The sequence below is a fragment of the Bacillus marinisedimentorum genome (assembly GCF_001644195.2).
GTDB lineage: Bacteria > Bacillota > Bacilli > Bacillales > Bacillaceae_O > Bacillus_BL > Bacillus_BL marinisedimentorum.
Genome location: NZ_LWBL02000017.1, coordinates 1 through 54,656, shown reverse-complemented (window position 1 = coordinate 54,656; position 54,656 = coordinate 1). Strand labels below are relative to the sequence as shown.

The window sequence follows — 54,656 nt, the reverse complement described above, 5'->3', positions numbered from 1 at the left end:
ATCGGTGCACGCCGCTAAGCAGGCGTACATACCAAATCATATGCGATGCGGTCTCCTGATTAGTATGCTATTTCGTAAGTTTTTTCACCGAAACGGATCTAATTACCTTTTATATAAGTTTCTAATCTCAAGGGATCATGCCCTGTTTGACAATTGCACCCCTATAATGTAGTCAGGGAATCATATCTATCCAAAACTGTGTCATTAAATGGAAATTCTTTTTCTTTAACCTTTCTTTTTAACACTTTTAACCATTGAGTTGCATCTTCCTTTAATTCAGGAGGGTAATTATACTTGCTGCTATTTGTTATTAATTCCTCTTCATCAATAACTTTCCAATCCTCACCTTGCCGTTTTACGAAGTCTAAGTCCAAATCAACAAAAGATATCTCTTTTCCTCTCAAAACCGATGGCAGAGTAACATTGCAATAATAGGAGACGATGCTGCCACTTTCAATTTCCATTGCCACCGTAAAGCCTTCTTTGAGGGAAAAGTATTCTAATGATCGATTATGTATTGTAAACGTACTATTTTTGGAGTGGTGTTTTAGCTTTCTACCAGGTTTACAAAGCACCATCACATATTCTGAAGTCTTGATAATCAATTCTCCTTCCCATTCATAATGTAAAAAATCAGGATATTTCAACGCTTTGATATTTATAATTTCTCTCATAATAGCACCCCTTAAGTCCCTTGAATTCTTCAACACCCGTTAGCGAGCATTCGTGAGAAAAGCGCATTAAACTGGGGAGTTGAATAACGGCCTTTCATAAATTCAACATGCATTACAGAAAACCTTCTCAAAAAGTTTGAACATTAACATTGCGACCAACACTGTTTTAATATTAATAAAAGGATGACAATAAGTTATGTCATCTTGCACTAGAAATTATTAAATCGAATGAAGAACTGCTTAATCAGTAAAAAGAAAAGGACGAAATCATAAATGATTTCGTCCGCGAAATTGATTGTTTTTCTATTTTTCCGCCATAACCGGGGTTTTTTCATGTTCAGTCCATTTACCCCTCATATTTTGAAATTCATTTTGATGATTCCGGCTTCTCTTGCTGAATTGAAGGCGATTACGAGCAATGGGCCGATAATGAATCCTAAAATGCCGAGCAATTGAAGGCCGATGTACATGGAAATCAACGTGGACAGAGGCGACAATCCGATATGCTGCCCCATCACTTTCGGTTCGACAGTCCGCCTGATGACAAGAAGAATGACAGCGAGTATCGCAAGTTTTGTTCCAAGTGCAATATTCCCGCTCAATAAATAGAAGATGGCCCACGGACCTAGAATGACGATGGACCCGATGATCGGTATGAAATCAATAATCCAGATGATCAAGGCCATAACAAGTGCAACATCAGGTTTAATCAATAACAGGCCGATCAGGGTGGTGATGAAGATGATGATGCTCACCAAAAATTGTGCTTTGAAGAATCCGAAGACGACATACGAAAGCCTCGTATTCATGAATGATACTTTATCAGCCGTTTTTGGGGTAAGGTGGGCATACATTCTCGTTTTTATTCGCGGCAGCTCCAGCAGGAACAGGAACAGGGCGATTAAATAGACAAGAAAACTGACCAGATAATCGGGAATTCCGGTAATGGCATTTGTTGCAAATACTTTTAGTGATTCAATATTGAAAAGGCTGGTTAAATCATCTTTCATATTGAAAAGAAGCTGTTCAATCTGATCACTGACTTCCCTCACAAATTCTTCAGGTAAATCCTGTGAAGCTGCAACCAGTTCAGTTTCCATCTCATACCAAATCTTATTGATTTCCGCGATATATTCGGGCAGGTTTTCACCAAGATTGATGATTTCAGCTATGACCTTTGTGAGGGTGAAATAGCTTCCCGCACCAATCAGCATGATGAACAGCATAAATACTATGAGGACAGAAAAGTTTCTTGATATTTTAAACCTGCGGGTCATCCACTTGACAGCCGGCTCTAAAAACAGAGCTGTAACCAGCGCGAAGATTAATGGAACTGATACGGGAAGAATAAAATATGCAGCGATACCGATTAAAATGACAACTGCAAGAATGATCAACGTTTTCCTGGTAAAAAGACTGGACAATTTCGAACTCCTTCCTGAATGCATCTATTTACTATTATAATGTCTTACAGCTGCAGTGAATAGAGGAAATGGACAGCATGTATGCTCCTTTTTCATCTTTCTGAAACGGAACAAGCCCATGAATAAAACTGCTGCCTGTTACGGATAAAGGAAAAACACATGCATGGCATGTGCTTTCATTGATGTCGGATGTAATGTTTTTACAGCGCATTTTCAATGGCATCATCCATTGCCGCTTTTACTTTCTCCAGCTGATTGGCGGAAGCCTGAACAATGTTTTTTGGAAATTGTTCTCCTTCATATTCGACTCCGTGCGGATAATAATGCCTTCCAAGCAGGGGCACCATCGTTTCGATGACAGCGTGGGAGGTATCAATTGCGCCTTCAACGGCATAACCCTGGATACGCAGATAATAAACGGCGCCATCAGCCATGCTTTCGAACTTATAATCATAGGTCACCCGTTCATAATCCCACTGTCCTGCCCTTACAAATCCGTTCTCTTTCATTAAATGATCCAATATATTGAGCGGAAGCTCTCTGTTTTCAATGCCCATATTTTCAAATCTCATTATGTATCCCTCCTAAAAATTCTCTACATATGCCTAGCATTATCATATTAGAAATAAGGAAAAAGTGCAATTATCATTCCTCTCCGCAGGTTTTGCAGATGAGGAAAAATAAGCGAAAATCGGCGGGATATTTTTCAGATTTTGGTCAAACTATTACAAGAAAGGAGGTCAGGTAATGAAAAAACAGATGACCATTATTTTATCAGCCTTACTTGCACTTGGTGTATGGGCTTCAGCGGGAGTCCAGGAGGTCAGTGCGCAAAACACCACCACTTATACCGTCAAACGGGGTGATACCCTCTGGAAAATCTCTGTCCGTTATAAGCGGGGGTTAACTGAAATCATTGAAGCAAATCCGCAATTTGAAAACCCTGACTTGATCTACCCGGGGCAAAAGGTGAATATTCCTCGTATTGAAGAAATTAAAAGGATTGAACATCAGGTGATTCAGCTGACCAATCAGGAACGCGCCAAATATGGCCTGGGACCGCTTAAGCCCGACTGGCAACTTTCAAGGGTCGCCAGGTATAAATCAGCGGATATGAGGGATTCAGGGTACTTTTCCCATACTTCTCCAACGTATGGATCACCTTTTACCATGATGCGGAATTTCAATATTTCGTACCGGGCCGCTGCAGAAAACATCGCAATGGGTCAGCGGTCGCCTGAAGAGGTCGTCAAAGCCTGGATGAACAGCTCAGGGCACCGGAAAAACATTCTAAACGGGAACTATACTCATATCGGTGTCGGGTATGCAGCCGGCGGTTCCGGCGGAAAGTATTGGACACAGATGTTTATCAAAAAATAAGGAAGGTGACCATGATGCAATCTGTCCGTGAGGTCATGACGACAAATGTTGAGTATTGCACTCCGCTGGATAATGTGTATGAAGTTGCCCTGAAAATGAAAGAACTGAACGTCGGGGCAGTTCCGATTTGCGAGAATGATGAGCTGATAGGTATGATTACCGACAGAGATCTTGTCGTAAGAGGGTATGCGGAGAAAAAGTCAGGTTCTGCACAGGTGACTGAAGTAATGAGCGAAGCACTCCATACGATTACTCAGGATACTTCTGTGGAAGAGGCTGCAAATCTGATGGCAGAATATCAGATCAGGAGGCTCCCGGTTGTAGATAAAGGCCGGTTGATTGGCATCGTTTCACTTGGGGACATCTCTCTAAATGATCAGACAGCCGATGAAGCGGAAACCGCCCTTCATGAAATATCTGAGCCGCCTGAAATGCACCAGTAAATGTATTGCTCCAGAATGGAGCAGAGGAAGAGCATGTAAAGGCTTTTCCTCTTTTTTTTTTTTTTGCCATGTTAGAAATTTCAATTACCGCATATTGACATCTTATCAGTTAAAGTTATTGATAAAACAACCAAATTAGCGGATAGGAGTCGGTAATGGTAAAAGGTAAAAAAATTCAGCCGTATAGTCTGTCTCCTGTTGAATAATTTGGTATTAGGGATATCATTAATGGTGTGGAAAATCTAATAGAGAAGGAATTGGGGGGATAAACCTGAAAATACTGGGATGGGTCCTGGCTGCGGCCATCTTCATTTCATTAATTGATGTTGAGGCATTAACAGGACGTTTGAATCAAGATGACTCAAGGCAAATCGATTTTCAGATAGAAAGCGGTGAAGCTGTTCTTGACCATAAGGAAGACAAGGACCCTGGAAAAATAGCCAATCTCGGTCTTTTGATCGGAAAGACGGAGCAGGAGGTCAAACATATAATGGGTGAGCATGTCCGCACTGAGCCTTCAGCCTACGGCTATGAATGGCGGATATTTGACAGGCCTGGCCAATATGTGATGGTTGGCATTGAGAATGGCAAGGCCGTCACAGCCTTCGCAACTGGAAACGATGCTCCGGTAAAACCTTTTAAAATTGGACAGTCCGCTGTCGAAATCAGAGAAACGGCGGCCCGCCAGACAGAAAATTCTTTTTCGGTGAATGGAACGGAATATCAATTTCATTTGACAGAAAATGATTTAAAAGCAAAGCCTCTTTTGCAGATCGCGCCGGACGTCTGGGTTCAGTTATATATCGATATCTTCACAGGCAGTCTTTCAAGTGTCCGGTACCTCAATGACGGAACGCTTGTGAAGCACAGGCCGTATGAAATGGCATACCGCGGAAAATTGGCGGAGAACCCCCAGCTAGATTTCGGCACGTGGGCTGAGGTGGAAAAAGGGGAAGCAAAGCAGATCTTTGATTTGACAAATGTGATAAGGAAACGGCATGGTCTTGGCGAAGTCAAATGGAGTCCTGAAACTGCCAGAGTGGCCTACTTGCACAGTAAGGACATGCATGTCAACGAATATTTTTCCCACCAATCACTTGACGATAAAGACCTGGGTGACCGGTTGACGGCAGGCGGCGTTGCTTTCCAGCTGGCCGGGGAAAACATCGCAGCCCAATATACCGATGCAATTGATGCGGTCGAGGGATGGCTTAACAGCGAAGGTCACCGCAAAACATTATTGAATGGCGATTTCACCCATCTTGGCACAGGTGTATATCAATTGTATTATACGCAGAATTTCATACAGGACTGGCAGTAAAAAACGCAGACCGGATTGATTGCCGTTCTGCGTTTTTTAGATTTAAGCAATTATGGAAATGGTAAGCGGGCGCCTTCCGCATTTCGAGTTGTCCAGCTGCAGGCGCCAGCGGCTATCGTCATAAGCGGTGACCTCCTCCGGAAGGGAAGACCGCCTTCCTGCGGACGCCCCCGCTTATGCGTACGCCGCTAAGCGGGCGCCTTCCGCATTTCGGATTACCCAATTATAAAAAAGCTTCCTGTTCCGTATGCTGCGAGTTTGCCGTCTTCGCGGAAAACTTGTCCGTCACAAAATGCAATTTTAGAACCGATTTGAACGATGTTTGCTTTTGTTCTTAAATATTTTCCTTTTCCGGGGGCAAGGTAGTTGACTTTTATTTCGGTAGTGACCGCTTTTTTTCCTTCAGGAAGCACCTTGTTAACAAGAGTGCCCATTGCTGTATCAAGCAAGGTTGCCGTAACGCCGCCGTGCGTCATATCAAGCGAGTTCATGACAATCTGTTCGTTCGGCATGATGATTTCGAGGCTTTGTTTCCCTTCTTCATAATGTGTTTCAAAATGGAATAACGCGTTGATATAGGTAGCGATATTCTTTTCTTTTTTGTTTGAGACTCCGGTAAGCACGCTGTTCATGACTTCAAGTTCAGCTTGGTCTGCTGCATCAATGAATTCACTTAGACTCTCTTTTAACTGTTTTTTGGAAATGTTGTTCATACTTTACCACCTATGCATAAGTTGTCCTGTATATTTTAACACGTTAAAGCCGCTGCTCCTATCCAAAGCGTCTGCAGAAGGCGGATTAAAATTAGGCGCACTTTTCTTTATATTCGGCTGTAATATGTAATAGGCACCTTGCATTAATGGAAGGAAGGTGACAGTATGTCTGGAACCGTAAAAAACGGAAAGGAATCAATCGAACGGTTCAAAGCGTTTGTCAAAAGGCATCCAGGCCTGGCTAAAGAAGTCAGGGAGGACCGGAAAACATGGAAAGAGATTTATGAAGAATGGTATTTATTCGGCGAAGAGGATGACATGTGGCAGGAGTTTATAAACAGGAAATCATCAATTGGAGGATCTCAAAAGAAAAAAGATGAAAAAGGAAGCAATGATTTTATTAATGGGATGCTTTCATCCCTCAAAAAGATGGATATGAACCAAATGGAGAAACATCTATCCAGCATGAGCGGTGCGATCGGAAATGTACAGCAGATCCTCGAGCAATTCCAGTCCTTCAAAGGTAAAAGTAATGACGACCATATCCGGCAACGGCCGCCGTTCCGCAACTTCAGAGATTGACCGGTGCCTGAAAGGATGAAATAACGTGCGCAAGGAAGTACAGCAGTTTGTGAATGCCAATTCGGAAATGAAGCGTTTTTTGCGGGAACAGCCGCAGTGGTACCGAAAGCTGGGCAGAAATCCTTTTTTGATATCATCGATTGAAAGAGAGATGCAGGTGTATTATGGAAAAACCTTCGCCCATAAAATCGACCGGGCCCAGGAAGGCATCCAATCGGCTGCGATGATGCTGGAACTGCTGAAAATAATGGGGTCAAACGATGGAAATATGCAAGAATAAGTAAGTTGTTCCGATAACGTAGAGAAACAATTGAATTAACATTAGAAATCGAGTATGAAATCGCAGGGGTTTTATACTCGTTTCTTTTATTTTGTAAAGGCTCATCTTCCGCATGAAGAAAATTGGTTTTTATTTTCGAAGAGTCGAACCCCTTCTGCTCCAATCAACTGGTGCGTAAAAATTATACCGCTTTTATTCTGTTTAACAAGCCCGTTTGGAGAAAGAATAAAAACCCCTGTGCAGTTATTATTTTTATGAAGAGAGGATAAGATCCGACTTTTTGAATATCGAACGATAATCGATCAATCCATGTTCTTCTGGCTTAAATCAATATTGTTTAGGGTCCTTATCGTTATCCGAAATGTAATTAAATTTTATGGGAAATCAGCTTATGGCGAGTGTCAAGATCAGAAGCGCCATGCCATGTTGAGGCTTCCCGGACACCCCGCGAAAGCGAATGCCTGCAGCGGATAGAAACGGGCAAGTTCCAGAATAGGCTACTGTCATTTGCACTGCAAAAGAAAAGATAGAGCAATCATAAACTCTGAACTTTTTTGCGTAATTACCGAATGATTTAATTTGTGAATCCTAATTCATTTAGCTTGTTATATTATATTTTCTCCACAATAACTGAACGAATTAAGGAATAAGGCAGGTTTCTTTTTTGGGGGAGATGATTCATTTCAGCCTGTAAGCACAAAGCGTATGATCAAATGTATTGCTTATTGAACATAAAAATCTCCGCAGGTGTGAACACTAACAGGTAACGAGCCTGAAAAGGAGGTTAAAGCATGTACATGGTCAAAGTGTCCGTCCTGCTGGCTGTATTGATCGCGTCAGGATTCATGCCGGCTGATCAGGGCGTCGAAGTGATGGCGAAACAAAAGAAAGACAGAGAATTTACGGTGAAGTATCATGTTCAGAATGGTAATCTTTATATCGAAACATATACTCCTTCAATCCACTTTTCCGAGAATGAGTCCGTACACCAACAGGGGGAAGGGCATCTTCATGTCGTCATTGACGGCAGACACCCTGTCGATGTATACAAAGCGGCATTTATCATCAAAAATTTGCCTGAAGGAAAGCATACAGTCCGTATTCAGCTCGCAAAGAATGACCACGATTTATATGGTGAGGAAGAAGTGGTCGAAGTTGAGATTCGATCATAAGGGGACGGGCATTTTTCCATGTTTCATGTTATGATTGGATAACGGAGGTGTGAATTCATGCTTGCCACGTTAGAAAGCATTCAAATCATCGACCAGGCTGAAGAGCTTTCAGCCATGATGTTCGATTCAGATATGATGGAAAATTACCGCCGCTCCAAAGAAAAGATGGAAAGCGATCCTGAAGCGCTGGAATTGATCGCAGCTTTTTCTAAACTGAAGGAACAATATGAGGAAGTTCAGCGGTTTGGGAAGTACCATCCGGATTTCAAGAAAGTGACAACAGAAGTGATGGAGCTTAAACGAAAGCTGGACCTGCATGATACGATTGCCGAATTCAAAAAGGCTGAAGAAGAACTGCAGGAAGTCCTAGACGAAATAAGCCAGCTGCTCGGAAAAGCGGTTTCAGACCAGATCAAGGTCCCAAGCGGCAATCCATTCTTCGATTCACTTTCAGGCTGCGGCGGAGGCTGTGGAAGCGGCGGGTCCTGCGGATGCAGCGCTTAATAGATGCAAGGGAGCGGACGGCCAAATAGCCGTCCGCTTTTTTTGTTGTTAAGGAAATCATAAAATTTAAGCGTTATCGATAAAAAGCCAGAAGAGAACCGTTCAGCTCCAGGCGCCAGGGGCTATCGTCATAAGCGGGTGCCTTGCGCATTTGTTCCAATTCAAGTTAGGAAGTGTTTCGACGGAGCGTCCTGTTTTTAAGAATATGGAAGGGCAACTGTGCCTCTGTCTTTGCCTGAAAGTTCGCCAATCGGCGAGTTTGTTCAAAGGTAAGAAAGTATAAGTTATTCAAGTTAGATTAGTGTCCAGCTGCGAGCCCTGCTTATGTGTACACCGCTGAGAAAGGGCTCTCCGCATTTTTTGTTTATGCAAATTATAGAAGATAAACAAGCAGCCGAAGGAAGTTCAGCCGCACAGCCGGAATTGGCATAAGCAGTCTTTTAAATGCTTTTAAAACGGATGCAGTCCGTACATCCGTTTCCGCAGCAAAACATTTTTCGCTGCGGTACGAGGAATCGGAACCGGTACACATAATAACCGGATGGTGTCATCCTTACAAAGTGTGACTCGGCATTCAGCTGTTTGCCTTTCATCGATCTGGCTGCAGCAGCTGTCATCACGTTTTCAAGCACTCCGCGTGCTCCGGCCTGACTGGCAGGGCGGACAAACAGAAAAGGAATGCCTGCGACTTTTTTCACTTCACAATCCGAAACAGCCTGGCTGTGTGCGAGTGCATCCATGAATGTTTCCCAAATGCCTTCAAGCATGATTTTCATTCCCTTTCTGCCGTTTTATTTCATAATAGGGCAGTTTCCGGCCTCTTTCAACAGTGCAGACAGCGGCATTGCAGAAGGAAATGCTTTCATGCTAAACTATGGAAAAGGAAATCAAAAGGGGACAGAAACGATGATTGGTAATCGGCAGGGCTTGATTGTATGGCTCCATTCGACCAAACCAGTAAAACAGCTGCGCCGATATGGGAATGTCCATTACATTTCCCGGCGTATGAAATATGCTGTTCTGTACAACGATATGGAAAAGGCGGAAGATTTGATCGAAAAGCTGAAATCCCTCCACTTTGTAAAAAAAGTGGAGCCATCTTATAAGCCTTTCATCAAGTCTGAATACGAAAACTCGAAGCCCGATAAGGCAAAAGAGTACGATTATAAAATGGGATTATAAAAACAGAAGCTGCATGCAAGTAACCGCTTCTGTTTAGGAGCAATATTTTCAAGAGTGCTGGAAAAGGGATATCAAATCGCAAAGGTTTGATATCCCTTTTTTTATGGTATAACAGGCTTTTGTGAAAAAAAAGCATCTTCACTCCCATACCGAACCTCTAATTTCACTCCGGAAGTTACGGTGCAAAAATTTTCTGTAAGACGAAAAATTGCTTCCTTTGGTCGCTGTTTGCAGCGTTTTCACCCAAAGACTTCCTTTCGCAGTTGGAACTTTTATGCTGATTTCCAATGAAAGCTTCTTCCAGCTGGCTAAATAAATAAAAGCGCGATATCTGTTGGTGCACCAGTAGATGGGATCGTAACAGGTGAGAGCCCGTGAGAGCTGCAGCGATGAGGAGGATCACCGCCCGCCCTGCGTAAAACGAACCCCTTCAGCAAAATGCAATTCCCATTTAAATGAACAGATCTATTGATCAAATTTATTCAATTAAAGACGCTCCAGTTTTAAAAAAACGATATAAAATCTGACCGTTTTTGTATGCTGTTTGAACTGTTATTTGCGGTGCTGAACATACTGTGTTTTAGTATGTTACTTCACATGCTATTTAACACTTTCTCCAAGGTATCTGAACCACTCAGGTATAGGGGCATCCCCTTTTCTTATGCTTATTGCAGTGGAGGTATGATGTGATGGAGACGCAAGATACCGATTACATACTGGTAAAACAGCTCTTTTTCATTAAACTCACTGGAAGGTTTGATTTCCATTTCAACAAGTCGGGCTCCGAGTTCGCTTGCAGCCTCCTCAACCATCTGCTGTCTTTCGCTTTTATTCTCTTTTAACGGAATTCCTTCCCTGCAAATGTAAAGCGGCTGGAAATCACCGGGTTTGACAGGCTTTAGCACGACTGCAGCTGAGACAGCCGCGCGATTATCCGACCTGGATTTTAAAATCAAGAAATGAGTTACCTTGTCCGGCCTGCTGCGGGCGATTTCGAGTAACTCATAAAGGTCGGAATAGCCTTCCCCAAGTTCGATAAAACGCTGGATCATAACGGTTCCTCCAATCTTTTCTTAATTTGAAAGCCGATCATATAGAACAATGGCATTATATCATTTTCCGGCAGCTGTGAATTTCTTTTGTAAAAAAATTAACGGGTTAGGTCAGTATTCTTGAATATGGAAGTCCGATAGTATCAAACCGAAGTTTTGTCCGTTTCTTTCCGCTGCAGGTATAAAGTGGCACAAGTGCGACACCCGTACCTGCTTCTCTCCGGCCGCAATTTGCAATCACTGTGTCTTCTTTGCCGGAGGACGTTCGGGAGCCTCATCATGGCCCTGGCGCTCCTGCGGGGTCTCCCACGGAAAGCGAACCCCTGCAGTGCAAATCAACTGCCCGTCTAAAATTCAATATTTTAAACGGATTTATTTCATTAAATAGCCCTTTGATCGAATAACACAATAGAAAGATTTGAACTCAGAGCATTTTACTACACTAATTAGAATGTGTTTACCTTGCCAATTTGGCTGGTTAAACGAATGTAATTTTATGTTGTATTTGTAATTTTGTATTTCAAAACAGAACGAAAATATGCGTTGGTTTTTTTTGAAGGTATTTTGTAATAGCAAAAAAAATCCCTGCAGCCAAAGATCTGCAGGGGCCCTCTTGCTTCCAAGAAGGCAAAGGGAGAGGAGAAACCGGAGGAAGAACTTATGGGGAATAGTTAAGTCTTCTCCACGGTTGGCAACAACATCTGCGCAAAGAGATGTTGTCATTTCCTAGTATGAACATGGTTGGGTGGGATTATACATTGGTATGCTTGAATTTTATCCAGCACAAACAGGTTGTCTGGAATGATGTTATTTGAACAGTGTAGAGAATGTGGTAGGATTAAATATGTGATTTAGACAATAATAAGGCGGGCAAGGCAGGGATTAGATGAGGGTAATATCAGGTGAATGCAAAGGGAGGCCGCTTAAAGCCGTTCCCGGTAAAAATACACGGCCTACCACTGACAAGGTAAAAGAATCGATATTTAATCTGATCGGCCCTTATTTTAAAGGGGGAACCGGACTGGATTTATTCGCAGGAAGCGGCGGTCTTGCGATAGAGGCACTGAGCCGGGGCATCGACCGCATGATTTTGGTTGACCGGGATCCAAAAGCGGTAGAAACGATCAGGGAGAACCTTACGAAGTGCGATTTTCAGAATCGGGCCGAAGTGTACCGCAATGATGCATCGCGGGCATTGAAGGCGGTTGCAAAACGCCAATTATCCCTTAACCTCGTTTTGCTGGATCCGCCCTATAAAAAACAGAAACTGGTTGATACAATTAAGTACTTATCTGATCAGTCACTCTTACATGATGGATGCATTATCGTTGCCGAACACAGCAATGATGTCTCGCTTCCTGAAGCGATCGGACTATGCCGCCTGGTGCGCCGGGAAACATACGGAATGATCGGAGTGACGATCTATACAGTGCCGCCAAACGGCACAAACAGACCAGGCGAATAAAGGAGGAAATGGTTTTGAGCACTATAGCTGTTTGTCCGGGAAGTTTCGACCCGGTCACACTCGGGCATATCGATATCATTCAACGGGGAGCGAACGTGTTTGATAAGGTAATTGTGGCAGTGTTGAACAATGAATCCAAAAGACCGCTTTTCACTGTCCAGGAACGTGTTGAATTATTGAAAGAGGCCACAAAGGATATTCCAAACGTGGAAGTCGACTCTTTTGACGGATTGTTGATTGATTACGTACATAGAACGCAAGCAACGACAATCTTGCGGGGTTTGCGGGCGGTATCTGACTTTGAATATGAAATGCAGGCTGCATCCATTAACCGCAAACTTGATGAAGATATTGAAACGCTGTTCATGATGACGAACAATCAATATTCTTTTTTAAGTTCAAGCATAGTAAAAGAAGTGGCTAAGTACAGCGCGGATGTCTCCGACCTCGTTCCAGAAGGTGTCGAACAAGCATTGAAATTGAAGTTTGAAAACCTTCGCTGACTCAGCGAAGGTTTTATTTATGAAATTTTGCAGGCCGCCAAAATTGCAGAATACAATAAATAATTAAGGCAATCAGAGTGAAAAGGGCCCCGTTGTTCCCAAGCCATGTCCAGTAATCACTGAAGGCGGCATGGCTCCTGGACCAGACAGGGACTGCTCCGTTTCGATTCATGGCAGTTCCTTCATATAGTGGTTCCCAGAGGACGAATGCAAATGCTGCAGCGAATATGCCGTGTAAGAAACGGGCAATAAAAAAGGGAGCAAACCGTATATCTGTTTCAGCGAGAATGCTTGCAACCTGTGCCTGTACAGAAAATCCGTTAAAGGCAAGGATGAAGCTTGCGATTATCACCTGCTGATGCAGTGACGTCCCGCCTGCCTGGCTGGTCAATCTTGTGCCGAGAGTGATTTCAAACAATCCCGAAATGAGGGGGCCGCTTAACTCAGTCGAAACATGAAGGAAACCAAGGATTCCAGCTGCTATCCAGGCAAAAATCCCAATAATGTTCAGCAGTTCAAGCAGTTTATTCAATACCGAAAACAAGATGATAAAACCGCCGATGAGCAGAAGCGTCTGAATGGAGGAGGTCACGGCATCGCCCAGAACAGAGCCGAAAGGCCGTTTTTCTTCCAACCTGGATAAATGGAGGGCTTCGAACGCCTCCTTAAACTTTAATGAAGATCGGCTGTCATTCTTTTTTTTGCTGCGTTCTTCTTTTCTGCCGTAAAACCGCATGACAAGGCCGACACACACATTTCCGAGATAATGTGAAACTGCGAGGATCATACCGAGCTCGGGATTATGAAAAAAACCGACAGCTACGACTCCGAAAATGAATAGAGGGTTTGAGGAATTGGTGAAAGATACAAGCCGTTCCGCTTCAATCGCAGTCAGCTGTTTTTCTTGCCGCAGGCGGGCGGTAAGCTTGGCGCCGGCCGGAAACCCGCTCGCTATTCCCATTGCCCATACAAAACCGCCGGCACCCGGTACTCGGAAAAGAGGCCGCATGAGTGGTTCTAGCAGAACACCCAAAAAGTTTACAACACCGAAACTTATCAGGATTTCTGATACAATAAAGAAAGGCAACAGGGAAGGAAAGACGACTTCCCACCACATATCCAGCCCCCGAATGGAGGCTTCCAGGGACGCCTTCGGGAATGAAATGAGCGCTCCTGCCATAAGGGTGCCGAAGGCTGCCATCAAAATTGTTTTCATTTTGGATCGGTTCACCAGCGTACCTCCCTGATAACTGCCAGATGTACATGAGAATCAGCTGCCTTCGTTTGGACAGGTAGAAGCCTGTCTTTCTAATATACGTGTATAGGACTGTTGAATAGACCATAAGAATGGAAAAGAAACAGGCCGGTCAGGAGGAATCTCAGGTGGAAATGCCAAAAATAGGGCTTGCACTCGGTTCAGGCGGGGCAAGGGGCTTCGCCCATCTCGGAGTATTAAAAGTATTGAAAGACCATAATATTCCTGTCCATTCAATTGCGGGAAGCAGCATGGGGGCCCTTGTCGGGGCCCTTTATGGAGCTGGTCAGAGCATCGAAGACCTGTATAAGATTGCAAGGGCATTCCAGCGGAAATATTATCTTGATTTTACAGTTCCGCGTATGGGTTTCATCGCAGGCAATAAAGTGAAGGATTTAATTAGAATATTCACGTATAATAAAATGATTGAAAATTTAACACCGGGTCTTGCAGTCGTTGCAACGGATCTTCATACAGGTGAACGGGTCGTATTCAAATCGGGTAACGCTGCAGATGCAGTACGCGCCAGCATTTCCATCCCGGGTATATTTGTGCCTGAGAACATCGGCGGCAGGCTGCTGATTGACGGCGGAGTGGTTGACAGGGTGCCTGTATCGGTTGCGATGGAAATGGATATGGATATGGTCATTGCTGTCGATGTCGCTCACTTCGGTGGAAATGAGGAAGTCCGTTCAATTTTTGATGTCATTTTGCAAAGCATTGACATTATGCAAGGTGAATTGGTCAGGTACCAGGAGATCAATGCGGATATCATGATCAGGCCCCGGGTTGATAAATTCAGCTCAAGAGCTTTTACCGATTTAGAGGAGATCATTTCAATTGGAGAAAAGGAAACAGTTAAGATGATTCCTGCTATCACTGCAGCAATCGAGGCATGGAAGGAGAAACGCAATGGCTAAATGGAATTTTTCGAGAAAAGGCTGGGTCCTCGCCCTTATAATTGTGGCAGCTGTCGCCTTCATAAGGCTGCCGTATTACGTATCATATCCGGGAATGGCTAAGGAACTGGATCCGATCATCGAAGTGACAGACGGTTATGAGGAAGAAGGAGCCTTCATGCTGACTACCGTCCGGATGGGCCAGGCAAACATTCTTCAATATGTATGGGCGAAATTCAATAAATATCAGCATCTTTATCCCGAAGAAGTCATCAGGCCGGAAGGCGAAACGGATGACGAGTATATGAACAGGCAGCTTCACATGATGGATTCTTCAAAAGAAGCTGCAATGGTTGTGGCCTATAATCAGGCGGGAAAAGAAGTCAATATAGAATATAATGGTGTGTATGTCATGGGGACCATCGAAGGGATGCCGGCAGAGGAGATATTACAGGCTGGTGACCGAATCCATATGCTTGATGGAAAACAGTTTGATTCAAGTGAACAAATGATTGAACAGGTATCCGGAATGGAGCCTGGCGAAGAGGTTGCCATAACGATTGAGCGGAAAGGAAAAGAAATGACAGTCGATGTTCCGCTTGCAAAATTTCCGGACAATCCAGAAAAAACCGGCATGGGAATATCGCTCGTAACTGACAGAGCGGTGACGGTCGACCCTGAAGTGACAATCAAAACAGATGAAATCGGCGGACCTTCTGCAGGGCTCATGTTCTCACTCGAAATCTACAACCAGCTGACGGATACGGATTATACGAAAGGGTATGAAATCGCCGGTACCGGTTCGATTGATTATGACGGGAATGTCGGGCCGATCGGAGGCATTCAGCAAAAAATAGTTGCTGCAGACAAAGCTGGAGCGGATGTGTTTTTTGCTCCTAACGAAAATGGGGAAAAAGATTCGAATTATGAACTGGCAGTTAAAGCAGCAGAAGATATTGATACAGAAATGAGGATCGTACCGGTCGATACGTTCAGCGATGCTCTCGATTTCTTGAAAACACTCGAACAGAAAAAGGCGTAACAAGATCCCCGGCATGAAACCGGGGATTTGTTGTTTTTCGTATAGAACATTGTCAGCGAGGAAGTATTTCAACACAGCGGCTGATGCTAAGAATACAGATAAGTGCATCTGTGACTCTGTCTTTCCCTGAAGAATCGCCTTCGGCGAAAGACGTTGCACAGCCGGCGGTTTATATCAATCAGTCTATTTGCAGCGGAGGGGTGCTGAATTCTTCTTTTAAAAACCTGGTCCTGAACGGCTCGTCAAGAACGGCTGCATAAGCATATGCCGCACGCACATCCATGTCGATAAGAGGGTGATTGAAACGGGAAACTGTGGATACAAGCGGCACGGAAAACTCTTGTTTCTTCTTTCTCAAGTAAGCCTGGCCTTTTTCGGTCATACCGAGCAGCCTTAAATAAGGGACGGTCCCGCTGTCTTTCGCTTCCTTCATTTCCTGTTTGCCCGTGTTGGTAAGGATGTGAGTGCATAGGCGCTGCAGGCGGGTCCATGTATAGCGCTTGGTTTTGATCTTTTCCATAAATTCGTGAAATGAACCAGATTCCGTGATAAATCCCTTAAGACGGTTTTCAATGCCTTCTTCAGCTTCATAAACACCTGCGGCTTCTCGGGGGCTCATTGTCAGCAGCCGGTATTTCAATAGAGGGAAGTAATGCTCCCAGTTATGGAGCAGTCCGTAGTTTTGTTGATAAGCTTCAATGGTATCGGCGGTGCTTTTCGGCATGAAATTCACGGCTTCTTCCATGCCGCCAACCTGGAATATGTTGTTTCGGATGCTTGTTGCACTTGCAATGTTACCCGGCGCAAGATCCGGATCGTGATAGGCGGCTCCTGTACGTTTGACTGTGTAAGGCTTTATGGCGCTTTTATGTTCTAAAATTGATTTGACATACTGAAAACCCAGTATATTATTCGGCTTTGTCAGGTCGATCAGCATGTCCTTATCTGCTCCTGCAACCGACTCGAAGGCATCGGAAGCTGCACGGGGATAGCTGCTGCCTTCTTTTACGCTCTCCTTAAGCGATCGGTTGAATTCATCTTCCTTTACCGACAACATTTCATATGTATGGAGAAAGCGGTCAATTTTGCCGTCCTCACTGCCGAAACACAGGGCGTCGACCTTCATGCTGTCCAATATGGATACGGAGCCGCTTGCAAACGTGTCGGCATTCTGAGTCGCGAATGCGTAAGGAAGTTCAATGACAATATCCGCTCCGCCCTTCAAGGCAGCATCTGCACGTGCCCACTTTGAAACGATGGCAGGTTCACCGCGCTGCAGGAAGTTTCCGCTCATCGCCGCAACAATGATATCTGCACCAGTTGCAGCTTTCGTTTGCTGGAGATGGTAGTAATGCCCATTGTGGAAAGGGTTATACTCTACAACAACACCTGCGGCTTTCATCGATCATCCTCCTCTCATAGTTGATTCCATAATGCCTTTATTATATGCTTTAAGGAAAACAGCGGCAAATCCGGCAATTACCGGATTTTAATTGCAGCTGTATGTGTAAAGAAAAAATATTGACAAATACTTAAAGCAATACTATAATTACTTTTGTTGCCTTGAGGTGATAACAATGAAATGGCCAGTCCAGCAATTAATGAAATACCGCCACAAAGACTTGACGTTTGATGAGACGGTCGAGCTGAGCGAGCTGGAAAACGAGAAAAATGATATTCGAAGCCTTTCGCCTGTCCGTGTAACGGGAGAGGGTCGTTTCAGCGGGAATACGCTGACTTTTGATTTGAGAATCAAAGGCAAGATGATCCTGCCGGATAGCCGGACACTGGCAGATGTCGATTATCCGTTCGACATGAAAACAGAAGAAATGTTCAATTTAAATCCCTCTCCATATGAAACGGAGGAAGAGGAAGCGGAAATCCATCCTGTTACGGGGGATGTTCTTGACTTGACTCCATATATCCGGGAAAATATACTCCTGGAGATTCCGATGCAAGTCTTCAGCGATGAGCCTGACAAAGGGCCTGCGCCACAGTCGGGAAAGGATTGGGAAGTTGTTACCGAAAAAGAGAACAGCGGGAAGATTGACCCCAGACTTGCCGAACTTGGTAAATTTTTTGACAAAGAAAATGAATGAACGCCTTAGCGGCTTCATCTCCATTTAAATACATTGTAAGGAGGTGGGAATCATGGCTGTACCTTTCAGAAGAACTTCAAAAAAGGTTAAGAGACAACGTCGTACACACTTCAAACTAGGAGTACCAGGTATGGTAGAATGCCCGAACTGCGGAGAGCTTAAACTAGCTCACCGTGTATGTAAAGAGTGTGGTACGTATAAAGGAAAAGAAGTGGTTGAAAAATAATTTCAACATCGGGAGCGCAAGGAAATCCATCCTTGCGTTTTTTCGTACATACATAGTTCGTTGGGAGTGAAACTGCGTTGAAAACGATCATCGAAAAAGATGGCCGCGGAGTGCTTAAAATCGTGCTGAACCGGCCGGATAAACGGAACGCCGTTGATTTTGATGTAATGGAAGCGATTTCCGAGGCTCTCGACAGGGCGGAAACGGACCCGGATGTTAAAATGGTCACTTTGACAGGGACCGGGAAAGCATTTTGTTCAGGCGGCGATTTATCCGTTTTTCACGAATTATATACGAAAGAAGAAGCCTACGGAATGCTGTCTAAAATGGGCAGCATATTATACCGCCTTCTTACACTCGAAAAACCGACCGCTGCGGTCATACAGGGAACAGCCGTTGGCGGGGGATGCGAACTTGCTGCAGCTTGTGACTTCCGGATTGCAGCCTCTCATGTAAAGTTGGGGTTTGTGCAAGGCAGACTTGGCATTACGACCGGCTGGGGCGGATCGACCATGTTGTTTGAAAAGCTTCCGCATGCCCAGGCTCTTGAAATGCTCAGCGGAGCCAGGCTGTATACAGCTGAAGAAGCGCATGCTCTCGGTTTCCTTCAGAAAGTTTCGCCGGCTGACGGCCTCGAAAAAGATTTTATAGAATGGAGCGAGCCTATTCTGAAGCAATCTTCCCACGTCCTTGCGAGCTACAAAAGGTACGCCTCTTCAAAATGGAAGTCACCTTCGTTTTACGAACGGTTCATGAATGAAATTGAGAGATGCGCTGAACTATGGGAAAGCGAAGAACATCATGAAGCTGTAGCCCGTTTTATGAATAAATGATCGGCTTTCAATCATCCCGCAGAAAAGGTAGTCTATCTTTTCTAGCAATCGCATAACGTATAGTAAAAACGAAAGGGATGAGATGATGGCGGCTTCAAGGCAGGATGCATGGAGTGAAGACGAAGATTTGCTTCTCGCAGAAATTGTGCTCAGACATATCAGGGAGGGCAGCACGCAGCTTGCTGCATTCCAAGAAGTGGGGGGAAAGCTTTCAAGAACAGCTGCCGCATGTGGATTCCGCTGGAATTCTGCTATCCGTAAAACGCATCAGCAGGCAATCGAACTGGCAAAAAAACAGCGCAAAAGCCACGCTTCAGCAGAAAACCATTCTGAGAAACAGGATGTAAATGAAGTCGAAGAACCTGTAGGCGCACAAAGGAATGACCAGCCTGTATGGGAAGAGGCCATTGAAAGGATCCGGCACGAGCTTGATGTTCTTTCTCAGAAGTTGGCAGTGAATGAGAGCGGTCGCAGCGAGAAAGGGATTACTGAGGAACACGAACGTGAAACAGCGAGATTGAAAACGGTGAATCAGGAGCTTGAAGGAGAGCTGAAAAAACTGATAGCTGATTATCGGTTAATGGAGGAAGACTATAAGGCGCTGATCAAAATTATGGAAAGGGCCCGCAAGATGGTATTTTTACAGAATGATGAAAATACCAGTTTTAAAATGGACATGAATGGGAATTTGCAGCAAGTAAAAAAATAGACAGAAAAAGCGCAGCATCTGGATTCCAGAGGATGCGCTTTTTAGATGATGAATTTCATTCCTTGCAAGGCGTTCAGGACGCCTGATGTGTATTTTTTTCGTCATTTCGGTTTGTTACGCCGTCAGGATACCACGCATAGCAGCTTTCTTCTTCGCACTGGGCGGGATCAAGCGGCTTGAAGCCCATTTTTTCCCAAAATTCATCCGAACTTACCCGCGGATTTGTAATAATTGGCATGCCTGATTTCTTGGCAAAATCCACTAAGATTTTTCCATAACCTTTCTTTTGGAAGCCAGGAAGCACCTCGAGTTTGTGGAGTTCCAGATAATCCTGCGGCGGATTGAACGTGCGGTCGAATTTGCTTTCCACTTTATAGAGACTCATTCTGGCAACCAGCTTATCGCCGTAACGGATACCGTAGAAAGGCGACTCGCTGTTATTTTCGATAATGTTTTCCTGCAGATCTTCCAGCATGGAAAGTTCTTGTATGCCGTATTGCTTGAAGTGTTTAAATTCTTCCAGGGTCTTATAATTTGTTAACAGACGTTCTACAGTGACATTCATCATGTCAACCCTCCAATAGAAATCAATAATATAATATTTTCATTATATAATAAAAATACAGAAAATTCACTGCAAAGAACAAATAATCAAATATTCCCTGCCAGGATTTCAAGTCTATTATACTACGGAAGTTCAATTGTTACAAATTTTCGAATATTGGAAGCGTCTCTGTTATTCGGGCGTCTTTTTTTACTTTTCATTTTATAATATGTTGAAAAACATCAAAGAAGTGCGGAAAAAAACAGAAAAAAATTACCCGGAAGCCTTTTCCTGTCTGGTAAAATAAATGGCATAGAGGAAACGGTTTCTTTTTTTTGCCGGAAATTTTGTGATGGCCGGGGTGGACATATGGAAAAACCAGATATAGGCGTAATCGGTGGAGGTGCTGTCGGCCTTTTGACAGCTTATCATTTGAGCAAAGCAGGGTATCGGACAACGGTTTATGTGCGGCGCATTGAACAGGCGGAACTCATCAACAGGGACGGAATCATCTATGAAAACGGCGATGGGGTATTCTCGGCACGAGCAGCAGGCAAAATTCTTCATCAGGAAGAGCTGTCTGAACAAGTCGTTTTTTTGGCTGTTAAACAATATGATTTGCCAGACGTCATGGGCCAAGTGACCTGCGGTAACCAGGAGTCGGTCGTCTTCCTTCAAAATGGAATGAGTCATATCAGCTGGGCAAAAAAACTCCGCGGCAGTGTCTTTGTAGGTGTTGTGGAGCACGGTGTATATAAAAAGGCGGACAACCATGTATTTCATGCCGGGAGAGGCAGAATGAAAATCAGCGCATTTTCCGCCGAAAACAGAAAGCCGCTGCAATTATGGGGAAAGCTCACCGAAACGGGCTATCCGGTAGCGGTGGAAGAAGACTGGTATGTGATGCTTGCTGAAAAACTGATGATCAACGCTGTCATTAATCCGCTGACCGCGTTATACCGTGTGAGAAACGGCGCTTTGCTCAAAAACAGCCATTTCCGAACCACCATGGATGCGCTGTTTGAGGAAGCGTTTCAGGTGGCAGACCTTCCTGATAAAGAACGTATTCGGGAAAAGGTCATCGCTGTCTGCAGCCAGACGGCATCAAACACTTCATCGATGTTTAATGATATTTTACATCACAGGAAAACTGAGATTGATGCAATAAGCGGTTACGTTCTTGAGAGAGCCCGCGAAAAGGGGATGGAACTTCCTGTGACTTCGTTTGTTTTTGAAAGTATAAAAGGGCTGGAAAAAATGGGGGGATCGCATGATTGATGTTCTGGCCGGTGTTGCTGCAACACTGGTAACCATTCCATTACTCGGGTTTGCGGCAGCATTTCTTCTTTTCAGCAAAATGACTGGAAATCGACGCAAATCGTTTTTGCTGGCAAGTGATATTTCCACATTCTTTTTGATATGGGCTGTTTATGCGATGGTGCTGGTTATCTGGGAAGTAGATGTTGCCGGGTACCTTCCTTTATTGTTTATTATGACAATCATATTCTTTTTATTCATGCAGTGGAGGTTCGCTGAAGAGATTCATATAAAAAAAGTATTGAAAGGGTTCTGGCGGTTCAACTTTCTTTTATTTGGCTTCGGGTATGTTGGACTGGTCTTATACGGACTGGTCATGCGCTTATTGGTGCTCTAACAGAGCCTGATAAGCGCTTTTTACCCGTTTTTGGGGGAATCCGCTCCGTCTGCGGGCTGAAAAGGGCTAATTTGTTGGTGGTGCTTCCCATTTTTGCTATACTGATTGAGAATGATTGTTAACGGCATCTGCAAAAAAAAAGAACCGGCTGCATTGGCCGGGCTTTTTGCTATATGACCAACGCAGTGTTCGCGGAGTGAAAGGGTGTTTAGATTGAGAGTGGAAGAATTGGATATCCCATTATTAAATGCAGCAGCAAGTGACTATGTCCGCAATGATGAAAAAATCAGCGGTTTTTTTGATTATTCACTTGATGATTCCCGCCTGTTTGCGAAGAGAATAGATGAACTTGGAAAGCGTGAATTTCAGCGAGAGCAGCTGGCAGACCATTTGCTCGATTTCAACCGTTCGCTGTCATGCGGCCCCCAGACCATTGCCAATATTGAGAAACTGCAGAAACCCGACGCTGTCGCTGTTGTGGCAGGTCAGCAGGCGGGTTTGTTAACAGGCCCCCTTTTTACAATACATAAGACGATTTCGATTATTCAGCTGGCCCGTCAAATTGAAAAAGAACACGGTGTTCCAGCTGTGCCTGTTTTTTGGGTGGCAGGGGAAGACCACGATCTTGAAGAAGTGAATCATGTATATGTGATGGAGCACACTGGAAATACTGCAGAGGCTAAAAAGCGTACGTACCCTTATGATAAACAGCAAAATGCGAAAATACCGGTATCGGACAGGACCCTTGATAAAGGGAATTTGAAGAAATGGGTGGACAGTATCGTAAGCAGTTATGGTGAAACCGTCCATACGCGGGAACTTTTAGCGCGGCTGGAGCAAGCTTATGAATACAGCGGGTCATATGTAACGTTTTTCTCGAAGTTGATGCTGGAACTGTTTTCCGAAGACGGGCTTGTCCTGCTTGATTCGAATCATCCGGAGTTGCGCCAAATTGAAAAGCCGTTTTTTAAAATGCTGATTGAAAAGAATGCTGATTTGCGTAAAGCCGTGAAAGAGCGGTCTGAAATGCTTACTGACAGGGGCTATTCTGATCTGCTTGGTACAGCCGTCAACAGCAGCCATCTTTTTTATCATCTCGAAGGGGAACGGATCCTCCTCGAACCGAAAGGAAAAACATTTTTTTGCGGCAAGCAGAATGAATGCCTCTATGATATGGATGAACTTGTGCGTGAAGCCGACCGGCACCCCGAAAAACTGAGCAATAATGTTGTAAGCAGGCCGCTAATGCAGGAGTTTTTGCTTCCGGTGGCGGCTTTTGTCGGTGGTCCAGGTGAAATTGCTTACTGGGCCGGCTTGAAGGATGCGTTCCATCTGTTCGGCTATAACATGCCGCCTGTAATCCCAAGGCTATCTCTAACGATCATCGACCGGAACATTGAGCGGCATCTCGATGAGCTGGACCTTCCAGTTGCCGAAGTTGTCCGGGCGGGGACAGGCAAATTCAAGGATGAGTGGCTTGAACACCAGCGCCAGCTGCATCTAGAAGATGACATCACACATATTAAGGATGAAATGGACGCTGTCCACAACAGGCTTCGAACACTTGCCGAAAAAGTTGATCCGACCTTAAAGGATGCGGCTTTGAAAAACGGTAAATTTGTCCAGGGGCTTCTTGGCGAGCTTGAAAAGAAAATGGAGCGGGCCATCGAAAGGAAATATGCAATAAGGCTGCTTAAATATGAACATTCCGGCCTTGCGCTCTACCCTAATGGAGCACCGCAGGAAAGAATCTGGACTGTTTTGTACTATTTGAACAGGTACGGCTTTGATTTGCCGGGCCGGCTCGCCGACCGGGATTATGAGTGGAACGGCCGCCATAAACTTCTGTTTATTTAACCATTCACCGCCATCCTTTTTCCCGGATAATAGAGCAATTGGTAAGGACAAAGAAGCCTTGCTGAACCAATAAAAGGTAAAAAAGAAGGAAAAAATCCTGCTGCCAAAGCAGGATTTTTTTTGTTGTGAACAGAATACCTAAAATTAGTGTGGTGAAAAGTGGGGGATTGTGGTAAGTTAATGTTAGAAAGTGGGGCGGCCGGACATGTTCATGGGTGAATTCCATCATAATGTTGATACGAAAGGCAGAATGATTATCCCGGCGAAGTTCAGGGAAGACCTCGGGGAGACATTTGTTCTCACAAGGGGACTGGATCAATGTATATTTGGATATCCCATGGAAGAATGGAAGGCTCTTGAAGAAAAAATGAAAGCCCTGCCCCTCACCAAAAAAGATGCCCGCGCATTCACACGTTTTTTCTTTTCCGGAGCTACTGAATGTGAGATTGACAAACAGGGAAGAGTAAATATCGCAGCTCCGTTAAGGGATTATGCAAAGCTAGATAAGGAATGCGTTGTAATCGGCGTATCAAACCGTCTCGAAATTTGGAGCAAGGAAAAATGGGAAGATTACTTTGCGGATTCTGAAGAGTCTTTTTCCGAAATAGCAGAAAACATGATTGATTTTGATATTTAAACAATGTACAAGAAGGTGCAGCAATGTTTGGACATGAAACGGTATTAAGAGAAGAAGCGGTGGAAGGGCTCGGTATTAAGCCGGATGGGATCTATGTGGACTGTACACTCGGCGGAGCCGGTCACAGTGAACTGATTCTGTCCAGGCTGTCTGAAGAAGGCAAGCTGTATGCGTTCGATCAGGATATAACGGCGATCGAACATGCGAAAGAAAAGCTTGCTCAATACGAAGGTAAATTTGAACTGATCAGAAGCAATTTTCGTCATTTAAAAGAGAAACTGCAGGAGTCAGGCGTTGATCAAGTAGACGGTGTCTTGTTTGATTTAGGTGTTTCGTCACCGCAATTGGATACACCTGAACGGGGGTTCAGCTATCAGCACGATGCTCCTCTTGATATGAGGATGGACCAGGATTCACCCCTTACTGCCCACAATGTAGTAAATGAATGGGAGTTCAACGCGCTGGTGAAAATTTTCTTCCGTTACGGTGAAGAAAAATTTTCAAAACAGATTGCGAGGAAAATTGAGGAGCACCGGGAAAAAAAACCCATCGAAACAACTCATGAATTGGTCGATATTATTAAAGAGGCGATTCCTGCTCCTGCAAGAAGAAAAGGCGGCCATCCGGCAAAAAGGGTGTTCCAGGCGATCAGGATTGCTGTCAATGACGAGCTTCAGTCTTTTGAAGACACCTTGGAGCAGGCGATCGATGTAATAGCCCCTGGCGGCCGCATCAGCGTCATCACGTTCCATTCACTCGAAGATCGAATTTGCAAAACGGTGTTCAGGAGAGAAAGCAAGGGACCAGATCTTCCTCCGGGATTGCCGGTTGTCCCTGAAGAGCATAAGCCAAAACTGAAATTGATAACACGGAAGCCCATCCTCCCGTCAGAACAAGAAATGGAGAGGAACAAACGGGCAAGATCGGCAAAGTTGCGCATAGCCGAGAAAAATAAATAAATAAGCAACATGCTGGGGAGGTAAAACAGTGAGCAATTTGGCATATGAGATTCAACAAAAGCAACAGCAGCAACAAAGAGAACGTCATCAGCAAAAACAGCAGAGAGTTACACAGCCAGTCCCGCAACGGAAAAAGGGGATCACGCTTGGGGAAAAGCTTCTGGCGCTCGGATTCGCTGTGATTCTTGCATTTTCCTGTTTCATCATTGTCTCGAATTATGCTACACTTTACTCTGTCAACAAAGACATCCAGCAATATGAAGCGGCAATTGACAAACAGCAGAAAGTGAACAATGAACTTGAGTTGTCAGTAGCAGAATTAAACAATCCGGAACGCATTTGGGAAATCGCCAAGAAAAACGGTTTGACCCTTAACGGCGATAACGTGAAAGTCGTTCAGGATTAAGTCATCGGAGACGTGATTGGCATGAATAAAAAGAATGTGAATATCAACAGGGGAGCAGCAGTCCTTACTATCGTTTTTTTGCTGCTCTTTTTTGTTTTACTCGCCCGTTTTGTCCAGATTCAGGTGACAGGTAAAGTTGAAGGCCAGGTTCTTGCCGAACTGGCAGAGGAAAAGTGGTCGAAAGAGCGCACGCTCCAGGCAAACAGAGGCAGCATATATGACCAGAACGGCATTGCGATTGCTGAAGATGTTACATCTTATACGGTATACGCCATTCTGGACAAAGATTATCCTGTGCACATCAAAGACCCCGGTGAAGCTGCTGAAAAATTGGCTCCTCATCTTGATATTCCAGCAGACAAACTGGAAAAAACGATGTCACAGGACAGGTTCCAGGTGGAATTCGGATCTTCCGGCAAAAATATCAGTCATAGTTTAAAAGAAAAAATAGATGCCCTTGATATTTCCGGCATCGGTTTTATGAGGGATACGAGAAGGTTTTATCCGAATGGAACATTCGCCTCCCACATTATCGGTTATGCGGCCAAAGGGGAAAGCGGCAGCTACTCTGGTGCGATGGGTATCGAAAAGACGATGGATGACCACCTGAAGGGTAAAAACGGCAAAATCCAATATTTGAGCGACAGATCGGGATTTAAGTTGCCAGACCCTGATGAAATGATGAATAAACCGGAAAACGGCAATGACGTTTATTTGACAATTGACCAAAAAATCCAGACGTTTCTAGAAGATGCTATGTCACAGGCATACGAGAAATATGAACCGGAGAAGCTGATGGCCGTTGTTGCTGATCCGAAAACGGGTAAAATCCTGGCGATGAGCAGCAGGCCGAGTTTTGACCCGAATTTGCGCAATATCAACAATTTCGGCAATGACATCATCTCGTACCGATTTGAGCCGGGTTCGACGATGAAAGTGTTCTCGCTGGCAGCGGCAATCGAAGAAGGAGTATTCAATCCGGATGAAATGTATAAATCCGGTTCCTACAAGATTTCCGAGCGTGACTGGCCGATTAGGGACCATCATAGGGGGGGGTGGGGCACAATCACTTTCCGTGAGGGCGTCCAGCGCTCATCCAATGTGGCATTTGCAATCCTTGCCAATGAGAAACTCGGAACCGACCGCCTGCGTCAATATATTACGAAATTCGGACTTGATGAAAAAACGGGAATAGACCTCCCGGGGGAAGCCAAAAGCAAGATAATGTGGAATTATCCATCAGAACGGATTTCCACCGCATTCGGCCAGGGCAGCACGATAACCCCAATACAGCAAATTCAGGCTGCGACCGCTATTGCGAATGATGGCAAAATGATGAAACCGTATGTACTTGAAAGTGTCCATAATCCGAATACCGGTAAAACAATTGCCGAAAAAAAGCCGGAAACCGCAGGCAAGCCCATCAGTGCAAAGACGGCAAAAGAAGTCCGCGATTTGCTTGAAACGGTCGTCACCGCTCCTGAAGGGACAGGGAAGCCTTATGCGATTGAGGGATATGATATCGCCGGTAAAACCGGCACCGCCCAGATTGTAGGTGACAATGGGCGATACATGTCGGGAAATGGCAACTATATCTATTCATTCCTGGGCATGGCACCCACTGATGACCCGGAACTTGTCATGTATGTCGCTGTAAAGCAGCCGGATCTTGAGCCCCATGAACTCGGTTCAGATCCAACATCATTCGTTTTCAAAACTGTGATGAAAAACAGCCTGCAGTACTTGAACATCAAACCTGAGGAAAAGAAGGAGCCTGAAAAAAAACCGGATCGATATGGAGGAAAGCTCGCTGAATTTGCAGGCATGGACGCTCCTGCAGTCATGAGCAGCCTTAAAGAAAAGGGCATTGAGACTGTTATCCTTGGTGACGGCAGCAAGATTGAAAAACAGCTCCCCCACGCGGGCAGCCAGGTGTTACCGGGAGAAAAAGTCTTCTTGCGCACTTCAGGAAAGGCAAAGATGCCGGACATGACTGGATGGTCCCTGCGTGATGCGATGAAGCTGGCGGATTTGATGGAATCCCGCCCAAACATTATGGGTTCGGGATTTGTTACCGAACAAAACATCAAGCCAGGCAGTGAAATCAGAGAAGGAGACTACCTTGTTGCCCAGCTGCAGCGGCCTGATGACGGTAACAGTGCCAGCGATCAGGAAAGTGCCGATGTGGAAGACTCTGAGGGCGAAGAGGAAACGCAAGACACGGAAACAGATTAATATGCCCACTGGATAGCTTGTTCTACCTTAAAAGACACGCGCATACGTATAAACCAGGCCCGTCTGAGATGAATGGGGAGGTTAACGTATGCGCGTTTCAAATGTAACGGTGAGAAAAAGGCTAATGACTGTTTTCATTATATGCCTTTCTGTTTTTTTGATTATTGATGTAAGACTCGGATATGTTCAATTCTATCTCGGAAACTGGCTGTCATCGAAAGCTGCCGATTCATGGAGCCGCAACATTCCGTTTGAGCCCATGCGCGGGGATATCTTGGACCGGAACGGGGAAGTTCTTGCAACAAATGTCAGCTCGCCTTCTGTCCTGGTGGTGCCGAGGCAGATAAAGAATCCTGAAAGTGCTGCCCAAAAACTGGCTGCGGTGCTTAACATGCCTGTTGAAAAAGCGTACAAGCATGTTACTAAGGGTATTTCCATAGAGCGAATCCATCCGGAAGGCCGTAAAATCAGCTATGAAAAGGCCAGGGAAGTGAGGGAGCTTGGGATTGAGGGCGTCTACATTGCCGAAGATTTCCGGCGCCATTACCCATATGGGAACTATTTGTCCCATGTGCTCGGCTTTGCCGGGATTGACAACCAGGGGTTGACCGGCCTGGAGCTGTATTATGATAAGTATCTAAAAGGAAAACAGGGCCATGTATCGTTTTTTTCAGATGCAAAAGGAAAGCGGATGCCTGATCTGGCCGATAATTATGAACCTCCGGAAGATGGACTTGATATGAAACTGACAATCAATACGAAAGTCCAGACTATCATGGAACGGGAACTCGATATTGCTGAAGCGAAATATCACCCTGACGGCGCCATCGCTATTGCTATGAATCCCAATACCGGCGAGATTCTCGGAATGTCGAGCAGGCCTGGCTTCAATCCGGAAGATTATCAAAAAGCCGATCCGAAAATTTATAATCGCAACCTGCCGGTATGGAGTACGTATGAACCAGGGTCCACATTCAAAATCATTACATTGGCCGCATCGCTTGAAGAAAGTGCGGTCGACCTTGAAAATGACCATTTTCATGATCCAGGAAGCATTGAAGTTGCTGGCGCAAAGCTCCGCTGCTGGAAAAAAGGAGGCCATGGATCGCAAACTTTTCTTGAAGTCGTGGAAAATTCCTGCAACCCGGGTTTTGTTACATTGGGTGAAAGGCTTGGCAAGGAAAAGCTGTTTTCTTATATTAAAAACTTCGGTTTCGGCGAGAAAACAGGTATTGATCTCCAGGGCGAAGGAACAGGTATTTTATTTTCACCCGATCGTGTCGGTCCTGTTGAGCTGGCGACTACCGCTTTCGGACAGGGGGTATCCGTGACACCGATCCAACAGGTGACCGCAGTATCGGCTGCCGTCAACGGCGGGTATCTTTATCAGCCGTTCATTGCAAAAGAATGGATCGATCCTGTAACTGGTGAAGTCGTCAATAAAAATAATCCCGTAATGAAGCGGAAAGTCATTTCAGAAAAGACATCCGAAGAAGTGAGGCACGCCCTTGAAAGTGTCGTCGCCAAGGGAACAGGCAAGGGGGCATTTGTGGAAGGATACCGTGTCGGCGGAAAGACGGGGACCGCACAGAAGGTCAAGGACGGCCGGTATATGACAAACAATCACATCGTATCCTTCATCGGATTCGCACCTGCAGACGACCCGCAAATTGTTGTATATGTTGCGATAGATAACCCGAAAAATACCGTTCAGTTCGGCGGCGTCGTCGCTGCACCGATCGTAGGAAACATTATGGAGGACAGTCTCCGGGCGCTCGGTGTCCAAAAAAGAAAAGACCAGATCGAAAAGGAAACCACCTGGCTGGATGAACCTCTGGTTGAGGTGCCGGATTTGATCGGCGTCACTAAGAAAGAGCTTCAAAAATATTTGCTGAATTTAAAACTGGATAAAAGCGGTGAAGGAGATACTGTAATCAGGCAGGCTCCGGAAGCAGGTGTCAAAGTGAAGTCTGGTGCAACCATCCGCATATTTCTCGGGGATGAAGATTCATCCACCGGAGAGAAAGAAAAAGACAGGGAGTGAAGCCATGTGCATTTCATGGCTTCTTTTTCTGTGAAGAAAGGACCTTGCCAATTCATGATCGCATCTCTATTTCGATCGGTGTGACTCTACGAGACTCATCTAAAACGCTCTGCGTTTTCTTCATGCGATGTGAAATTCGATGAGTTTATTCAATGTTCTGCGGGAGCAACGGGACAAATGAGCCCCCGTTTGAACCCTTGCGCAATGATAGAGTCTCATCTCCCGCTCCGCTGCCAAGAAGGCACCGTGGATGCAACCGAAGGCAAGAAAGAGCAAGTGCCGCTTTTGCGCCCCTGGTGAAAGCGAGTGCTTCCAGCGGATATCCAACAGCAGTGTTTAACAAAGCCTTTTAAAAAAATATCTGAAAGACGGTATATTTGGCAGAAAGTAGGGTAATGGAACAAATGGGATATCCTCCTGTGCCAAATCCACATCATTTAACTGCAGGATTTTTGATATAATGGGATAGGATTGAATTTAAACGACGGAGAGGAACGATTGATTTATGGAGTTGAAAGAACTGCTGGGACATCTTGTCCTTTACAAATATGACGGGGAAGCCGATCCGGTAATCAAGTCGCTGGAGATGGACTCGCGGGAAGTTAAGCCCGGCAGCCTGTTTTTCTGCATTAAAGGTTTCACAGTGGACGGTCATAATTATGTGGGGCAGGCGGAAAAGAACGGGGCGAGTGCGATTATCGCCGAAAGACAGGTGGAAGCCGGGATACCGGTCATTTTGGTGCGCGATTCCAGGCGTGCGATGGCAGTGCTTGCCAATGTCTTTTATGGGTATCCGACTGCAGGTATGAATGTGATCGGAGTGACTGGAACAAACGGAAAAACCACAGTCACCCATCTCCTGGAAAATATTTTCCGGGACGCCGGAGAAAAAACCGGTCTGATCGGTACGATTCACAATAAAATCGGCGATAAGATGTACGACGTAACGAACACGACACCTGAGTCGCTGCCGCTGCAAAAGCTGTTCAAGGACATGAGAGATGAGAAAGTGGATACAGCAATTATGGAAGTGTCATCCCACGCACTTGACCTTGGCAGGGTAAGAGGAATTGATTTCAGTATCGCCATTTTCACGAATCTGACACAGGACCACCTCGATTATCACCACACTATGGAAGAATACCGGCGTTCTAAGGGCCTCTTATTCACACTGCTGGGAAATGCATACAAGCCTGATGAGCGGAAAATTGCGGTTTTGAATGCCGATGACACTGCTTCCGAGGAGTTTATGAGAGGCACAGCGGCACAGGTGATTACATACGGAATTGACAAACCGGCGGACGTGGCTGCGAAAAATATAAAGCTAAAAGCAGGCGGGACAACATTCCTGCTGGAAACGCCGAATGAATCTCTTGAAATCAGCATGGACCTGATCGGAAAGTTCAGTGTTTATAACGTACTGGCAGCAGTAGCGGCAGCTTTTGGTGCCGGAGTTCCGCTTGCTGAAGCTGCGGGCAGCATCTCTTCTGTCAGAGGTGTTGCAGGCCGGTTCGAGCCTGTTGATGCCGGGCAGGAATTTGCTGTGATCGTAGATTATGCCCATACGCCGGACAGCCTTGAAAATGTACTGGTGACCGTCAACCAGTTTGCTGAAGGTGATGTACATGTCATTGTCGGGTGCGGAGGAGACCGGGATCGGGCGAAGCGCCCGCTAATGGCACAAATTGCGGTCAAGTATGCCGATAAGCCGGTATTCACATCCGATAATCCCCGCTCGGAAGATCCAGAAGCCATAATCCGCGATATGGAAGAAGGGGTTAAAGGATACGAGTATGTAAAAATAACCGACCGCAGCGAAGCGATAAAGCATGCGGTTAAAAATGCAAAAAAAGGCGATGTCGTGCTGATTGCCGGTAAAGGGCATGAAACATACCAGATCATTGGTGACAGGGTGCTGGACTTTGATGACAGGTTAGTTGCATATGATGCGATAAAGGAGCTGGGAGGAAAATGAAATTATCAGTAGCGGAGCTGACTTCGGCATTTTCTGATTTCCGCGGAGCTGCGGAAGACAGCAGCATAATGATTTCCGGCGTTTTTACCGACAGCCGCCAAGAAGTGAAAAAGGGACTTTTCATCCCGATTGAAGGGGAGCGCTTCGACGGTCATGACTTTCTGAAAGAAGCCATCGAAAATGGGGCTGTGGCTTCTTTATGGAAAAAGGGGCGGGAAGTGCCAAAGTTTGTGCCGACCGACTTTCCTCTTTTTTATGTGGAGGACACACTTTCCGGATTACAGAAACTGGCCGCCTTTTATTTGGAAAAGGTAAACCCTTATGTAGTGGCAGTGACAGGCAGCAACGGCAAAACGACAACGAAAGACATGCTCGAGGCCGTCCTTTCCCGCAAGTATGCCACCCATAAAACAGGGGGGAATTTCAATAACCATATCGGGATGCCGCTCACCATCCTTGCAATGGAAGAAGGTACCGAGCTTCTTATTCTTGAAATGGGAATGAGCAGTTTCGGGGAAATTTCTTTTCTAAGTAAATTGGCACGCCCGGATATCGCAATCATAACAAATATCGGTGAGTCACATATGGAGCAGCTCGGTTCGCGCGCAGGGATCGCAAAGGCAAAGATGGAGATTGTTGACGGCCTTAAGGATGAGGGCAAACTTATCATCGATGGAGATGAACCGCTCTTGAACTCCCGGGAACTTGGAATCAAGACCGAGACGTGCGGCTTTGGAGCTGAAAATGATTATATCATCCGTGATGTCAGTTTCAGCGGAGAAGGCCAGGCATTCAAGCTGAATAACGAACAAAAAGAGTATTTTATCCCTCTCCCGGGCGCATACAATGTTAAAAATGCTGTTTTTGCAATTGCAGCGGGACTGGCACTTGGCCTCGATGACGGTCAAATCACTTCGGGTCTGCGCAATATCCGTCTGACTGGCATGCGCCTGGAGCGAGTGAAAGGCAAAAACGGTTCACTTTTCATTAATGATGCCTACAACGCCAGCCCGACCTCAATGAAGGCCGCTGTCGAAACGCTCAAAGAACTTCCGGGATATACCCGGAAAATTCTTGTTCTCGGCGACATGTATGAACTGGGCGGGAATGAGCAGGAGCTGCATAGAAGTGTTGCGGATGTGATAGGAGAACCGATCACAAAGCTAATCGCAGTCGGGGAAAAAGGAAAATGGATTGGTGAAGCGGTCAGTGATAGTCAAAAAGACATCCCTGTCCACCTCGTCCGGTCAAAAGAAGAAGCTGGTGCCATTCTTGAGGATGAGCTTACAAACGAGACCGTGGTATTGTTCAAAGCTTCTCGCGGAATGAAACTGGAAACGCTGGTGGAATCGCTGGCGGAATGAGATGCAGCAACTGAATTGATTTGTTGAGGAAGGAGTCCATGAAATGCTTGAGCGTGTCATATTATACACGATTCTTGCGGCTTTTTTGATAGCCGTGTTATTATCACCGATTTTCATCCCGTTTTTAAGGCGGCTGAAGTTCGGGCAGAGTATCCGGGAAGAGGGACCACAGTCCCACCAGAAAAAATCAGGCACACCGACTATGGGAGGCCTGATGATCATCTTTGCGACAGTGGCAGCTACGCTGGTTATGACGGCCAAATTTTCCGAAATTTCTACGGAAACGTATATGCTGCTGTTTGTCTTGCTCGGTTACGGAATTATTGGATTCATAGATGATTTCATCAAAGTGGTGATGAAGCGGAACCTTGGCTTGACATCAAAGCAGAAACTTGCGGGCCAGCTCATCATTGCTGTTGTTTTTTATTATTTATTAATGCAGTCTGGATTTGAAACGACTCTTTCCATCCCCGGGACAGGAATCGGGTTTGACCTTGGCTGGTTCTATTTTATTTTGCTCGTAGTCATGCTCGTGGGCGGATCGAATGCAGTCAATTTGACCGATGGCCTTGATGGGCTGCTGGCAGGGACAGCAGCGGTAGCGTTTGGCGCGTATGCGATCCTTGCCTGGAACATCGCTGAATTCCAGACTGCAGTATTTTCTGTCGCGGTGGTGGGGGCAGTCCTTGGCTTTCTCGTATTCAATGCCCATCCCGCTAAAGTTTTTATGGGGGATACAGGCTCGCTGGCACTCGGCGGCGCAATCGCCGCCATTGCGGTATTGACGAAACTGGAAATCCTATTAGTCATTGTCGGCGGTGTATTCGTCATTGAGACATTATCCGTAATTATCCAGGTGATTTCTTTTAAAACAACCGGCAAACGCATCTTCAAAATGAGCCCGCTCCATCATCATTACGAACTGAAAGGATGGAGCGAATGGCGCGTTGTTGTGACATTCTGGACAGCAGGGATACTATTTGCCGTGTTGGGAATCTATTTAGAGGTGTGGATGTAAACGATGAGAAACGAGTTGGAAGGTAAACATATTTTAGTGCTCGGCCTTGCCAAAAGCGGCCTGGCCGCAGCGAAGCTATTGAACAGGATGGGAGCCAGTGTCACAGTCAACGACCGGAACTCCCTTGCAGGAGATGATGCGGCTGCAGAATTACAGTCGCTGGGGATCAGAGTTATTGTCGGCGGTCATCCTCCTGAACTTCTCGATGAAAATGTTGATTACATTGTGAAAAATCCGGGGATCCCTTATTCGATTCCATTCCTGCAGCTGGCGATCGAAAAGAGTGTGCCCATCATTACGGAAGTGGAACTTTCTGCAAGGATCACGTCTTCACCGTTTGTGGCCATTACCGGTTCTAATGGAAAGACGACCACAACCACTCTTATTCACAGGATGCTGCAGGAGGCCGGGAAAAATCCGAAACTCGCCGGCAACATCGGTACAGTATCATGTGAAGTGGCCGAACAAGCGGACGGAAAACAGCCGATTGTCATTGAATTGTCTTCCTTCCAGCTTCTCGGCATCGAAACATTCCGCCCGAAAGTAGCCGTACTATTAAATTTGTTTGATGCCCATCTTGATTATCACGGCACACGGGAGGAATACGGCGCTGCGAAGGCCAGGATCTTCATGAACCAGACGGAAGAAGATTTTGCGGTTGTCAATTATGATGATGCTGAAGTCGTTGATCTTGCCCGCGGGACTAATGCAAAGACTGTATACTTTTCCGTTGAACAGCAGATTGATGAAGGAGCCTGTGTCCGTGAAGGCTTCCTCCATGTGGATGGTGCAAAAATAATCAGCCTGGAAGATATCGTCCTGCCCGGTAGACACAATCTGCAAAACATCCTCGCAGCCGCAGCGGCAGCCAAAATAATGGGGGCGGATGATGATGCGATACGGACAGTCCTTACAACTTTCACAGGTGTGGAACACCGTTTGCAGTTTGTGACTGAGTTAAACGGCAGGAAGATTTATAACGATTCCAAAGCGACAAACACTCTGGCAACAACGGCAGCTCTATCTGCTTTTCAACAGCCGGTTATCTTGTTGGCCGGCGGCCTTGACAGGGGAAACGGCTTTGATGAACTCATTCCGTATATGGACCGGGTCAAAGCGGTAGTGGCCTTTGGACAAACTGCCGAAAAAATAAAGGGTTCGGCTGAAAAAGCAGGGATTAAACAAATAAAACTTGTCGATAATGTGGAACAAGCTGTTCCGGCGGCATATGAACTTTCCAATAGCGGTGATGTCATTTTGCTGTCACCGGCGTGTGCAAGCTGGGATCAGTTCAAAACTTTTGAAGAACGCGGGGACATGTTTGTAAAGAGCGTGCATAAACTGAAATAACAGGCTAGTCCTGCGATTCCACTAAATCGAGGTGTTTGTGCATTGCCGACCAAAAAATCGACACCTGACTTTATTCTTGTTGCAGCCACACTTATTCTGCTATCGATCGGCTTGATCATGGTATACAGTGCCAGTGCGGTTTGGGCGACATATAAGTTTGATGATTCGTTCTTTTTTGCTAAGCGGCAATTACTGTTCGCAGGTTTGGGTGTAGCTGCAATGTTCGTCATTATGAACATTGATTACTGGACATGGAGAACGTGGTCGAAGGTTATACTCATCGCCTGCTTTTTCCTGCTCCTTATCGTCCTTATCCCGGGAGTCGGCATGGTAAGGGGCGGTGCCAGGAGCTGGCTTGGCATTGGGGCCTTTTCCATCCAGCCTTCCGAGTTTATGAAAATTGCAATGATTGTGTTCCTCGCCAAATTTTTATCTGAGAACCAGAAAAAGATTACATCGTTCAAGAAAGGGCTTGTCCCATCACTTGGCCTTGTGTTTACAGCATTCGGGCTTATCATGCTTCAGCCTGACCTTGGGACAGGAGCGGTGATGGTCGGTACGTGTGTCCTTATGATTTATGTTGCCGGTGCGAGGCTTGGCCACTTCATTGTACTGGCTTTCATTGGTGCTGCTGGTTTTGCAGGCCTTATTTTATCAGCTCCGTACCGGATTAAGCGGATTACTTCTTTTTTGGACCCATGGCAGGATCCTCTCGGCAGCGGTTTTCAAATCATTCAGTCACTCTATGCGATCGGTCCGGGCGGTCTCATCGGACTTGGACTTGGCCAAAGCAGGCAAAAGTTTTTTTATCTGCCGGAGCCGCAGACTGATTTCATTTTTGCGATTCTCGCCGAAGAACTCGGATTTATCGGCGGTTCACTCGTTATTTTCCTGTTTTGCCTGCTTCTGTTCCGGGGGATCCGTATTGCACTGGGTGCGCCTGACCTTTTCGGGAGCCTTCTCGCTGTCGGAATTATCGGGATGATTGCTGTACAGGTCATGATCAATATCGGTGTAGTAACTGGCTTAATGCCGGTAACCGGCATAACTCTCCCGTTCCTGAGTTACGGCGGTTCATCACTTACGCTTATGCTGATGGCTGTAGGTGTCCTCCTGAATATAAGCCGCTATGCCAGACTGTAAGCAACCCTGTTAAAAAACAGGGTTTTATTTATTGAAAGGGAAGGAATATATGTAGGGGCGTTTTATTCGGTTTGTGTGCTGAATTTCTATGTTGGTTGTTCACGATTTACATATTGGCACAGATATACCGATTCCGCACTCTGTGGTATCGTAAAAGTGCCGCCTGAAAACAAAACCCATATAAACGTACAGGACATAAGCGCCTGACATATTATAAAGTTGAACAGCAGAAGGATTGCGATCCAGAGGAGGGGTTGTTAGTGCAAAAACTGATTGAGGACCTTAAAGATTCCGGAATATCCAACGTAAAAGAGAATGAGCCTCTCGCCAATCATACGACGATTAAAATAGGCGGACCGGCTGATGTTTTCATTGAGCCGGAATCGATAGATCAGCTGAAAAAAACGCTCGAAATCGTAAAAAAGCATGGTGTTAGTTGGCGTGCGATCGGCAAAGGTTCAAATTTGCTGGTCAACGACAGTGGAATAGAAGGGGCGGTCATCAAGCTCGGTGATCGTCTTGACCACCTCGAAGTCGAAGGAAATACGGTTAGGACTGGAGGCGGATACTCTTTGATAAAGCTTGCTGCCGTCATCAGCAGAAAAGGCCTTGCCGGCCTGCAGTTCGCTGGCGGGATCCCAGGTTCAGTAGGAGGGGCCGTATACATGAATGCAGGCGCCCACGGATCGGATGTGTCCCGGATTCTTAAAAAAGCTAGAATTCTTTATCCAGACGGGACATTGAAGTGGCTGACGAATAATGAAATGGAGTTTTCATACAGAACATCTATCCTTCAGGAGCAGCCCGGCATCTGCGTGGAGGCTGTCTTCGAATTGGAGGAAGGCGATAAAGACAGCATCACTGCAGAGATGAAAAAGCATAAAGATTACCGGCGCGACACTCAGCCCTGGGATAATCCTTGTGCCGGCAGCATCTTTCGCAATCCGCTTCCTGATCATGCCGGCCATCTGATCGAAAAAGCTGGCTTAAAAGGGTATAAAATCGGCGGTGCCCAAATCTCAGAAAAACACGGCAACTTCATCGTCAATGCAGGCGGAGCCGGGGCCAGCGATGTTCTTGACCTGATTAATCACGTAAAAAAGACGATCTCCGAGCGGTATGGGATAAAAATGGAAACAGAAGTGGAAATAATCAACAGAAACAGATAAGAAGTCATTTTTACAACCTTCCTTTATGCTATAATGAATGAAAGAATAAAGAGATTGCCAGCCGCCGCCAAGCGGCCGGCGAAAGAAAAACGGCTGAGCATGAGCAGCCCCGTTTTTCAGGAAAGTATTAAGCAGCGGGGGAAAAGCATGGAAAAAGGACAGGTTGTAACGTTAGAAGACCGTATTCCAAAATTGAAGGAAAAACGGAAACAAAAAGCAAACAGGAGATTTGTGTTTTATATTCTTCTGTTTTTTCTTATGCTTTTAGTGATTGTCTATTTCCAGTCACCGTTAAGTCATGTCAGGGACATCAGGGTGACGGGGAACATCCATGTTCCGGCTGATGACATCATCAAGCTTTCAGGATTAACCGACAAGACAAGTTACTGGAAAGTATCAGAGAGCGATATAAGCAGCAAAGTGCAGAAGAACATTCAGATCAAAGAAGCAGCTATAATAAAGAAATGGCCGAACTCGATTGAAATCAAGGTGACTGAGTACAGCCGTACAGGCTACGTTTATAAAGAAGGCAAGTATTTTCCTTTACTCGAATCCGGGAAATTGCTGCCGGGAATTACATCAGTCCTGCCGGCCGATGCGCCGCTTTTGGTAGATTGGCAGCATGATGAGACACTACAGGAAATGGCAGCAGAACTGCACAAACTGCCGGAGAGCATCAAAAACAGGATTTCTGAAATTCACCTGGCTCCGGATGAAGCAGATCCGCTCCATTTGCAGATTTATATGAACGACGGATATGAAGTCAGTGCCACAATCCGGACTTTTTCCGAAAAAATGACAGCCTACCCCTCGATCGTAGAGGAACTTCCCGAAGGAAAAAAGGGGATTATCCATCTCGAGGTAGGTTCCTACTTTGTTCCTTATGAAAGCCCGGCAGAAACTGAAGGTGATGAGACAAATGAGAGTGACCGGTAAACATGCTGCGCTGACCCTCGTCTTGCTTGTTACCGGATTCATCCTGTCTTTTTCTTATCAATTTACGAAAGAAGACACAAGACCGGAAACGGCAGGTAATGAGCAATGGAAAACTGAAACGAAGATCCGCAGCCAGCTTCTTGAACAGGAAGAACGCAATAAAGAACTCTTTGAGGAACTGTTGCAAAAAAGGAAAGAAGCAGCTGCGAAAGAGGAGCAGTTCGCAAATCAGGAGAATATACTCGGCAACCTTGTCGAGGATGTACAGAAGCTGAGAATGCTGGCTGGTGAAATTCCCGTGACCGGGCCAGGGATTGAGGTAGTGCTCGCAGATGCCTCATATGTCCCTTCAGAGGAAAGTGCAAATCAATACATCGTCCATGAAAGCCACATCCGCAAAGTGGTTAATGAGTTGCTTTCAGCTGGTGCATCTGCAGTAGCCATAAACGGGCAAAGGCTCACGGCCAGCTCTTATATCGCCTGTGTGGGTCCAGTTGTCAGCGTTGATGGAAGCAAATATCCGGCTCCCTTTGTCATTACGGCTATCGGGGATCCGCTTGTGCTGGACGGCGCGCTCAATATTGTCCAGGGCGTCAAGGACCAGCTTGTGAACGATAACATTGAAATTAGGGTTGAGAAAAAACAAAATATTATCATAAATGCTTCTTGAATTTATGGCTGAAGGATGATCAGGGTGAAAAAAAAGCAGCAGCTTACGATTACATTTATACTGTTTATTATCGGGTTTATGGTTGCTGTGCAATTCCAGACAACGCAAGAACCGGTTGTCCGCGACACCCGTGATATCTGGGAACTCCGCGAAGATTATAAAAAGGCCCAGCAAAAACACCGCGAACTGCTGTCTGAAATTCACAAATACGACCAGCTCCTTGCCGGATATGAAGAAAACAGTGCATCGAGCAAGGAAAAAACCCTGAAAGAGACAAAAGAAGAACTTGAACGAAAAATAGGTTTGACGGAAGTTGAGGGTCCCGGCATTGTTTTGACGATAGAACCGCTGTATTCCGACCAAATACCAGGTGAGCCCTATCAGACAGTAACTCCCCAATTGCTCCAACGGCTTATAAATGAATTGAACTCATACGGCGCAGGCGCTATTGCCATTGATGGCAAGCGCATCACCGCATCTTCACCGATACGGGATGTGAACGGGCAGACACACGTCAATACAAAACGCCTGAAACCGCTGCCTATTGAAATCAAGGTTCTCGCCGCCGATAAAAGCAAGAAGGCTGCAAAAAAGCTTCATGATCAGATGACTGTATCCCAATCAGCAGATGATTTTGCACTTGACGGCTTAATGCTGATTACGACTGCTGTTGACTATGTGAAATTGCCGGCTTATGATGAGACAATCAGAATAAAAAATATGGAGCCTGCCGATTCACAGAAGGAGGATGCATAAAATGTGGCTGCCAATCCTTGGCCTTATCATCGGCATTGCGTTTGGGCTCCTGACGGATATACGTATCCCTGAAGAATACGCGAACTATCTCTCAATCGCTGTCCTGGCGGCACTTGATACATTGTTTGGCGGGATACGGGCTCATTTGCAGGATTTGTACGATGATAACATTTTTGTGACGGGTTTCTTTTTCAATATCGCTCTTGCTGCAAGTTTGGCTTTTCTGGGTGTACATCTTGGTGTAGACTTATATTTAGCTGCTGTGTTTGCTTTTGGAGTGCGTCTATTCCAGAATATTGCAGTTATCCGCCGTCTCCTGCTTGCCAGATGGACGGCATCAGGTGAAAGCGGAAAAAAAGTGTAAAAAAATAAAGGAAATGTTTTTTTTCTTGTTGAATACTTTCATGAATAAAGTGAAAATCAACGACTCACCAGGATAAGAGCGTTCTATCAGGGGACATACAAAACAATATCTTAATTGCCAGCAATAGCTCAACAAATGGAAAAGGAGGTGCCGCAGAATGAACAACAACGAAATATATGTTAGTCTAGACATCGGTACGTCCAATGTGAAGGTTATCATTGGTGAACTGCTTAATGATTCCATTAACATAATTGGCGTCGGCAAAGCCAGGTCTGCAGGAATCCGGAAAGGATCGATTGTGGACATCGATGAGACGGTTCATTCTATTAAAAAGGCAATCGAACAAGCTGAAAGAATGATAGGGCTCCAAATAAACCGTGTAATTGTGGGGATAACAGGAAACCACGTACAATTGCAGCCCTGCCACGGTGTAGTTGCGGTGGCGAGCGAAAACAGGGAAATCGGAAATGAAGATATTCAACGGGTGATTGATGCTGCACAGGTGCTTTCCATCCCGCCTGAAAGGGAAATCATTGATGTCATTCCGCGCCAGTTCATGGTCGACGGCCTCGATGAGATCACAGATCCGCGCGGTATGATTGGCGTACGCCTTGAAATGGAAGGAACAGTGATTACCGGATCAAAAACAGTCCTACATAACGTATTAAGATGTGTGGAACGCGCCGGCCTTGAAATTACAGATATTGCGCTTCAGCCATTAGCTGCAGGATCAATCGCCCTGTCCAGGGACGAAAAAGAAATGGGAGTGGCGCTGATTGATATCGGTGGCGGCTCCACAACCATCTCGGTATTCGAGAAAGGATTCCTCCAGAAGACATCTGTCCTGCCGATTGGGGGAGAACATATCACAAAAGATATATCAATCGGTCTCAGGACATCGACAGAAGAGGCAGAAAAAATTAAAATAAAACATGGACATGCTTTCTATGACACAGCATCCAATGAGGAACAGTTTGAAGTATCCATCATTGGAAGCGATCGTACACAGCAGTTCAGCCAGATCGACATCTCCCATATCATCGAAGCCAGACTGGAAGAGATTCTCGACCTCGTCTTACAGGAAACTCACCGGATGGGCTATAAAGAATTGCCGGGCGGCTATGTGCTGACAGGCGGTTCCGCTGCAGTGAGCGGTGTACTGGATCTTGCCCAGGATGTTTTAAGGCATAATGTAAGAATAGCCATTCCGGATTATATTGGTGTGCGTGAGCCTCAATATACAACGGGAGTGGGGTTGATCCAGTTTGCTTCAAAAAATGCAAAAATTCAGGGAAGAGAGGTAGCGGCATCCATTTCAGCTGATGAGGTGGAACGGAATCCGCAGAATCAGGCGTCTTCCAAAAAACAGCCGAAACAGCAGAAAGATAATAAAGAAAAAGAACCGGGACTTTCCAAAAAGGTGAAGGATTGGTTTGGATACTTCTTTGAATAATTTCCCAAAATGATTAGGAGGACCAGGCATGTTGGAGTTTGATACAAATGTGGACCAATTGGCAACGATTAAAGTGATAGGCGTTGGCGGCGGAGGAAGCAATGCCGTTAACCGCATGATTGAGCACGGGGTTCAGGGAGTCGATTTCATTGCAGTCAATACGGACGCGCAGGCTCTGAATTTATCCAAAGCTGAAGCAAAAATGCAGATAGGCACGAAATTGACAAGAGGGCTCGGTGCCGGCGCAAATCCAGAGGTTGGTAAAAAGGCTGCTGAAGAAAGCCGCGAACAGATTGAAGAAGCGCTTAAAGGTGCAGACATGGTATTTGTCACTGCCGGAATGGGAGGCGGAACCGGAACAGGGGCTGCTCCTGTCATTGCATCTGTCGCTAAAGAGCTTGGCGCTCTGACGGTCGGTGTTGTGACCCGTCCATTTACATTCGAGGGACGAAAGCGTGCAAACCAGGCAGCCGGCGGTATCAGCTCCATGAAAGAAAACGTTGATACGCTGATCGTCATTCCGAATGACCGTCTTCTCGAAATTGTTGATAAGAACACCCCTATGCTGGAAGCGTTCCGTGAAGCGGACAATGTACTCCGCCAGGGTGTACAGGGCATCTCAGACCTGATTGCCGTTCCAGGCCTTATCAATCTTGACTTTGCCGACGTGAAGACAATCATGTCAGATAAAGGATCTGCTCTAATGGGCATCGGTATAGCTACTGGAGAAAACCGCGCAGCAGAAGCTGCCAAAAAAGCAATTTCCAGCCCGCTCCTTGAAACATCAATTGATGGCGCCCAGGGAGTGCTCATGAACATTACAGGCGGAACAAACTTGAGCTTGTATGAAGTCCAGGAAGCGGCGGACATTGTCGCATCTGCTTCTGATCAAGAGGTTAATATGATTTTCGGGTCCGTCATTAACGAGAATCTGAAAGATGAAATTGTTGTGACAGTCATTGCCACAGGTTTCGATGACAGCGACCTAAACCAGCCGAAGCCGACGCAGCGCCCGTCCATGGGTGCCCAGAAGCCTTCCGGCTACTCGGCCCCAAAACGGGAAGAACAAAAGCAGGACAATCAAAACCGCCAGCAATCACAATCAAGTGATGATACGCTGGACATTCCGACGTTCCTGCGTAACCGCAACCGCAATCGCTGATTTCATATTTTTAAGGCATGTGCCCATATGGGTGCATGCCTTTTTAATTGTTGGCTCTGTTAAACGCTAGTGTTAATTTCCGTTGCAGGTACTCGCTTTCACCCAAGGGCACAAGTGCGACATCTGTTCCTGCTTCCCTCCGGTCGCACTCACAGTGTCTTCTTTGCCGCGGGGCGGGCGGTGAGCCTCCTCATCGCTATCGCTCTTGCGGGGTCTCACCTGTCCCGCTAATCCCGCCGGAGTCTCGCACCTTCCACTCCAATCAACTAGTGAAAAAATCAACATGGAGCTTTAACAAAGCCTAATTGTTAAGGAAATTATAAAATGTAAGCGTCGTGGATAAAAAGCCAGGAGGGAATCGTCCAGCTCCGCCAGCGGCTATCGCCATAAGCATTGCCGTCCCATGAAGGGAAAGCCCGCCCTTCCTGGATCGGCCCTGCTTATGCGTACGCCGCTAAGCGGGCGCCCTCCGCATTTCGATTGTCCAGCTCCGGGCGCCAGCGGCTATCGCCATAAGCATTGCCGCCCCATGAAGGGAAGCCCGCCCTTCCTGGTGCGGCCCTGCTTATGCGTACGCCGCTAACCAGGCGCCCTCCGCATTTCGATTGTCCAGCTCCGGGCGCCAGCGGCTATCGCCATAAGCATTGCCGCCCCATGAAGGGAAGCCCGCCCTTCCTGGTGCGGCCCTGCTTATGCGTACGCCGCTAAGCGGGCGCCCTCCGCATTTCGATTGTCCAGCTCCGGGCGCCAGCGGCTATCGCCATAAGCATTGCCGCCCCATGAAGGGAAGCCCGCCCTTCCTGGTGCGGCCCTGCTTATGCGTACGCCGCTAACCAGGCGCCCTCCGCATTTCGATAAAGAAAGTGGAAATCTTTCAAAATTACCATTCCCTCCCTCGGCATAAACTGACAGACTTCCAGTAACAGACTATTATATACTAGGTTACAAACTTACAAACAAAGGGGTTTGTATGAGTGGCCATCTATCTGGATGCTGTTTGGTTTTTGAACTTTTGTATTGATGCGTTGATTTTGCAGCTCACATCAATCATTTTAAAGAAAAAGACATCCAGAGTGCGCCTTATTGGCGCGGCATTCCTCGGTTCTTCGTTTGTGCTGCTTTATTTTACACCTTTTTCGGCCCTTGCTGCCGGTCCGGTTGCAAAGCTCATTTTATCTGCATTCATTATTTTCACCGCCTTCGGATTTACGAAAGTGCGGACATTTTTCCAGCAGTTATTCATGTTTTACTTTGTCACGTTCGTGATAGGCGGCGGAATGGTGGCTTCACACTTTTTTTTGCAGGAAAACATCACCGGATTTAATGGTGTGCTGGCGACATATTCAACCGGTTATGGGAGCCCGGTAGGCTGGGCATTTGTACTCGTTTCATTTCCTGTACTCTGGCTATTTTCCAAAAAGAGGATGGAAGATGCGGAAGCCCGGACAATTCATACCGATCAGCTGATTCAGGTCGAGATTGTCATAGATGGGCTCACTGTCAAAACCAAGGGTCTGATTGATACAGGGAATCAGCTGTTCGATCCGATCAGCCGCTTGCCTGTGCTCATTCTCGATTTTTACAGGACGCAGGATCAATGGCCGCATGATACAGCAGCTCAGTTGGAAAAGTGGGTTGATTTCACTGTTGAAGATGGAAGGGAAGATCCTCATGAGTGGGAGGAGCGCCTCCGCATCATCCCGTATCGAGCAGTTGGACAAGAACAGCAATTTTTAACTGCTTTGAAACCTGATTTAATCCGTCTTTATTATCAAAATGAAGTTATAGAAACTGGTAAAGCGGTAGTTGGTTTAAGTACAACCCGGCTTTCGAGTGAGGATGAATATGGATGTATTGTCCATCCGAAACTGCTTCTGACGGCGGCAAGAACCGCCTAAGCCAAAAAACAACATGGGGGGAAGGGAATGGCAAAATGGAAGATCCGTCTGACACTGTGGTGGTATAAACTTCTAATCAAACTTGGCATCAAAACCGATGAAATCTTTTATATCGGAGGTAGTGAGGCACTGCCGCCGCCGCTTTCAAAAGAAGAGGAAGCACATCTGTTGGAAAAGCTTCCTTCAGGAGATAAAGCGACACGATCCATTTTGATTGAACGGAACCTGCGCCTCGTCGTCTATATTGCCAGGAAGTTTGAAAATACAGGCATTAATATTGAGGACTTGATCAGCATCGGGACAATCGGGCTCATTAAGGCAGTCAACACATTCAATCCCGAAAAAAAGATCAAACTCGCTACATATGCCTCAAGGTGCATCGAAAATGAGATTCTTATGTATTTGCGCCGCAATAATAAAATCAGGTCTGAAATTTCATTCGATGAACCGCTGAATATTGACTGGGACGGCAATGAACTGCTTTTGTCCGATATTCTTGGAACGGAAGAAGATATCATCACAAAAGACATTGAAGCAAGTGTCGATAAAAAGCTGCTTATAAAGGCACTTGAGCGCTTGAATGAAAGGGAGAAACAAATCATGGAGCTCCGTTTTGGACTGGCAGGCGGAGAGGAGAAAACCCAAAAGGACGTAGCAGACATGCTCGGCATTTCTCAATCTTACATCTCAAGGCTTGAAAAACGAATCATTAAACGGCTTCGAAAAGAATTTAATAAAATGGTCTAACGCATTCGGCTCAAGGGTTCATCCTGTTTTTGGAAACAGGCCCGCTTCGTCAGGTGCATAAATTTCCCTTCCCAGGAGATACTTACTTTTGAAACAGCATCTCCTGATGGGAGGGAAAGATTTGACACGACATAAAGTTGAAATTTGTGGAGTAGATACTTCGAAACTCCCGGTATTAACCAACCAAGAAATGCGAAAGCTTTTCAGGGAAATGCAAAGCGGCGATGACAGTGCCCGGGAAAAGCTGGTAAACGGGAATCTCCGCCTTGTGTTAAGTGTTATCAAACGTTTCAATAACCGCGGAGAATATGTTGATGACCTTTTTCAAGTCGGTTGTATCGGCTTGATGAAATCAATCGACAATTTCGATCTCGGTCAAAACGTGAAGTTTTCCACGTATGCTGTACCGATGATCATTGGAGAAATCCGGCGGTATTTACGGGATAATAATCCTATCCGGGTTTCAAGGTCCTTGCGCGATATTGCCTACAAAGCATTGCAAGCCCGGGAACAGCTGATGGGGGAAACGCAGAAGGAGCCGACAGCCGAGGAAATTTCTAAAGTGCTGGATGTCCCGCATGAGGAAATCATCTTTGCCCTGGATGCCATCCAGGATCCCGTTTCCCTGTTTGAACCCATTTATAATGACGGCGGCGATCCGATTTACGTAATGGACCAGCTAAGCGATGAGAAGAGCAGTGATATCAAATGGCTTGAGGAACTGGCCTTGAAAGAAGGGATGCGGCGCTTGAATGAACGCGAAAAAATGATTATAAAAAAGCGTTTTTTCCAGGGGAAGACCCAAATGGAAGTCGCTGATGAAATTGGAATTTCCCAGGCGCAGGTGTCAAGGCTTGAAAAGGCGGCAATCAAACAAATGAATAAAAATATCCAACACTGAAAACAAAAACCGTTCTGCATAGAACGGTTTTTTATATGGACAATATTTTTATTATGTAAACATGGTAAACGAGCGTGAATAACTGCCACGGCATTCTTAAGGCCAGCCAGCGGGTGGATTGCTTGACATTGAAGGATGATGTTGAGGAAAACTGAATAAAACTCCAGACATCCCCGCCCGGAAATATAGTCATGAGCATGCCCCGAAGCCTGAATGGTCAAGCTTGATGAATCAGGAAGCCCTTCCCAAAACTGCAGCGTCATGTGCAAATGCAGAAAACAAGGATTCACCTGCCAATTTAAGACTCGCCTGTCCAATTCCCGATCAATACCCGCCATTATACATATGGCTGAAGACTGCCTTGAAAAATTCAAACCGAAAAATTAACTCACCTTCATTTTATTCTCTCATGAAAGTTGCCGTCGCGTTCATATATTGAAAGAAAGGAGGAATCGGCAATGATTAAAATTTCAGAATTCCGGATCAAAGATGTCATTAATGTTTCGGACGGAAGAAGGCTTGGGGCAATTTCCGATATCGAATTGAATACATCGACCGGAAAAATAGATGCAATTGTGATACCGGCGGGGGAAAGAAAAATGGGGTTATTCGGAAAAGACAGTGAAATTGTCATTCCATGGCACAATATTGTCAAAATAGGGAATGATGTAATTCTTGTCAGGCATTACCCGGATCAAGGGATTTCAGATGAATAAGTTCAAGGTCATCTGAACGGAAAGGGCCAGGTTGTGATACAATAGAAACAGCCTGACTGACAGGTTTCGACTGAGGAGGATGACATTGACAAAAGCGGAGATTTTTCAAAAAACGGCGAATCCGGAATTACTGCTGATCGAACAGTGGACCAGCCGGAATCCCCGCCTGCTTGCAGGCATCACGACACGTAATGGCGGTGTCAGCAGCCCGCCTTTTTCATCCCTCAATATGGGGCTTCACGTGAGCGATGATCCTGCTCTTGTCCTGCAGAACAGGAAAAGGCTTGCTGACGTTACAGGAATACCTTTATCCAGTTGGGTTGTTGGAGAACAGGTGCACGGGGTGAAGGCTGCCAAAGTTGGCCGTGCAGACAGGGGCAGCGGTGCTGTGGAACAGGCAACCGCCATTCCCGGATCGGACGGCTTATATACGCTGGAAGCCGGTGTGCTTCTAACCGCTTTCTATGCTGACTGCGTCCCGTTGTTTTTCTATGCTCCCGATCATCAATTTATGGGACTTGCCCATGCAGGATGGCGGGGGACAGTGTCAAATATGGCACAAAAAATGGTAGAAGCATATACAGATAAAGAGGGGCTGCCGCATGACGGCCTTTATGCAGCAATCGGTCCTGCAATCGGATCTTGCTGTTATGAAGTGGACCAGGCTGTCATTGATGCGGTGAATAATATCGCACCTGATTGTCCTGCCGCAGTTTACAAGGCTTCCGGAAGGGATGGACACTATATGCTTGATATAAAAGAGCTGAACCGTTATCTTTTGATTCAAGCGGGTGTTCCAGAAAAGAACATTATCGTTACCGGTTACTGTACTTCATGTTCGGACAATTTGTTTTTCTCACACCGGCGGGACGAAGGAAAGTCCGGCAGAATGCTGAGTTTCATCGGTATGAAAGAGGAGTGACACAAACATTGTCAGTGCAAGCAAAATACACTAAAATAAAACAAGATATAGCACAGGCTGCTGCCCGTTCGGGAAGAGACCCGAATGGCATCAAAGTCATTGCCGTCACAAAATATGTAACAACCGAACGCGCCAGAGAAGCTCTTGCTGCCGGCATCACCGATCTCGGTGAAAACCGTGATGACGGATTCAAGGAAAAACACCGGGAAATCAGCGGTGAGGCTGTCTGGCATTTTATCGGGACCCTGCAGTCCCGCAAGGTTAAAAATATTATTATGGATGTTGATTTTATCCACTCCCTTGACCGGTTTTCCCTGGCAAAAGAGATTGAGAAACGGGCCGACCGGACGGTTAACTGTTTTATCCAGGTCAATGCGTCCGGAGAGGAATCCAAACATGGCCTCCCGCCTGAAAATGTCATATCTTTTGTGGACAAACTGGAAGCTTATCCGAAAATCAAGGTTGTCGGCCTGATGACGATGGCTCCCCATACAGACGATGAAGAAGTGATCAGGCAGACGTTTAGGAAAGTAAAACGACTGCAGGAAGAAATCAAGGAAAAAAGATACGCGCATGCTCCCTGTGGCGAACTGTCCATGGGCATGTCCAACGATTACACAATCGCAGTGGAGGAAGGGTCAACATATGTCCGGATCGGTTCTGCCCTGGTTGGAGAATAAATCAATGGGATTATTCAGCGGAGGTGCACCTTCATGAGTTTCAAAACGAAAATCAAACGTTTTTTTGAACTGGAAGATGACTATGATGAAATACAAGAGCATGCCGAAGAAGAAATGGAGGCGCCGGAGGAGTTTCCGGTTTCCCGCAAACAGCAGAAACAAAATGTCGTCAGTCTGCAAAGCATCCAAAAAAATTCAACTACCCGCATGGTGCTCCATGAGCCGCGAACGTATGCCGAAGCGCAGGAGATTGCAGATCATTTGAAAAACAGGAGATCTGTCATCATTAACCTGCAGCGCATTGACCGCGGGCAGGCAAAACGGATTGTGGATTTTTTGAGCGGGACGGTCTATGCACTCGGAGGCGATATCCAAAAACTTGGAGACCAGGCATTCCTTTGCACTCCGGACAATGTGGATGTTACCGGATCCATTACAGAGATGGCTGCAGAACAAGAGATGAATGATAACAGGTGGTGACTTAGTTAAAATGGGTTTTTTATTCCAAATTATTATGACAGCAATTAATATCTACACATATGTAATCATCGGCTATATTTTGATGTCCTGGTTCCCAAATGCACGAGAATCAAGCATCGGACAGTTTCTCGCCCGTCTTGCCGAACCTTATCTTGAGCCGTTCAGGAGAATCATCCCTCCACTCGGCATGATTGACATTTCGCCGATTGTCGCCATCATCGCGTTGAACTTCGCACAGTATGGTGTCGCGGCCCTGTTCAAGATGATTGCATAAAAAATGAGCATTCATGAACATTTCCGGCCTGAAGAACATGCATTCATCGACCAGGCAATAGAATGGAAAGAGCAAGTGATGGCACAGTATGCACCGAAGCTGACAGATTTCCTGAATCCCCGCGAGCAGGAAATCATCCGGTCGCTTTCGGGCAAGAATGATGAAGTGAGTGTCGGTTTCTGGGGTGGAAATGAAGCGGTGGAAAGGAAAAGGGCGCTTCTTTTTCCTGAATACTATTCTCCAGGCCACGGTGATTTTGATTGTGTTGCGTATGAAATTCAGTATCCTGTAAAATTCATCGCCATATCCCACCGTGATGTCCTCGGTGCTCTTATGGGCCTGGGATTGTCCCGCGGCAAATTCGGTGATATCCTCTCAGACGGGAGCCGCTTCCAGCTGGTTGTCGCAGAAGAAATTTCATCTTTTATCGAGCTGAACCTCACTTCAATCGGCAAAGGCAAAATAACGCTCGTTCCGATCGAAAAAAGCGACCTGCTCGTAAAAGAAGAGAATTGGGAGGAGTCGGCGGGAACTGTATCATCACTGAGGCTTGATGCAGTCATATCGGAAATTTACCGGCTTTCGAGGTCAAAGGCTGTGCCCTTGATCAAAAACGGCTATGTGAAGCTGAATTGGAAACCGGTGGAGCAGCCTTCTGCCGAAATCAGCAGCGGTGACGTCATTTCCGTACGGGGACACGGCCGGAGCAAGGTTATCGCGATCGGCGATAAGACAAAAAAAGACAAATGGAAAATAACTTACGGGCGGAAGAAATAATTCACGGCGTGAAAAAAAGGAAATTCACAGAGCCTGTCGAATTTCATAAAACAGGAAAGAATTGCAACTATTTGGAGGTGGCGAATGTGCCGTTAACACCGTTAGACATCCATAATAAAGAGTTCAGCAGGGGATTCCGCGGATATGATGAAGACGAAGTCAATGAATTTCTTGATCAGGTAATCAAAGATTATGAAATTCTGATCCGTGAAAAAAAAGAGCTGGAATCGAAGTTGAATGAACTTGATGAGAAGCTCGGTCATTTCTCAAATATTGAAGAGACGCTTAACAAGTCGATTTTAATCGCCCAGCAAACGGCTGAAGAAGTAAAGGAAAGTGCGAATAAAGAAGCGAAGCTCATCATCAAAGAAGCTGAAAAGAATGCTGACCGTATCATTAATGAAGCGCTGAGCAAATCGAGGAAATTAAAAATAGAACTGGATGATCTCCGAAAGCAATCCAAAGTATTCCGGACCCGGTTCAAAATGCTCGTCGAAGCACAGCTTGATATGATTGACAATGATGATTGGGATAATCTCCTCGGAACGGTAAATGATGCAGCGGCAGCCCTTGAAGAAGGCGAAGGAGAATAAGCTGTGCCCTTGACGTTTTCCGGATGATTACATATAATTCATTAACGGAATCATTTTCTTATTTTATCAACCTGCATATGGAACGAAATCGATGACAGGGATGTTTTTCTTGAAGCGACTTCACAAAGCGAGCCGGGGATGGTGCAAGCCCGGTGTGAAGTGAAAGAAAACGATCACCCTGGAGATTTATCCTGAACGTTAACGCCAGTAAGGATAAACGGTTCATCTCCGTTACGGATGGAATGAAGCGGGCAAATGTCTATTTGCCTATCAGGGTGGTACCGCGGGAAAACCAGCTCGTCCCTATTGCAGGGGGCAGGGCTGGTTTTTTGTTTGTCTGCTGTTTTTGTTCCAGATGCTGGTTAATATGAAAAAGAGACATTGTATTTTAGGAGGCGGCTTTATGGACTATAAAGATACACTACTAATGCTTAAGACAGAATTTCCGATGCGCGGCAACTTGCCGAAGCGGGAACCGGACATTCAGGAAAATTGGGAAGAAAGCAGCATTTATGAAAAAGTGCAAAAACGGACCGAAGGGCGTCCGCTGTTCGTCCTGCACGACGGCCCTCCATATGCCAATGGCGATATCCATATGGGACATGCGCTCAACAAAGTATTGAAGGATTTCATCGTGCGTTATAAATCGATGAGCGGATACCATGCTCCTTACGTACCGGGCTGGGATACACACGGGCTGCCGATTGAGACGGCTCTCACGAAAAACAAAAAAGTGAACCGTAAGGAAATGAGTGTGGCGGAATTCAGAAAGCTTTGCGAACAATATGCATATGAGCAAATCGACCGCCAGCGTGAACAGTTCAAACGGCTCGGGGTCCGAGGGGATTGGGATAATCCTTATGTAACGATGACAAAGGAATATGAAGCGCAGCAAATCAAAGTATTCGGCGAGATGGCAAAGAAAGGATACATCTATAAAGGCCTCAAGCCTGTTTACTGGTCTCCTTCTTCCGAATCAGCGCTTGCCGAAGCGGAAATCGAGTATCAGGATAAGCGCTCGCCTTCCATCTACGTGGCTTTTGATATGAAAGACGGAAAAGGCGTGCTGGAAGGTGATGAAAAGATCATCATCTGGACGACAACTCCTTGGACGATTCCGGCAAACCTGGGAATTGCTCTCCACCCTGACCTTGAGTATGCCGTTGTTAGAACGGCCGGAACAAAATTTGTCATCGCTGCCGAGCTCCTTGATGATGTTGCTGAAGAGCTGGGCTGGCAAGACTATGAGACCGTCAAGACATTCAAAGGAGCCGAGCTTGACAAAGCTGTCGCCACCCATCCATTTTATGAACGGGATTCCCTCGTGATGCTTGGTGATCACGTTACGACAGAAGCAGGTACCGGTTGTGTGCACACAGCGCCTGGACACGGTGAAGATGACTTTATCATCGGGAAGCGGTATGGACTTGATGTCCTTTGCCCTGTCGATGAAAAAGGCTATATGACAAAAGAAGCTCCCGGATTCGACGGCATGTTCTATGATGAAGCGAATAAGCCTATTACGGAGAAGCTTGAAGAGAATGGCGCCCTGCTGAAACTGTCATTCATCACTCACTCCTATCCGCACGACTGGCGTACAAAAAAACCAACCATCTTCCGGGCGACATCCCAGTGGTTTGCTTCCATTAAGGATTTCCGCAGCGAATTGCTGCAAGCTGTCGAAGAGGTTGAGTGGATTCCGAAATGGGGAGAAACACGTCTTTATAACATGGTCAAAGACCGTGAAGACTGGTGTATTTCCCGTCAGCGCGCCTGGGGGGTCCCGATTCCGGTCTTTTTCGGCGAAGACGGAGAGCCGATCATCAATGATGAAACGATCGGACATGTTTCGGACTTGTTCAGGAAGCATGGATCCAATGTCTGGTTCGAGCGGGAAGCGAAAGACCTTCTGCCGGATGGGTTCACGTCCGAACACAGCCCTAACGGGAAATTCACGAAAGAACAGGATATCATGGATGTCTGGTTTGATTCGGGTTCTTCCCACCAGGCTGTACTCGTCGAGCGTGAAGAACTGCAGCGGCCGGCTGACCTTTATCTGGAAGGCTCCGACCAGTACCGAGGCTGGTTCAACAGTTCCCTGTCGACCAGTGTTGCAGTAACCGGCAAAGCTCCATATAAAGGCGTGCTGAGTCACGGGTTTACCCTCGACGGAGAGGGGCGCAAAATGAGTAAGTCACAGGGGAATGTGGTCGTTCCAGCGAAAATCATGAAACAGCTCGGCGCAGACATCCTCCGTCTCTGGGTTGCTTCAGTCGACTACCAGGCAGATGTGCGGCTGTCTGATAAAATCCTTAAGCAGGTTGCAGAAGTGTACCGTAAAATCCGCAATACGTTCCGTTTCTTGCTCGGCAACTTGAATGACTTTGACCCGAAATCTCATGCTGTACCGGTTGATGAACTTAACGAAGTGGACCGTTATATGCTCGTTAAACTTAACAAGCTGATTGATAAAGTCACCAATTCATATGATAATTATGAATTTGCATCCATTTATCATTCGGTCCATAACTTCTGCACAATCGAATTAAGTTCATTTTATCTCGACATCGCAAAAGATGTGCTATACATCCAGCCGGAGAATGACAAAAGCCGGCGTGCGATCCAGACCGTTCTGCATGAAACGCTGCTTGCACTTGTGAAGCTGGTCGCTCCGATTTTGTCACATACTGCCGAGGAAGTGTGGAGTTATATTCCTGATCGGGAGGCAGAGAGCATCCAGCTGACAGATATGCCGAAGAATGAAGAGATTAATGACAGCGACATGCTTGAAGCCAAATGGGATAAGTTTATGGAAATCAGGGATGACGTGCTGAAAGCTTTAGAAAATGCCCGGAATGAAAAAGTCATCGGGAAATCACTGACAGCCAAAGCGGTCCTGTACCCGAATGAAGAAACAAAACAATTGCTTGATACAATAAATGACCTTGACAGTCTATTCATTGTTTCCCAGCTTGAATTTGGGGGTTCCAAAGATGAGGCGCCTGCAAATGCCCAGGTATTTGAAGGCCTTGCCATTACAATCGAACCGGCCGAAGGGGAAACATGTGACCGTTGCTGGGTAGTCAAGCCGACTGTCGGAAGCAGCGAAAAACACCCGACACTCTGTGCCGACTGTGCGGAAATCGTCACAAATCATTATGAATAATGAAACCTGGAACACGCCCTGCCGTTCGGCATGGCGTGTTTTTAGGTG

General features: G+C 46.0%; 56 protein-coding genes and 1 other annotated feature. Of the genes, 47 read left to right on the top strand and 9 right to left on the bottom strand.

Going from position 1 to position 54,656, the window contains the following annotated elements; all coding sequences use genetic code 11:
* Window positions 1-161 precede the first annotated feature (161 nt).
* From A4U59_RS05735 to A4U59_RS05725, 3 genes are all read right to left on the bottom strand, one after another.
* Window positions 162-674 carry a DUF402 domain-containing protein gene (locus A4U59_RS05735; RefSeq protein ID WP_070120236.1) on the bottom strand — a complete coding sequence of 171 codons (513 nt, stop codon included), beginning with the start codon at window positions 672-674 and terminating at the stop codon, window positions 162-164.
* Window positions 675-1,027: 353 nt separating this feature from the next.
* Window positions 1,028-2,098 carry a sporulation integral membrane protein YtvI gene (ytvI, locus tag A4U59_RS05730; RefSeq protein ID WP_070120234.1) on the bottom strand — a complete coding sequence of 357 codons (1,071 nt, stop codon included), beginning with the start codon at window positions 2,096-2,098 and terminating at the stop codon, window positions 1,028-1,030.
* Window positions 2,099-2,298: 200 nt separating this feature from the next.
* Window positions 2,299-2,670, bottom strand: a complete 372-nt coding sequence (locus A4U59_RS05725; RefSeq protein ID WP_070120233.1) for a YugN family protein — start codon at window positions 2,668-2,670, stop codon at window positions 2,299-2,301.
* Window positions 2,671-2,845: 175 nt separating this feature from the next.
* Here A4U59_RS05725 and safA point away from each other — a divergent pair, with 175 nt between their 5' ends.
* The 3 genes from safA (at window position 2,846) to A4U59_RS05710 (ending at window position 5,242) form a co-directional block, all read left to right on the top strand.
* Entirely contained in the window at window positions 2,846-3,478 is a 633-nt protein-coding gene (safA, locus tag A4U59_RS05720; protein ID WP_070120232.1) for a SafA/ExsA family spore coat assembly protein, read from the top strand.
* A gap of 14 nt (window positions 3,479-3,492) precedes the next feature.
* A complete protein-coding gene (locus A4U59_RS05715) occupies window positions 3,493-3,921 on the top strand; it encodes a CBS domain-containing protein (protein ID WP_070120248.1) in 429 nt (142 codons plus the stop codon).
* Window positions 3,922-4,267: 346 nt separating this feature from the next.
* Window positions 4,268-5,242 carry a CAP domain-containing protein gene (locus A4U59_RS05710; protein WP_070120231.1) on the top strand — a complete coding sequence of 325 codons (975 nt, stop codon included), beginning with the start codon at window positions 4,268-4,270 and terminating at the stop codon, window positions 5,240-5,242.
* 215 nt (window positions 5,243-5,457) lie between these two features.
* Here A4U59_RS05710 and A4U59_RS05705 read toward each other — a convergent pair whose 3' ends face one another.
* Window positions 5,458-5,955 (bottom strand): PaaI family thioesterase, encoded by a 498-nt coding sequence (locus A4U59_RS05705; RefSeq protein WP_070120229.1) that lies wholly within the window; start codon window positions 5,953-5,955, stop codon window positions 5,458-5,460.
* A gap of 165 nt (window positions 5,956-6,120) precedes the next feature.
* On the opposite strand from A4U59_RS05705, the gene ylbD reads away from it, so the two are divergent.
* The 4 genes from ylbD to A4U59_RS05685 all read left to right on the top strand — a co-directional run bounded on the left by ylbD (window position 6,121) and on the right by A4U59_RS05685 (window position 8,493).
* Entirely contained in the window at window positions 6,121-6,537 is a 417-nt protein-coding gene (gene ylbD / locus A4U59_RS05700) for a YlbD family protein (RefSeq protein ID WP_070120227.1), read from the top strand.
* A gap of 25 nt (window positions 6,538-6,562) precedes the next feature.
* Entirely contained in the window at window positions 6,563-6,817 is a 255-nt protein-coding gene (locus A4U59_RS05695; RefSeq protein WP_070120225.1) for a YlbE-like family protein, read from the top strand.
* Between the two features lie 791 nt (window positions 6,818-7,608).
* Window positions 7,609-7,989 (top strand): hypothetical protein, encoded by a 381-nt coding sequence (locus A4U59_RS05690; protein ID WP_070120223.1) that lies wholly within the window; start codon window positions 7,609-7,611, stop codon window positions 7,987-7,989.
* 57 nt (window positions 7,990-8,046) lie between these two features.
* A complete protein-coding gene (locus A4U59_RS05685) occupies window positions 8,047-8,493 on the top strand; it encodes a YlbF/YmcA family competence regulator (protein ID WP_070120221.1) in 447 nt (148 codons plus the stop codon).
* Between the two features lie 440 nt (window positions 8,494-8,933).
* Here A4U59_RS05685 and A4U59_RS05680 read toward each other — a convergent pair whose 3' ends face one another.
* A complete protein-coding gene (locus A4U59_RS05680; protein WP_083270676.1) occupies window positions 8,934-9,260 on the bottom strand; it encodes a hypothetical protein in 327 nt (108 codons plus the stop codon).
* Window positions 9,261-9,399: 139 nt separating this feature from the next.
* Here A4U59_RS05680 and A4U59_RS05675 point away from each other — a divergent pair, with 139 nt between their 5' ends.
* Window positions 9,400-9,675, top strand: coding sequence for a YlbG family protein (locus tag A4U59_RS05675; protein WP_070120246.1), 276 nt, complete (start codon window positions 9,400-9,402; stop codon window positions 9,673-9,675).
* 665 nt (window positions 9,676-10,340) lie between these two features.
* Here the strand turns inward: A4U59_RS05675 and A4U59_RS05670 are convergent.
* Entirely contained in the window at window positions 10,341-10,727 is a 387-nt protein-coding gene (locus A4U59_RS05670; RefSeq protein WP_070120217.1) for a DUF7147 family protein, read from the bottom strand.
* A gap of 886 nt (window positions 10,728-11,613) precedes the next feature.
* Between A4U59_RS05670 and rsmD the strand changes: the two genes are divergently transcribed.
* Together rsmD and coaD are read left to right on the top strand one after the other, a co-directional pair.
* Complete coding sequence (gene rsmD / locus A4U59_RS05665; protein ID WP_070120215.1) at window positions 11,614-12,192, top strand: 16S rRNA (guanine(966)-N(2))-methyltransferase RsmD; 579 nt, start codon at window positions 11,614-11,616, stop codon at window positions 12,190-12,192.
* A gap of 14 nt (window positions 12,193-12,206) precedes the next feature.
* A complete protein-coding gene (coaD, locus tag A4U59_RS05660) occupies window positions 12,207-12,695 on the top strand; it encodes a pantetheine-phosphate adenylyltransferase (protein ID WP_070120214.1) in 489 nt (162 codons plus the stop codon).
* A gap of 13 nt (window positions 12,696-12,708) precedes the next feature.
* On the opposite strand, the gene ylbJ is transcribed toward coaD, so the two are convergent.
* Window positions 12,709-13,926 (bottom strand): sporulation integral membrane protein YlbJ, encoded by a 1,218-nt coding sequence (ylbJ, locus tag A4U59_RS05655; protein WP_083270675.1) that lies wholly within the window; start codon window positions 13,924-13,926, stop codon window positions 12,709-12,711.
* Between the two features lie 158 nt (window positions 13,927-14,084).
* Between ylbJ and A4U59_RS05650 the strand changes: the two genes are divergently transcribed.
* Both A4U59_RS05650 and A4U59_RS05645 read left to right on the top strand, forming a co-directional pair.
* A complete protein-coding gene (locus A4U59_RS05650) occupies window positions 14,085-14,870 on the top strand; it encodes a patatin-like phospholipase family protein (protein ID WP_245680501.1) in 786 nt (261 codons plus the stop codon).
* Window positions 14,863-15,891, top strand: coding sequence for a SepM family pheromone-processing serine protease (locus A4U59_RS05645; RefSeq protein WP_070120212.1), 1,029 nt, complete (start codon window positions 14,863-14,865; stop codon window positions 15,889-15,891). The genes A4U59_RS05650 and A4U59_RS05645 overlap by 8 nt, the downstream gene beginning before the upstream one ends.
* Window positions 15,892-16,069: 178 nt before the next feature.
* Here the strand turns inward: A4U59_RS05645 and A4U59_RS05640 are convergent, their stop codons facing one another.
* Window positions 16,070-17,293, bottom strand: coding sequence for a nucleotidyltransferase (locus tag A4U59_RS05640; RefSeq protein WP_070120210.1), 1,224 nt, complete (start codon window positions 17,291-17,293; stop codon window positions 16,070-16,072).
* 175 nt (window positions 17,294-17,468) lie between these two features.
* Here A4U59_RS05640 and A4U59_RS05635 point away from each other — a divergent pair, with 175 nt between their 5' ends.
* The 4 genes from A4U59_RS05635 to A4U59_RS05620 all read left to right on the top strand — a co-directional run bounded on the left by A4U59_RS05635 (window position 17,469) and on the right by A4U59_RS05620 (window position 19,758).
* A complete protein-coding gene (locus tag A4U59_RS05635; RefSeq protein ID WP_070120209.1) occupies window positions 17,469-17,990 on the top strand; it encodes a YceD family protein in 522 nt (173 codons plus the stop codon).
* Window positions 17,991-18,042: 52 nt separating this feature from the next.
* The gene (rpmF, locus tag A4U59_RS05630; protein WP_070120208.1) at window positions 18,043-18,216 is read left to right on the top strand and encodes a 50S ribosomal protein L32; all 174 of its coding nucleotides are present in this window, start codon (window positions 18,043-18,045) and stop codon (window positions 18,214-18,216) included.
* Window positions 18,217-18,293: 77 nt separating this feature from the next.
* Entirely contained in the window at window positions 18,294-19,049 is a 756-nt protein-coding gene (locus A4U59_RS05625; protein ID WP_070120207.1) for an enoyl-CoA hydratase/isomerase family protein, read from the top strand.
* 85 nt (window positions 19,050-19,134) lie between these two features.
* Window positions 19,135-19,758 (top strand): RsfA family transcriptional regulator, encoded by a 624-nt coding sequence (locus A4U59_RS05620; protein ID WP_070120206.1) that lies wholly within the window; start codon window positions 19,135-19,137, stop codon window positions 19,756-19,758.
* Window positions 19,759-19,831: 73 nt separating this feature from the next.
* On the opposite strand, the gene A4U59_RS05615 is transcribed toward A4U59_RS05620, so the two are convergent.
* Entirely contained in the window at window positions 19,832-20,323 is a 492-nt protein-coding gene (locus tag A4U59_RS05615; RefSeq protein WP_070120244.1) for an N-acetyltransferase, read from the bottom strand.
* A 348-nt stretch (window positions 20,324-20,671) separates the two neighbouring features.
* Here A4U59_RS05615 and A4U59_RS05610 point away from each other — a divergent pair, with 348 nt between their 5' ends.
* The 31 genes from A4U59_RS05610 (at window position 20,672) to ileS (ending at window position 54,608) form a co-directional block, all read left to right on the top strand.
* A complete protein-coding gene (locus tag A4U59_RS05610; RefSeq protein ID WP_070120204.1) occupies window positions 20,672-21,580 on the top strand; it encodes a 2-dehydropantoate 2-reductase in 909 nt (302 codons plus the stop codon).
* Window positions 21,573-21,956, top strand: a complete 384-nt coding sequence (locus A4U59_RS05605) for a DUF3397 domain-containing protein (RefSeq protein WP_070120202.1) — start codon at window positions 21,573-21,575, stop codon at window positions 21,954-21,956. Before A4U59_RS05610 ends, A4U59_RS05605 begins: the two co-directional genes overlap by 8 nt.
* A 219-nt stretch (window positions 21,957-22,175) precedes the next feature.
* Window positions 22,176-23,813 (top strand): bacillithiol biosynthesis cysteine-adding enzyme BshC, encoded by a 1,638-nt coding sequence (gene bshC / locus A4U59_RS05600; RefSeq protein ID WP_169823916.1) that lies wholly within the window; start codon window positions 22,176-22,178, stop codon window positions 23,811-23,813.
* Between the two features lie 205 nt (window positions 23,814-24,018).
* Window positions 24,019-24,450 carry a division/cell wall cluster transcriptional repressor MraZ gene (gene mraZ / locus A4U59_RS05595; RefSeq protein ID WP_070120200.1) on the top strand — a complete coding sequence of 144 codons (432 nt, stop codon included), beginning with the start codon at window positions 24,019-24,021 and terminating at the stop codon, window positions 24,448-24,450.
* A gap of 23 nt (window positions 24,451-24,473) precedes the next feature.
* Window positions 24,474-25,409 carry a 16S rRNA (cytosine(1402)-N(4))-methyltransferase RsmH gene (rsmH, locus tag A4U59_RS05590; RefSeq protein ID WP_070120199.1) on the top strand — a complete coding sequence of 312 codons (936 nt, stop codon included), beginning with the start codon at window positions 24,474-24,476 and terminating at the stop codon, window positions 25,407-25,409.
* Between the two features lie 28 nt (window positions 25,410-25,437).
* Entirely contained in the window at window positions 25,438-25,815 is a 378-nt protein-coding gene (gene ftsL / locus A4U59_RS05585; protein ID WP_070120197.1) for a cell division protein FtsL, read from the top strand.
* 21 nt (window positions 25,816-25,836) lie between these two features.
* Complete coding sequence (locus A4U59_RS05580; RefSeq protein WP_070120196.1) at window positions 25,837-28,050, top strand: penicillin-binding protein; 2,214 nt, start codon at window positions 25,837-25,839, stop codon at window positions 28,048-28,050.
* Between the two features lie 88 nt (window positions 28,051-28,138).
* Window positions 28,139-30,094, top strand: a complete 1,956-nt coding sequence (locus A4U59_RS05575; RefSeq protein WP_070120195.1) for a stage V sporulation protein D — start codon at window positions 28,139-28,141, stop codon at window positions 30,092-30,094.
* Between the two features lie 505 nt (window positions 30,095-30,599).
* The gene (locus A4U59_RS05570) at window positions 30,600-32,069 is read left to right on the top strand and encodes a UDP-N-acetylmuramoyl-L-alanyl-D-glutamate--2,6-diaminopimelate ligase (RefSeq protein WP_070120194.1); all 1,470 of its coding nucleotides are present in this window, start codon (window positions 30,600-30,602) and stop codon (window positions 32,067-32,069) included.
* The gene (locus A4U59_RS05565; RefSeq protein ID WP_070120192.1) at window positions 32,066-33,433 is read left to right on the top strand and encodes a UDP-N-acetylmuramoyl-tripeptide--D-alanyl-D-alanine ligase; all 1,368 of its coding nucleotides are present in this window, start codon (window positions 32,066-32,068) and stop codon (window positions 33,431-33,433) included. The genes A4U59_RS05570 and A4U59_RS05565 overlap by 4 nt, the downstream gene beginning before the upstream one ends.
* Window positions 33,434-33,476: 43 nt before the next feature.
* Window positions 33,477-34,451, top strand: coding sequence for a phospho-N-acetylmuramoyl-pentapeptide-transferase (gene mraY, locus A4U59_RS05560; protein ID WP_070120190.1), 975 nt, complete (start codon window positions 33,477-33,479; stop codon window positions 34,449-34,451).
* A 3-nt stretch (window positions 34,452-34,454) separates the two neighbouring features.
* Entirely contained in the window at window positions 34,455-35,801 is a 1,347-nt protein-coding gene (murD, locus tag A4U59_RS05555; protein WP_070120188.1) for a UDP-N-acetylmuramoyl-L-alanine--D-glutamate ligase, read from the top strand.
* Window positions 35,802-35,843: 42 nt separating this feature from the next.
* Entirely contained in the window at window positions 35,844-36,944 is a 1,101-nt protein-coding gene (spoVE, locus tag A4U59_RS05550; RefSeq protein ID WP_070120186.1) for a stage V sporulation protein E, read from the top strand.
* Between the two features lie 260 nt (window positions 36,945-37,204).
* On the top strand, window positions 37,205-38,113 hold the full coding sequence (gene murB, locus A4U59_RS05545) for a UDP-N-acetylmuramate dehydrogenase (protein ID WP_070120184.1): 909 nt from the start codon (window positions 37,205-37,207) through the stop codon (window positions 38,111-38,113).
* A 33-nt stretch (window positions 38,114-38,146) separates the two neighbouring features.
* On the top strand, window positions 38,147-39,049 hold the full coding sequence (locus A4U59_RS05540; RefSeq protein WP_281183449.1) for a cell division protein FtsQ/DivIB: 903 nt from the start codon (window positions 38,147-38,149) through the stop codon (window positions 39,047-39,049).
* Window positions 39,033-39,719, top strand: coding sequence for a DUF881 domain-containing protein (locus A4U59_RS05535; RefSeq protein ID WP_070120182.1), 687 nt, complete (start codon window positions 39,033-39,035; stop codon window positions 39,717-39,719). Before A4U59_RS05540 ends, A4U59_RS05535 begins: the two co-directional genes overlap by 17 nt.
* Before the next feature lie 24 nt (window positions 39,720-39,743).
* Window positions 39,744-40,475: a DUF881 domain-containing protein gene (locus A4U59_RS05530; protein ID WP_083270672.1), complete on the top strand. Its 732-nt coding sequence runs from the start codon at window positions 39,744-39,746 to the stop codon at window positions 40,473-40,475.
* 1 nt (window position 40,476) lies between these two features.
* Window positions 40,477-40,839 carry a small basic family protein gene (locus tag A4U59_RS05525; RefSeq protein WP_070120179.1) on the top strand — a complete coding sequence of 121 codons (363 nt, stop codon included), beginning with the start codon at window positions 40,477-40,479 and terminating at the stop codon, window positions 40,837-40,839.
* Between the two features lie 157 nt (window positions 40,840-40,996).
* Window positions 40,997-42,292, top strand: coding sequence for a cell division protein FtsA (gene ftsA, locus A4U59_RS05520; RefSeq protein WP_070120178.1), 1,296 nt, complete (start codon window positions 40,997-40,999; stop codon window positions 42,290-42,292).
* Between the two features lie 28 nt (window positions 42,293-42,320).
* A complete protein-coding gene (gene ftsZ / locus A4U59_RS05515; RefSeq protein ID WP_070120176.1) occupies window positions 42,321-43,454 on the top strand; it encodes a cell division protein FtsZ in 1,134 nt (377 codons plus the stop codon).
* A 974-nt stretch (window positions 43,455-44,428) separates the two neighbouring features.
* Entirely contained in the window at window positions 44,429-45,352 is a 924-nt protein-coding gene (spoIIGA, locus tag A4U59_RS05510) for a sigma-E processing peptidase SpoIIGA (protein ID WP_070120175.1), read from the top strand.
* Window positions 45,353-45,379: 27 nt separating this feature from the next.
* Window positions 45,380-46,099, top strand: a complete 720-nt coding sequence (sigE, locus tag A4U59_RS05505; RefSeq protein ID WP_070120174.1) for an RNA polymerase sporulation sigma factor SigE — start codon at window positions 45,380-45,382, stop codon at window positions 46,097-46,099.
* 121 nt (window positions 46,100-46,220) lie between these two features.
* On the top strand, window positions 46,221-47,000 hold the full coding sequence (gene sigG, locus A4U59_RS05500; protein ID WP_070120240.1) for an RNA polymerase sporulation sigma factor SigG: 780 nt from the start codon (window positions 46,221-46,223) through the stop codon (window positions 46,998-47,000).
* A gap of 458 nt (window positions 47,001-47,458) precedes the next feature.
* Entirely contained in the window at window positions 47,459-47,716 is a 258-nt protein-coding gene (locus tag A4U59_RS05495) for a YlmC/YmxH family sporulation protein (protein WP_070120172.1), read from the top strand.
* 79 nt (window positions 47,717-47,795) lie between these two features.
* Window positions 47,796-48,638 (top strand): peptidoglycan editing factor PgeF, encoded by an 843-nt coding sequence (gene pgeF, locus A4U59_RS05490; RefSeq protein ID WP_070120171.1) that lies wholly within the window; start codon window positions 47,796-47,798, stop codon window positions 48,636-48,638.
* Between the two features lie 8 nt (window positions 48,639-48,646).
* Complete coding sequence (locus tag A4U59_RS05485; protein WP_070120170.1) at window positions 48,647-49,318, top strand: YggS family pyridoxal phosphate-dependent enzyme; 672 nt, start codon at window positions 48,647-48,649, stop codon at window positions 49,316-49,318.
* 33 nt (window positions 49,319-49,351) lie between these two features.
* Window positions 49,352-49,798, top strand: a complete 447-nt coding sequence (locus A4U59_RS05480) for a cell division protein SepF (RefSeq protein ID WP_070120169.1) — start codon at window positions 49,352-49,354, stop codon at window positions 49,796-49,798.
* Window positions 49,799-49,808: 10 nt separating this feature from the next.
* Entirely contained in the window at window positions 49,809-50,072 is a 264-nt protein-coding gene (locus A4U59_RS05475) for a YggT family protein (RefSeq protein WP_070120168.1), read from the top strand.
* A gap of 3 nt (window positions 50,073-50,075) precedes the next feature.
* Complete coding sequence (locus A4U59_RS05470) at window positions 50,076-50,849, top strand: YlmH family RNA-binding protein (protein WP_070120166.1); 774 nt, start codon at window positions 50,076-50,078, stop codon at window positions 50,847-50,849.
* Window positions 50,850-50,935: 86 nt separating this feature from the next.
* Entirely contained in the window at window positions 50,936-51,442 is a 507-nt protein-coding gene (locus A4U59_RS05465; protein ID WP_070120238.1) for a DivIVA domain-containing protein, read from the top strand.
* A gap of 82 nt (window positions 51,443-51,524) precedes the next feature.
* Window positions 51,525-51,750: a binding site (T-box leader), on the top strand.
* 95 nt (window positions 51,751-51,845) lie between these two features.
* Entirely contained in the window at window positions 51,846-54,608 is a 2,763-nt protein-coding gene (gene ileS, locus A4U59_RS05460) for an isoleucine--tRNA ligase (RefSeq protein ID WP_070120164.1), read from the top strand.
* The last annotated feature ends 48 nt before the right edge of the window (window positions 54,609-54,656 follow it).

Excerpts from the sequence above, each read along its gene's own strand:
- A4U59_RS05470 (WP_070120166.1), top strand. The coding sequence starts at position 50,076 with ATGAGCATTCATGAACATTTCCGGCCTGAAGAACATGCATTCATCGAC.
- mraZ (WP_070120200.1), top strand. The coding sequence starts at position 24,019 with ATGTTCATGGGTGAATTCCATCATAATGTTGATACGAAAGGCAGAATG.
- A4U59_RS05575 (WP_070120195.1), top strand. The coding sequence starts at position 28,139 with ATGCGCGTTTCAAATGTAACGGTGAGAAAAAGGCTAATGACTGTTTTC.
- rsmD (WP_070120215.1), top strand. The coding sequence starts at position 11,614 with ATGAGGGTAATATCAGGTGAATGCAAAGGGAGGCCGCTTAAAGCCGTT.
- A4U59_RS05610 (WP_070120204.1), top strand. The coding sequence starts at position 20,672 with ATGGAAAAACCAGATATAGGCGTAATCGGTGGAGGTGCTGTCGGCCTT.
- mraY (WP_070120190.1), top strand. The coding sequence starts at position 33,477 with ATGCTTGAGCGTGTCATATTATACACGATTCTTGCGGCTTTTTTGATA.
- A4U59_RS05725 (WP_070120233.1), bottom strand. The coding sequence starts at position 2,670 with ATGAGATTTGAAAATATGGGCATTGAAAACAGAGAGCTTCCGCTCAAT.
- A4U59_RS05525 (WP_070120179.1), top strand. The coding sequence starts at position 40,477 with ATGTGGCTGCCAATCCTTGGCCTTATCATCGGCATTGCGTTTGGGCTC.
- A4U59_RS05495 (WP_070120172.1), top strand. The coding sequence starts at position 47,459 with ATGATTAAAATTTCAGAATTCCGGATCAAAGATGTCATTAATGTTTCG.
- A4U59_RS05670 (WP_070120217.1), bottom strand. The coding sequence starts at position 10,727 with ATGATCCAGCGTTTTATCGAACTTGGGGAAGGCTATTCCGACCTTTAT.
- ftsZ (WP_070120176.1), top strand. The coding sequence starts at position 42,321 with ATGTTGGAGTTTGATACAAATGTGGACCAATTGGCAACGATTAAAGTG.
- A4U59_RS05680 (WP_083270676.1), bottom strand. The coding sequence starts at position 9,260 with ATGCTTGAAGGCATTTGGGAAACATTCATGGATGCACTCGCACACAGC.
- A4U59_RS05650 (WP_245680501.1), top strand. The coding sequence starts at position 14,085 with ATGCCAAAAATAGGGCTTGCACTCGGTTCAGGCGGGGCAAGGGGCTTC.
- A4U59_RS05685 (WP_070120221.1), top strand. The coding sequence starts at position 8,047 with ATGCTTGCCACGTTAGAAAGCATTCAAATCATCGACCAGGCTGAAGAG.
- A4U59_RS05735 (WP_070120236.1), bottom strand. The coding sequence starts at position 674 with ATGAGAGAAATTATAAATATCAAAGCGTTGAAATATCCTGATTTTTTA.
- A4U59_RS05570 (WP_070120194.1), top strand. The coding sequence starts at position 30,600 with ATGGAGTTGAAAGAACTGCTGGGACATCTTGTCCTTTACAAATATGAC.
- ileS (WP_070120164.1), top strand. The coding sequence starts at position 51,846 with ATGGACTATAAAGATACACTACTAATGCTTAAGACAGAATTTCCGATG.
- A4U59_RS05715 (WP_070120248.1), top strand. The coding sequence starts at position 3,493 with ATGCAATCTGTCCGTGAGGTCATGACGACAAATGTTGAGTATTGCACT.
- A4U59_RS05615 (WP_070120244.1), bottom strand. The coding sequence starts at position 20,323 with ATGAATGTCACTGTAGAACGTCTGTTAACAAATTATAAGACCCTGGAA.
- ftsA (WP_070120178.1), top strand. The coding sequence starts at position 40,997 with ATGAACAACAACGAAATATATGTTAGTCTAGACATCGGTACGTCCAAT.
- A4U59_RS05690 (WP_070120223.1), top strand. The coding sequence starts at position 7,609 with ATGTACATGGTCAAAGTGTCCGTCCTGCTGGCTGTATTGATCGCGTCA.
- pgeF (WP_070120171.1), top strand. The coding sequence starts at position 47,796 with ATGACATTGACAAAAGCGGAGATTTTTCAAAAAACGGCGAATCCGGAA.
- A4U59_RS05565 (WP_070120192.1), top strand. The coding sequence starts at position 32,066 with ATGAAATTATCAGTAGCGGAGCTGACTTCGGCATTTTCTGATTTCCGC.
- A4U59_RS05580 (WP_070120196.1), top strand. The coding sequence starts at position 25,837 with ATGAATAAAAAGAATGTGAATATCAACAGGGGAGCAGCAGTCCTTACT.
- rsmH (WP_070120199.1), top strand. The coding sequence starts at position 24,474 with ATGTTTGGACATGAAACGGTATTAAGAGAAGAAGCGGTGGAAGGGCTC.
- A4U59_RS05675 (WP_070120246.1), top strand. The coding sequence starts at position 9,400 with ATGATTGGTAATCGGCAGGGCTTGATTGTATGGCTCCATTCGACCAAA.
- A4U59_RS05645 (WP_070120212.1), top strand. The coding sequence starts at position 14,863 with ATGGCTAAATGGAATTTTTCGAGAAAAGGCTGGGTCCTCGCCCTTATA.
- A4U59_RS05535 (WP_070120182.1), top strand. The coding sequence starts at position 39,033 with ATGAGAGTGACCGGTAAACATGCTGCGCTGACCCTCGTCTTGCTTGTT.
- A4U59_RS05620 (WP_070120206.1), top strand. The coding sequence starts at position 19,135 with ATGGCGGCTTCAAGGCAGGATGCATGGAGTGAAGACGAAGATTTGCTT.
- A4U59_RS05480 (WP_070120169.1), top strand. The coding sequence starts at position 49,352 with ATGAGTTTCAAAACGAAAATCAAACGTTTTTTTGAACTGGAAGATGAC.
- A4U59_RS05640 (WP_070120210.1), bottom strand. The coding sequence starts at position 17,293 with ATGAAAGCCGCAGGTGTTGTTGTAGAGTATAACCCTTTCCACAATGGG.
- A4U59_RS05475 (WP_070120168.1), top strand. The coding sequence starts at position 49,809 with ATGGGTTTTTTATTCCAAATTATTATGACAGCAATTAATATCTACACA.
- safA (WP_070120232.1), top strand. The coding sequence starts at position 2,846 with ATGAAAAAACAGATGACCATTATTTTATCAGCCTTACTTGCACTTGGT.
- sigE (WP_070120174.1), top strand. The coding sequence starts at position 45,380 with ATGGCAAAATGGAAGATCCGTCTGACACTGTGGTGGTATAAACTTCTA.
- rpmF (WP_070120208.1), top strand. The coding sequence starts at position 18,043 with ATGGCTGTACCTTTCAGAAGAACTTCAAAAAAGGTTAAGAGACAACGT.
- A4U59_RS05705 (WP_070120229.1), bottom strand. The coding sequence starts at position 5,955 with ATGAACAACATTTCCAAAAAACAGTTAAAAGAGAGTCTAAGTGAATTC.
- A4U59_RS05605 (WP_070120202.1), top strand. The coding sequence starts at position 21,573 with ATGATTGATGTTCTGGCCGGTGTTGCTGCAACACTGGTAACCATTCCA.
- A4U59_RS05540 (WP_281183449.1), top strand. The coding sequence starts at position 38,147 with ATGAATGAAAGAATAAAGAGATTGCCAGCCGCCGCCAAGCGGCCGGCG.
- A4U59_RS05635 (WP_070120209.1), top strand. The coding sequence starts at position 17,469 with ATGAAATGGCCAGTCCAGCAATTAATGAAATACCGCCACAAAGACTTG.
- murD (WP_070120188.1), top strand. The coding sequence starts at position 34,455 with ATGAGAAACGAGTTGGAAGGTAAACATATTTTAGTGCTCGGCCTTGCC.
- ylbD (WP_070120227.1), top strand. The coding sequence starts at position 6,121 with ATGTCTGGAACCGTAAAAAACGGAAAGGAATCAATCGAACGGTTCAAA.